The organism is Streptomyces sp. NPDC029139, assembly GCF_055564335.1.
Window position 1 is genome coordinate 114,218 of record NZ_JBVHWN010000015.1, and the last position, 57,121, is coordinate 171,338.

Annotated in this window: 47 protein-coding genes, 1 pseudogene and 1 riboswitch (1 of these 49 only partly in view); of the genes and pseudogenes, 32 read left to right on the forward strand and 16 right to left on the reverse strand. The window is 73.4% G+C overall.

The genetic code is table 11. From position 1 onward, the window contains the following. On the forward strand, positions 1-139 hold the 3' portion of the coding sequence (locus tag ACZ4VW_RS27720) for an ROK family transcriptional regulator (protein ID WP_467966997.1). The gene continues 1,010 nt to the left of window position 1, outside the view; 139 of the gene's 1,149 nt are visible here — the last part of the coding sequence; its start codon lies beyond the left edge, outside the window; the stop codon is at positions 137-139. A 187-nt stretch (positions 140-326) separates the two neighbouring features. On the opposite strand, the gene ACZ4VW_RS27725 is transcribed toward ACZ4VW_RS27720, so the two are convergent. Beyond that, a complete protein-coding gene (locus ACZ4VW_RS27725; RefSeq protein ID WP_467966999.1) occupies positions 327-2,690 on the reverse strand; it encodes a chitinase C-terminal domain-containing protein in 2,364 nt (787 codons plus the stop codon). 244 nt (positions 2,691-2,934) lie between these two features. Beyond that, a riboswitch (FMN riboswitch) is annotated at positions 2,935-3,064 on the forward strand. Positions 3,065-3,252: 188 nt separating this feature from the next. Here ACZ4VW_RS27725 and ribD point away from each other — a divergent pair. The 10 genes from ribD to ACZ4VW_RS27775 all read left to right on the forward strand — a co-directional run bounded on the left by ribD (position 3,253) and on the right by ACZ4VW_RS27775 (position 11,994). Then, positions 3,253-4,314 (forward strand): bifunctional diaminohydroxyphosphoribosylaminopyrimidine deaminase/5-amino-6-(5-phosphoribosylamino)uracil reductase RibD, encoded by a 1,062-nt coding sequence (gene ribD, locus ACZ4VW_RS27730; protein WP_467967086.1) that lies wholly within the window; start codon positions 3,253-3,255, stop codon positions 4,312-4,314. A gap of 2 nt (positions 4,315-4,316) precedes the next feature. After that, the gene (locus ACZ4VW_RS27735; RefSeq protein WP_467967001.1) at positions 4,317-4,925 is read left to right on the forward strand and encodes a riboflavin synthase; all 609 of its coding nucleotides are present in this window, start codon (positions 4,317-4,319) and stop codon (positions 4,923-4,925) included. Positions 4,926-4,969: 44 nt separating this feature from the next. Further along, positions 4,970-5,560 carry a nicotinamide mononucleotide transporter family protein gene (locus tag ACZ4VW_RS27740; protein WP_467967088.1) on the forward strand — a complete coding sequence of 197 codons (591 nt, stop codon included), beginning with the start codon at positions 4,970-4,972 and terminating at the stop codon, positions 5,558-5,560. A 91-nt stretch (positions 5,561-5,651) separates the two neighbouring features. Continuing rightward, on the forward strand, positions 5,652-6,929 hold the full coding sequence (locus tag ACZ4VW_RS27745; RefSeq protein WP_467967003.1) for a bifunctional 3,4-dihydroxy-2-butanone-4-phosphate synthase/GTP cyclohydrolase II: 1,278 nt from the start codon (positions 5,652-5,654) through the stop codon (positions 6,927-6,929). A gap of 28 nt (positions 6,930-6,957) precedes the next feature. Continuing rightward, entirely contained in the window at positions 6,958-7,443 is a 486-nt protein-coding gene (gene ribH / locus ACZ4VW_RS27750; protein ID WP_355111688.1) for a 6,7-dimethyl-8-ribityllumazine synthase, read from the forward strand. Between the two features lie 246 nt (positions 7,444-7,689). Next, positions 7,690-7,971, forward strand: a complete 282-nt coding sequence (locus ACZ4VW_RS27755) for a phosphoribosyl-ATP diphosphatase (protein ID WP_467967005.1) — start codon at positions 7,690-7,692, stop codon at positions 7,969-7,971. 50 nt (positions 7,972-8,021) lie between these two features. After that, entirely contained in the window at positions 8,022-8,870 is an 849-nt protein-coding gene (gene hisG / locus ACZ4VW_RS27760; protein ID WP_467967007.1) for an ATP phosphoribosyltransferase, read from the forward strand. A gap of 32 nt (positions 8,871-8,902) precedes the next feature. After that, complete coding sequence (locus tag ACZ4VW_RS27765; protein ID WP_467967009.1) at positions 8,903-9,355, forward strand: PH domain-containing protein; 453 nt, start codon at positions 8,903-8,905, stop codon at positions 9,353-9,355. A gap of 207 nt (positions 9,356-9,562) precedes the next feature. Next, positions 9,563-10,903 (forward strand): hemolysin family protein, encoded by a 1,341-nt coding sequence (locus ACZ4VW_RS27770; RefSeq protein ID WP_467967011.1) that lies wholly within the window; start codon positions 9,563-9,565, stop codon positions 10,901-10,903. After that, entirely contained in the window at positions 10,900-11,994 is a 1,095-nt protein-coding gene (locus ACZ4VW_RS27775) for a hemolysin family protein (protein WP_467967013.1), read from the forward strand. The genes ACZ4VW_RS27770 and ACZ4VW_RS27775 overlap by 4 nt, the downstream gene beginning before the upstream one ends. 167 nt (positions 11,995-12,161) lie before the next feature. Here ACZ4VW_RS27775 and ACZ4VW_RS27780 read toward each other — a convergent pair whose 3' ends face one another. Then, a complete protein-coding gene (locus tag ACZ4VW_RS27780) occupies positions 12,162-14,060 on the reverse strand; it encodes an AAA family ATPase (RefSeq protein WP_467967015.1) in 1,899 nt (632 codons plus the stop codon). Positions 14,061-14,425: 365 nt separating this feature from the next. Next, positions 14,426-15,052 carry a uridine kinase family protein gene (locus ACZ4VW_RS27785; protein ID WP_467967017.1) on the reverse strand — a complete coding sequence of 209 codons (627 nt, stop codon included), beginning with the start codon at positions 15,050-15,052 and terminating at the stop codon, positions 14,426-14,428. 277 nt (positions 15,053-15,329) lie between these two features. Here ACZ4VW_RS27785 and ACZ4VW_RS27790 point away from each other — a divergent pair, with 277 nt between their 5' ends. From ACZ4VW_RS27790 to ACZ4VW_RS27800, 3 genes are all read left to right on the forward strand, one after another. Continuing rightward, positions 15,330-16,697 (forward strand): peptidase C39 family protein, encoded by a 1,368-nt coding sequence (locus ACZ4VW_RS27790; RefSeq protein ID WP_467967019.1) that lies wholly within the window; start codon positions 15,330-15,332, stop codon positions 16,695-16,697. Between the two features lie 74 nt (positions 16,698-16,771). Continuing rightward, positions 16,772-16,933 (forward strand): SCO1431 family membrane protein, encoded by a 162-nt coding sequence (locus tag ACZ4VW_RS27795; protein WP_467967021.1) that lies wholly within the window; start codon positions 16,772-16,774, stop codon positions 16,931-16,933. A 212-nt stretch (positions 16,934-17,145) separates the two neighbouring features. After that, on the forward strand, positions 17,146-18,318 hold the full coding sequence (locus ACZ4VW_RS27800; protein WP_467967023.1) for an acyl-CoA dehydrogenase family protein: 1,173 nt from the start codon (positions 17,146-17,148) through the stop codon (positions 18,316-18,318). Here the strand turns inward: ACZ4VW_RS27800 and ACZ4VW_RS27805 are convergent. Then, positions 18,281-18,568, reverse strand: a complete 288-nt coding sequence (locus ACZ4VW_RS27805; RefSeq protein WP_467967025.1) for a hypothetical protein — start codon at positions 18,566-18,568, stop codon at positions 18,281-18,283. The two genes, ACZ4VW_RS27800 and ACZ4VW_RS27805, sit on opposite strands and share 38 nt — an antisense overlap. Positions 18,569-18,781: 213 nt before the next feature. Between ACZ4VW_RS27805 and ACZ4VW_RS27810 the strand changes: the two genes are divergently transcribed. Further along, the gene (locus ACZ4VW_RS27810; protein WP_467967027.1) at positions 18,782-19,918 is read left to right on the forward strand and encodes an Rv3169 family protein; all 1,137 of its coding nucleotides are present in this window, start codon (positions 18,782-18,784) and stop codon (positions 19,916-19,918) included. Between the two features lie 15 nt (positions 19,919-19,933). Then, positions 19,934-21,025: a phosphotransferase family protein gene (locus ACZ4VW_RS27815; protein WP_467967029.1), complete on the forward strand. Its 1,092-nt coding sequence runs from the start codon at positions 19,934-19,936 to the stop codon at positions 21,023-21,025. A gap of 6 nt (positions 21,026-21,031) precedes the next feature. On the opposite strand, the gene ACZ4VW_RS27820 is transcribed toward ACZ4VW_RS27815, so the two are convergent. Next, a complete protein-coding gene (locus tag ACZ4VW_RS27820; RefSeq protein WP_467967031.1) occupies positions 21,032-21,400 on the reverse strand; it encodes a hypothetical protein in 369 nt (122 codons plus the stop codon). A 226-nt stretch (positions 21,401-21,626) separates the two neighbouring features. On the opposite strand from ACZ4VW_RS27820, the gene ACZ4VW_RS27825 reads away from it, so the two are divergent. The 4 genes from ACZ4VW_RS27825 to fxsA all read left to right on the forward strand — a co-directional run bounded on the left by ACZ4VW_RS27825 (position 21,627) and on the right by fxsA (position 25,824). Continuing rightward, positions 21,627-22,067 (forward strand): Lrp/AsnC family transcriptional regulator, encoded by a 441-nt coding sequence (locus ACZ4VW_RS27825; RefSeq protein ID WP_158985307.1) that lies wholly within the window; start codon positions 21,627-21,629, stop codon positions 22,065-22,067. Between the two features lie 171 nt (positions 22,068-22,238). Then, positions 22,239-23,870, forward strand: a complete 1,632-nt coding sequence (locus ACZ4VW_RS27830) for an amidohydrolase (RefSeq protein WP_467967034.1) — start codon at positions 22,239-22,241, stop codon at positions 23,868-23,870. A 519-nt stretch (positions 23,871-24,389) separates the two neighbouring features. Beyond that, entirely contained in the window at positions 24,390-25,169 is a 780-nt protein-coding gene (locus ACZ4VW_RS27835) for a polyprenol monophosphomannose synthase (RefSeq protein ID WP_467967035.1), read from the forward strand. 67 nt (positions 25,170-25,236) lie between these two features. Further along, positions 25,237-25,824 carry an FxsA family membrane protein gene (fxsA, locus tag ACZ4VW_RS27840; RefSeq protein WP_467967037.1) on the forward strand — a complete coding sequence of 196 codons (588 nt, stop codon included), beginning with the start codon at positions 25,237-25,239 and terminating at the stop codon, positions 25,822-25,824. An 84-nt stretch (positions 25,825-25,908) separates the two neighbouring features. Here the strand turns inward: fxsA and ACZ4VW_RS27845 are convergent, their stop codons facing one another. The 4 genes from ACZ4VW_RS27845 to yczE all read right to left on the reverse strand — a co-directional run bounded on the left by ACZ4VW_RS27845 (position 25,909) and on the right by yczE (position 29,385). Further along, positions 25,909-26,283, reverse strand: coding sequence for an RNA polymerase-binding protein RbpA (locus tag ACZ4VW_RS27845; RefSeq protein ID WP_026278069.1), 375 nt, complete (start codon positions 26,281-26,283; stop codon positions 25,909-25,911). Positions 26,284-26,538: 255 nt separating this feature from the next. After that, positions 26,539-27,903, reverse strand: a complete 1,365-nt coding sequence (locus tag ACZ4VW_RS27850) for an MFS transporter (RefSeq protein WP_467967039.1) — start codon at positions 27,901-27,903, stop codon at positions 26,539-26,541. Positions 27,904-27,943: 40 nt separating this feature from the next. After that, complete coding sequence (locus tag ACZ4VW_RS27855) at positions 27,944-28,708, reverse strand: glycerophosphodiester phosphodiesterase family protein (protein ID WP_467967041.1); 765 nt, start codon at positions 28,706-28,708, stop codon at positions 27,944-27,946. Next, entirely contained in the window at positions 28,705-29,385 is a 681-nt protein-coding gene (yczE, locus tag ACZ4VW_RS27860) for a membrane protein YczE (RefSeq protein WP_467967043.1), read from the reverse strand. Before yczE ends, ACZ4VW_RS27855 begins: the two co-directional genes overlap by 4 nt. A 104-nt stretch (positions 29,386-29,489) precedes the next feature. Between yczE and ACZ4VW_RS27865 the strand changes: the two genes are divergently transcribed. Next, the gene (locus tag ACZ4VW_RS27865; RefSeq protein WP_467967045.1) at positions 29,490-30,989 is read left to right on the forward strand and encodes an SCO1417 family PLP biosynthesis transcription factor; all 1,500 of its coding nucleotides are present in this window, start codon (positions 29,490-29,492) and stop codon (positions 30,987-30,989) included. 129 nt (positions 30,990-31,118) lie between these two features. Here the strand turns inward: ACZ4VW_RS27865 and ACZ4VW_RS27870 are convergent, their stop codons facing one another. Together ACZ4VW_RS27870 and ACZ4VW_RS27875 are read right to left on the reverse strand one after the other, a co-directional pair. Next, positions 31,119-32,969, reverse strand: coding sequence for a hypothetical protein (locus tag ACZ4VW_RS27870; protein ID WP_467967047.1), 1,851 nt, complete (start codon positions 32,967-32,969; stop codon positions 31,119-31,121). A gap of 37 nt (positions 32,970-33,006) precedes the next feature. Continuing rightward, complete coding sequence (locus ACZ4VW_RS27875) at positions 33,007-33,201, reverse strand: hypothetical protein (protein WP_046907412.1); 195 nt, start codon at positions 33,199-33,201, stop codon at positions 33,007-33,009. A gap of 348 nt (positions 33,202-33,549) precedes the next feature. Here ACZ4VW_RS27875 and ACZ4VW_RS27880 point away from each other — a divergent pair, with 348 nt between their 5' ends. From ACZ4VW_RS27880 to ACZ4VW_RS27905, 6 genes and pseudogenes are all read left to right on the forward strand, one after another. After that, positions 33,550-33,942: an ankyrin repeat domain-containing protein gene (locus ACZ4VW_RS27880; protein WP_467967049.1), complete on the forward strand. Its 393-nt coding sequence runs from the start codon at positions 33,550-33,552 to the stop codon at positions 33,940-33,942. Between the two features lie 243 nt (positions 33,943-34,185). Then, positions 34,186-35,601, forward strand: coding sequence for a HEAT repeat domain-containing protein (locus tag ACZ4VW_RS27885; protein ID WP_467967051.1), 1,416 nt, complete (start codon positions 34,186-34,188; stop codon positions 35,599-35,601). A gap of 330 nt (positions 35,602-35,931) precedes the next feature. Continuing rightward, positions 35,932-37,095 (forward strand): glycosyltransferase family 4 protein, encoded by a 1,164-nt coding sequence (locus tag ACZ4VW_RS27890; RefSeq protein ID WP_467967053.1) that lies wholly within the window; start codon positions 35,932-35,934, stop codon positions 37,093-37,095. Next, on the forward strand, positions 37,092-38,438 hold the full coding sequence (locus ACZ4VW_RS27895) for a glycosyltransferase (protein WP_467967055.1): 1,347 nt from the start codon (positions 37,092-37,094) through the stop codon (positions 38,436-38,438). The genes ACZ4VW_RS27890 and ACZ4VW_RS27895 overlap by 4 nt, the downstream gene beginning before the upstream one ends. A gap of 596 nt (positions 38,439-39,034) precedes the next feature. Beyond that, positions 39,035-39,886: pseudogene (locus tag ACZ4VW_RS27900) on the forward strand (SGNH/GDSL hydrolase family protein); the annotation flags it as partial. Then, entirely contained in the window at positions 39,883-43,617 is a 3,735-nt protein-coding gene (locus ACZ4VW_RS27905; RefSeq protein ID WP_467967057.1) for a hydantoinase B/oxoprolinase family protein, read from the forward strand. The pseudogene ACZ4VW_RS27900 and the gene ACZ4VW_RS27905, both read left to right, overlap by 4 nt. Positions 43,618-43,666: 49 nt before the next feature. Here ACZ4VW_RS27905 and ACZ4VW_RS27910 read toward each other — a convergent pair whose 3' ends face one another. From ACZ4VW_RS27910 to ACZ4VW_RS27930, 5 genes are all read right to left on the reverse strand, one after another. Next, the gene (locus ACZ4VW_RS27910) at positions 43,667-44,530 is read right to left on the reverse strand and encodes a 5-oxoprolinase subunit C family protein (protein ID WP_467967059.1); all 864 of its coding nucleotides are present in this window, start codon (positions 44,528-44,530) and stop codon (positions 43,667-43,669) included. Next, entirely contained in the window at positions 44,527-45,192 is a 666-nt protein-coding gene (pxpB, locus tag ACZ4VW_RS27915; protein WP_467967061.1) for a 5-oxoprolinase subunit PxpB, read from the reverse strand. Before pxpB ends, ACZ4VW_RS27910 begins: the two co-directional genes overlap by 4 nt. Further along, entirely contained in the window at positions 45,189-45,953 is a 765-nt protein-coding gene (locus tag ACZ4VW_RS27920) for a LamB/YcsF family protein (protein WP_467967063.1), read from the reverse strand. Before ACZ4VW_RS27920 ends, pxpB begins: the two co-directional genes overlap by 4 nt. A gap of 76 nt (positions 45,954-46,029) precedes the next feature. After that, positions 46,030-46,818, reverse strand: coding sequence for a putative hydro-lyase (locus ACZ4VW_RS27925; protein ID WP_467967065.1), 789 nt, complete (start codon positions 46,816-46,818; stop codon positions 46,030-46,032). Beyond that, positions 46,815-48,095, reverse strand: a complete 1,281-nt coding sequence (locus ACZ4VW_RS27930) for an MFS transporter (RefSeq protein ID WP_467967067.1) — start codon at positions 48,093-48,095, stop codon at positions 46,815-46,817. Before ACZ4VW_RS27930 ends, ACZ4VW_RS27925 begins: the two co-directional genes overlap by 4 nt. Before the next feature lie 173 nt (positions 48,096-48,268). On the opposite strand from ACZ4VW_RS27930, the gene ACZ4VW_RS27935 reads away from it, so the two are divergent. The 5 genes from ACZ4VW_RS27935 to ACZ4VW_RS27955 form a co-directional block, all read left to right on the forward strand. After that, positions 48,269-48,973, forward strand: a complete 705-nt coding sequence (locus tag ACZ4VW_RS27935; protein WP_467967069.1) for a GntR family transcriptional regulator — start codon at positions 48,269-48,271, stop codon at positions 48,971-48,973. A 62-nt stretch (positions 48,974-49,035) separates the two neighbouring features. Next, entirely contained in the window at positions 49,036-50,562 is a 1,527-nt protein-coding gene (locus ACZ4VW_RS27940) for a hypothetical protein (RefSeq protein ID WP_467967071.1), read from the forward strand. After that, positions 50,559-51,296 (forward strand): hypothetical protein, encoded by a 738-nt coding sequence (locus tag ACZ4VW_RS27945; protein WP_467967072.1) that lies wholly within the window; start codon positions 50,559-50,561, stop codon positions 51,294-51,296. The genes ACZ4VW_RS27940 and ACZ4VW_RS27945 overlap by 4 nt, the downstream gene beginning before the upstream one ends. Beyond that, on the forward strand, positions 51,293-52,189 hold the full coding sequence (locus ACZ4VW_RS27950; protein WP_467967074.1) for a hypothetical protein: 897 nt from the start codon (positions 51,293-51,295) through the stop codon (positions 52,187-52,189). Before ACZ4VW_RS27945 ends, ACZ4VW_RS27950 begins: the two co-directional genes overlap by 4 nt. 31 nt (positions 52,190-52,220) lie before the next feature. Beyond that, a partial coding sequence (locus ACZ4VW_RS27955) for a hypothetical protein (protein ID WP_467967076.1) occupies positions 52,221-57,121 on the forward strand: 4,901 nt, incomplete at its 3' end.

Here is a 57,121-nt window from a genome sequence, read left to right on the forward strand (position 1 = left end):
GGCGCTCTCACCCCTGCACACCGAGGTCCGCGCCACCTGCCTCGGCGACACGGCGGTCCTCCGCGGCGCGCTCCTGGCCGCCCGGGACGCGGCGCAGGACGAACTCTTCGGCCCCGCTCCGGAGCACGGCCGGCGCTGAGCGGATCCGCAGACCGGAGCGGCGCGCCTCCCCGGCTCCTCCGGCGGGGGTCGCCCGGCCTCCGCCCGCCCACGCCAAGGACCGCCGCCGCGACCCGCACGGGCGGGTCGCGGCGGCGGCGTGGGAGGACCCGGCGGCGGCAAGGGCCGTGAGTTCCGCCGCCGGGCGTTGTGCGGGGAGCCGGATGTCAGCAGGCGCCGAGGTCCTTCCAGACGCCCCACTGGCCGGTCGTGCCCGGCTCCTCGTTCTGGGTCCACCACTGGGCCTTCCAGGTGCGGCCCTTGTGGGAGACCTCGTTGCCCGCGTTGTAGATCGCGCCGGCCACGTACGCCGGGGCGGCGCAGGTGCCGCCGGTCGGCGTCGGCGTCGGCCCGGTCGGCGTGGGCGTCGGGGTCGGACCCGTCGGGGTCGGGGTCGGCGTCGGCGTCGAGCCGCCCGGCTCCACCACCGTCGTCCCGCGCGCCAGGTCACCGGCGAGCGCGTACGTCGTCCCGCTGATGTTCACCGTCCAGTTCGACGGTGTGGAGACGGGCAGGTAGTAGTTGAACGCCAGGTCCACGGTCGCGCCCGGGGCCAGCGACTGCCAGGCCGGCAGCTTCAGCGACACCCGGTGGAAGTCGCCCTTCAGCCCGCCCACGTTGCTGCCGGTGTGGTCGCTGCTGATCACCTTCGTGCCGAAGCCGGACTGGTCCGAGGCGTTGCCCGGAGCCGCCGTCGCGTAGTCGAACTGGAACTCCGTGCCACCGGGCAGCGCGGTGGCCGTGTTGTTGGTGATCCTGATCTTCGGGGTGATCGGGTAGTTCGAGTCGCCCAGCTTGAAGTCGGTGAACTCGACGCCGACGTTCACGGCCTTCGTCGGCAGCGTCGCGTTCGACTTCTTCGCGCCGTAGGGAGCGGCCGCCTTGAACTTGTCGTACATCAGCGAGGTGAGGGTGGAGCCCATCTCGTACTGGCCCTTGCCGGCGTTCCAGGCGTAGTCGCCGGCCATCTCCCAGACCATCGTGCCGCCGATGCCCCTGCTGACGACGTAGTCGGCCTTCGCGGCCACCGACTGCTCGTCCTCCGTCGACAGGAAGACCTTCTTCTGCGCGTTCCACAGCCACGGCGCGACCAGGGTCGAGTCGTACTTGCGGGCGTAGGTGCCGGTCAGCGTGGTGTTCGCCGGGAAGCCGTACCGCGTGACGTAGTCGCCGACGATCCCCTTCTCGAGGTTCTTGGCGTGCCACATCGGGTTCGAGCCGGCCGGGGACTCGACGCCGTTGGTGTCCTTGTCGTGCCACAGGTTGTCGATGCCGACGGCGCCGTCACCGCACTTGGTCAGGCCCGCGCCCGCCGGACAGCTGGTCGCCGCCGCCTTGCCCCACAGGCCGTCGGTCCCGCCCTGCACGTTCTTGTGGCCGCGCGTGTAGTACGGCAGGCCGATGTTGATCCGGCCGGCCGGCATGGAGCCGCGGAAGTAGTGGTACGCCCAGTCCGTGTTGAGGTAACCGATGCCGCCGTACTGCGAGGAGCCGTAGACGTTCGCGGCGGCCAGCTCGGCGTCCTTGCCGTCGTCGAACAGCGAGGCGTTGGGGCCGACGTACTCGTTCCAGGCGCCGTGCAGGTCGTACGACATGATGTTGACGTAGTCCAGGTACTTCTGGCTCTGGTACGTCTCCATGCCGCGCAGCAGGTAGCCCGAGGAGGGCGCGGCGACGGTCAGCAGGTAGTGCTTGCCGTCGGCGGCGCCGGCCCGGTCCAGCTTCTCGCGCAGGGACTTCATCAGCGCGTCGTAGCCCTTGACCAGACCCGCGCGGCGGGCGTTGGAGAGCTGCCAGTCGAGCGGGTTGCCGGCGTCCTTCATCGTCGTCGGGTACTCGTAGTCGATGTCGACGCCGTTGAAGCCGTACTTCTTGATGAAGGCGACGGCCGAGTCCGCGAACGTGTCGATCCCGGCCTGGTTGACCGAACCGTCGGCGTTGGTGGCCATCGAGTAGAAGCCGCCGGAGTTCACGCGGGTTCCGTTGTCGTCGAAGTAGCCGCCGGTCTCGGCCCAGCCGCCGACGGAGATCAGCGTCTTGACGTCCGGGTGCTGCTTCTTGAACTTGTTGAGCAGGTTGAAGTGGCCCTTGTAGGGGTACGCCGGGTCCATCTCGGCGCCCGCGACACCGGGCCAGGTCATCCCGGTGGCCGCGTTGTTCGGCCCGTCCGTGCCGACGGACAGCCTGTTGTCGGAACCGATGTGCCCGAAGGCGTAGTTGATGTGGGTGATCTTGTCCCACGGGATGTTGTTGGCGAGGTAGGCGGGCTCGCCGTTCTTGCCGGTGCGCCAGCCGGTGAAGTAGCCGATGACCCGGCGCTGGTGGTCCGCGCCCATCTTCTCGCGGCCCTCGGTGTCGTAGACCGAGCAGTACGGCACATCGACGCCGGGCGTCTTGTACAGCCCGTCCGGGCGACAGCCTTCGTTGTCGGCCGCGTGGGAGACGCCGACGGAGAGCGAGCTGAGCAGCAGCCCGGCGACGGCCGCGCCGGACGCGAGCAGCGAGGCTCTCGCCTTGGTGGGGGACAACACGATCGGATTCCTCCTGAGAGGTCGGGCCGAACACAACGAACAAGGGGGTGGGTCGTGTTGGGCCCGTGGAGTGCGCACACCGGCGGGCCGTACCTCGGAGGTGACACGGAGATTAAGAGGACTAGACCAGTGCGTCAATAGGTCTGGACCAAAGAGGGGGATCCGAGGGGCTTGTGAGCCAGCCCACAGGTCCTCACCCGCATGGCCGACCGGCTGCCGTGGCACACTGGCCCTGTATCAGCAGCAGCGCACTCCGGGGTCGGTGTAATTCCGAACCGGCGGTATAGTCCGCGACCCGTCCGCATCCAGCGGCCGGTTGACCAGGTGAGATTCCTGGACCGACGGTGAAAGTCCGGATGGGAGGCAGTGCGCGGCGGGCGACCCTTCAAGGGGACGCTTCGGCCGTATCGCCGCTGGTCGCCCTCGTCGGCGACCGGTGAGTGCGGCCTCGGCATCCCCGTGCGTAGCGTCGTACCCGCTCTCTGTCGTCATCGACAGGCCCCGGAGTCCGTGCCCGAAGAGGCAGGAGGACCCGGTGGCAGAGCCGACCGACATCACCGCCATGCGACGCGCCATCGCGCTCGCCGCCCGTGGCCTCGGCTCCACCAGCCCCAACCCGGTCGTCGGCTGCGTCGTCCTCGACGCCTCCGGACACCAGGTCGGCGAGGGCTACCACCAGCGCGCCGGCGGACCGCACGCCGAGATCCACGCCCTGCGCGCGGCCGGCGTCCTCGCCCGCGGCGGCACCGCCTACGTCACCCTCGAACCCTGCAACCACACGGGCCGCACCGGCCCCTGCGCCCAGGCGCTCGTGGAGGCCGGGATCAGCCGAGTCGTGTACGCGGTCGGCGACCCGAACCCGCAGGCCACGGGCGGTGCCGCCACCCTGCGCGCGGCCGGCGTCGAGGTCGTCCCCGGCCTCCTGGCCGAGGAGGCCGAGGCCGGCAACATCGCCTGGCTCACCTCCGTACGCCTCGGCCGCCCCTTCGTCCGGTGGAAGTACGCCGCCACCCTCGACGGCCGGATCGCCGCCGCCGACGGCACCTCCCGCTGGATCTCCTCCGCCGAGTCCCGCGCCGACGTCCACCGGCTGCGCGCCGAGGCCGACGCCGTCGTCGTCGGATCGGGCACGGCCCGCGCCGACGACCCCCACCTGGCGGTACGGGGCGTCGAAGAGGCCGTCCAGCCCATGAGGGTCGTCGTCGACACCGAGGCGAGCGCGGTGAAGCCCGGCGCCCGGGTCCTCGACGACGCCGCCCGCACCGTGATCGCCGTGGCCGAGGACCTGCTCCCGGAGGAGACCACGCACTTCCCCGAGACCTGGCGCCTCTCCCGCGCACCCGGCGGTGGCCTCGACATCCCCGAACTCCTCGCGGCGCTCCACCAGCAGGGCGTCCGTTCCGTCCTCCTCGAAGGCGGCCCCACCCTCGCGGCCGCCTTCCTCGCCGCGGGAGCCGTCGACCAGGTCGTTGGCTACCTCGCCCCCGTCCTCCTCGGCGCCGGCCCGAACGCCCTCGCCGACGCCGGAATCACCACCCTCACCGAAGCGTTGCGGCTCGACGTCACCGAGACCGTGCGCATCGGACCCGATCTCCGCATCACCGCGACCCTCAAGGGAGCCTGACCGTGTTCACCGGAATCGTCGAAGAACTGGGCGAGGTCACCGCCGTCGAGAAGCTGGCCGACGCCTCCCGCTTCCGCCTGCGCGGCCCACTGGTCACGGAGGGCGCCAAGCACGGCGACTCCATCGCCGTCAACGGCGTCTGTCTCACGGTCGTGGAGTTCGGTGACGGCGAGTTCACCGCCGACGTGATGGAGGAGACCCTCAAGCGGTCCTCCCTCGGAGCGCTCGAGCCCGGCTCCCGGGTCAACCTGGAGCGCCCCATGGCCGTCGGTGACCGCCTCGGCGGACACATCGTCCAGGGCCACGTGGACGGCACGGGCACGATCCTGGACCGGACCCCCTCCGAGAACTGGGAGATCGTCAAGGTCGCCCTGCCGGCGCACCTCTCGCGCTACGTCGTCGAGAAGGGCTCGATCACGGTCGACGGCGTCAGCCTCACCGTCGTCGAGGCCGCCGACGACTGGTTCACCATCAGCCTCATCCCCACCACCCTCGCGCTGACCACCCTCGGCATCAAGCAGAGCGGCGACCCGGTCAACCTCGAGGTCGACGTCATCGCCAAGTACGTCGAGCGGCTGCTCGGCCCCACGCCGAAGGAGAACGGCAAGTGAGCTGGCTCAACTCCGAAGCGTTCACCGCCTTCGGCCAGCACATCATGTGGTCCGACATGATCGGCAACACGATCGGTCTGATCGCCCTCGCGCTCGGCTGGCGGCGTTCCATACTCACCTGGCCCGCGCAGCTGCTCTCCGGCGTCATCCTCGTCGGCGCCTACGCCTCCGCCCACCTCAGCGGCGGCGTCGGCAAGCAGCTCCTGGTCATCGGCGTCGCCGCCTGGGGCTGGTGGCAGTGGAACCGCGGCAGGCAGCAGGCACAGGACGGCTCCATCGCCGTCCGCTTCGCCACCTGGAAGGAGCGGGGCCTGCTCCTCGCCGGCGCCGTCCTCGGCACCCTCGCGGTCGGCGGCCTCTTCACCCTCTACCCCTCGCTCTCCTGGAGTCCCTGGGCCGACGCCTACATCTTCGTCGGCACGCTCGTCGCGATGGTCGCGCAGGCCCGCGGCCTGGTCGAGTTCTGGTTCGCCTGGCTCCTCGTCGACCTGGTCGGCGTCCCCCTGGCCTTCAACAGCGGCCTGGCCTTCTCCGGCCTGGTCTACGTGATCTACTTCGCCCTCGTCATCTGGGGCATGCGCGACTGGTGGCTCCGGACGCGTACCGACTCCCCTCTGGAAGGAGCCATGTCGTGAGCGACGCGTGCGCGGCCGCCGGGCCGCAGTCGACAGTCATGCCCGCACCTCCGCGCCGCGCGGGCGGAGAAGCTCACGAAAGGGATGCAGCATGAGCGCGCTTCCGATCTGGGAGGTCACCGACCTCTCCCTCGACCCCGTCGAGCAGGCCATCCGCGACATCGCCGCCGGCCGCCCCGTCGTCGTCGTCGACGACGAGGACCGGGAGAACGAGGGCGACCTCGTCATCGCCGCCGAGATGGCCACCCCCGAGGTCGTCGCCTTCATGATGAGCGAGTGCCGCGGCCTGATCTGCGCCCCCATGGAGAGCGACGAACTGGAGCGCCTCCAGCTCCCGCAGATGGTCGAGCACAACACCGAGTCGATGCGGACGGCCTTCACCGTCTCCGTCGACGCGGCCCCGGCCCACGGCGTCACCACCGGCATCTCCGCCGCCGACCGCGCCACCACCCTGCGGATGCTCGCCAGCGGGCAGCACGAGCCCTCCGACTTCGTCCGCCCCGGCCACATCTTCCCGCTGCGCGCCAAGGCCGGCGGCGTCCTGGTCCGCAACGGCCACACCGAGGCCGCGGTCGACCTCGCCCGCCTCGCGGGTCTGCGCCCGGCCGGCGCGATCGTCGAGATCGCCGGCGAGGACGGCGTGATGCTGCGGCTGCCCGAGCTGGTTCCGTTCGCCCGGAAGCACGGCCTCACGATCATCTCGATCGAGGACCTCGTCGCCTACCGCCGCTCCGCCGAGCCGACGGTCCGCCGCGAGGCCGAGGTCCAGCTGCCCACCGCGCACGGTGAGTTCACCGCGTACGGCTACCGCTCCATCGTCGACGGCGTCGAGCACGTCGCCCTGGTGCACGGGGAGATCGGCGACGGCGAGGACGTCCTGGTCCGGGTCCACTCCGAGTGCCTGACCGGGGACATCTTCCACTCGCTGCGCTGCGACTGCGGCCCTCAGCTGCAGGCGTCCATGGACCGCGTCACCGAGGCCGGCCGCGGCGTCGTCGTCTACCTGCGCGGCCACGAGGGACGCGGCATCGGCCTGCTGTCCAAGCTGCGCGCGTACGAGCTCCAGGAGCGCGGCCGCGACACCCTCGACGCCAACCTGGAACTGGGCCTGCCCGCCGACGCCCGCGACTACGCGGCCGGCGCGCAGATCCTCGTCGACCTCGGTGTCCGCAGCCTGCGGCTGATGACCAACAACCCCGAGAAGATCGCCGCCCTCACCCGGTACGGCCTGACGGTCGAGGGCCGCGAGCCCATGCCGGTCCAGGCGGGCGAGCACAACCTCCGCTACCTGCGCACCAAGCGGGACCGGATGGGGCACGACCTGCCCTGGCTGGACGCGAGCACCGCGTCCACCTGCGGAAACCAGTAGTCCACCGAACGTTCGAGCAAGGAGAGACATGAGCGGCAAGGGCGCACCCGTCCTCAGCGTGAAGAACTGCGGCGACCTCCGCGTCGCGGTCGTCGCGGCGCAGTGGCACGAGAAGATCATGGACGGACTCGTGAACGGCGCGCTGCGGGCCCTGCACGAGCTCGGCATCGACGAGCCGACGCTGCTGCGCGTCCCCGGCAGCTTCGAGCTGCCCGTGGTGGCGAAGGTGCTCGCCGGTCGCGGCTACGATGCCGTCGTGGCCCTCGGCGTCGTCATCCGCGGCGGAACCCCGCACTTCGAGTACGTGTGCCAGGGCGTCACCCACGGCCTCACCCAGGTCTCGATCGACACCGGCGTACCCATCGGTTTCGGCGTCCTGACCGTGGACGACGAGGAGCAGGCCCTCGACCGGGCCGGCCTCGAGGGCTCCCGCGAGGACAAGGGCCACGAGGCCGTCACCGCCGCCGTCGCCACCGCGACGACGCTGCGCACGGTCAGCGAACCCTGGCGCTAGGCCGTGTCCGGGAAGTCCCGCCTGCCCCACGACGCCTGGCACGCGCCCTCGCTGCGATGTCGGATCGCCCGAGTACACCCCGTACGAGGACGACCCTCCGCCTTGCGAGCGCACGCACCGGACGCCGCGGACCCTGCCCTGCGGGCAGACGGCGGCTACTTTCCGGACCCGGCCCAGGACCGCCCGTCGCCCTCGTTCGAGGCGCTGCGCGCCCCTCTCTTCGCACCCCGTACTCTTAGGACCATCATGGCGAACGGAACCCGTAAAAGCTTCGAAGAGCTCTTCGCCGAGCTCAAGCTCAAGGCCGAGAACGGCGACCCCACCACCTCCCGCACCGCGGAACTGGTGGACAAGGGCGTCCATGCCATCGGCAAGAAGGTCGTCGAAGAGGCCGCCGAGGTCTGGATGGCCGCCGAGTACGAGGGCAAGGAAGCCGCAGCCGAGGAGATCTCGCAGCTGCTGTACCACGTCCAGGTGATGATGGTCGCCCGCGGGATCTCGCTCGACGACGTCTACGCCCACCTCTGAGCGCACACTCACACCCTCCCCACACTCTCAGGCAAAGGAAACGAAGCCCCATGCTGCGCATCGCCGTCCCCAACAAGGGTTCACTGTCCGGACCTGCGTCGGCGATGCTCCATGAGGCCGGCTACCGCCAGCGCAAGGAGTCCAAGGAGCTCGTGGTCATCGACCCCGAGAACGAGGTCGAGTTCTTCTACCTCCGGCCCAAGGACATCGCGATCTACGTGGCCTCCGGCAAGCTCGACATCGGCATCACCGGCCGTGACCTGCTGCTGGACTCCGGGGCCAGCGCCGAGGAGATCCTCCCGCTGAACTTCGGCCGGTCGACCTTCCGCTACGCCACCCGGCCCGGCACGGCGAACGGCCCCGAGGACTTCCACGGGATGACGATCGCCACCTCCTACGAGGGCATCGTCGCCAAGCACCTCGCCGACCAGGGGATCGACGCCTCCGTCGTCCACCTCGACGGCGCCGTCGAGACCGCCATCCAGCTCGGTGTCGCCCAGATCATCGCCGACGTCGTCGAGACCGGCACCAGCCTGCGCAACGCGGGCCTGGAGGTCATCGGCGAGCCGATCCTCAAGTCCGAGGCCGTCGTCGTCCGGCGGGCCGGCGCCACCACCGAGGACGCCGGGGTCCAGACGTTCCTGCGCCGCCTCCAGGGCGTCCTGGTCGCCCGCTCGTACGTGATGATGGACTACGACTGCCGCGCCGAGCACCTGGAGCAGGCCGTCGCCCTCACCCCGGGCCTGGAGTCGCCCACGATCTCGCCCCTGCACAACGAGGGCTGGGTCGCGGTGCGGGCCATGGTCCCGGCCAAGGACGCGCAGCGGATCATGGACGATCTGTACGAGCTGGGTGCCCGCGCCATCCTGACGACGGCCATCCACGCCTGCCGCCTCTGACCCTCCCGCAGGCACGAAGGAACGACGCGACGATGTCCCAGCCACCCCTGCCCACGCTTCCGGTCACCTTCCGGCCGGGCCGCACCCGAGCGGTCCTGCTGACGATCGGGACGGTCATGTTCGCCGTCATCACCGCCGTCGCGCTGATGCTGGAGAAGCTCGGACCGGGGGAGCGGGCCAGCTTCATCTTCACGGCCGCCCTCTTCCTCGGGGTGCTGGCGCTGCTCAGCCGCCCCAAGGTCGTCGCCGACGACAGCGGTGTCACCGTCGTCAACATCACCCGGACCCGGCGGCTCGCGTGGGCCGAGATCCTGCGGGTCAACCTGCGCCCCGGCGACCCCTGGGTCTTCCTGGACCTGAGCGACGGCACGAGCATGCCCGCGCTCGGCATCCAGCCCGGCATCGCCAAGCAGCAGGCCATCCGTGACGCCCGCGCCCTGCGGGCCCTGGCCGAGAGCCGCGGCACCGGGACGGAAGCGGACTGAGTCCCCCATACGGGGCCGACCCCCTGCCCCCGGCGGGCCCGGCGTGATTACTCTGGAGGCGGTGGTGCCGAGCGCACCACCGCCTCGCACGTGCAGGGCCGCCGCCGCGGCCCGCGGGGCCACCCTGCGACCCGAGGAGTGACTCCCTCCAGCAATGGACGGATCGTCCGGTAGTACCCGCGCCGCCCCCTCCACGGAGGCGGCGGCATGATCATCCCGCTTCTGCTGCTCGCCGCGGCCTTCCTCCTGATCCTTGCCAACGGCTTCTTCGTGGCGGCCGAGTTCGGCCTCGTCACCGTGGAACGACCCGACGCCGAACAGGCCGCGGCCGCCGGCGACCGGCGCGCCCGCACTGTCGTCACCGCGCTCGGTGAGCTGTCCTTCCAGCTCTCCGGCACCCAGCTCGGCATCACGATCACCTCCCTCGTGGTCGGCATGCTCGCCGAGCCCGCCCTCGCCCAGCTCCTCGACGGGCCCCTCACCGCGACCGGCCTGCCCGAGGGCGCCGTCCCCGGCGTCTCGGTTGTCATCGGGATGCTGCTCGCCTCCGCCGTCCAGATGGTGATCGGCGAGCTCGTCCCCAAGAACTGGGCCGTCTCCCGGCCGCTCCAGGTGGCGCGGTTCGTGGCCGGCCCCCAGCACCTCTTCTCGTCCGTCTTCCGGCCGGTGATCGCCCTGCTGAACAGGGTCGCCAACCGGCTCGTCCGGCTCCTGGGCGTCGAGCCCACCGACGAGCTCGACTCCGTCCGTACCCCCGGCGAGCTGGTCTCGCTGGCCCGCCACTCCGCCCGGGCGGGCACGCTGGAACAGGACACCGCCGACCTCTTCGTACGGACGCTGTCCCTGGGCGCGCTCACGGCCGAGCAGGTCATGACCCCGCGGGTGCGGATGAGCGCGCTCCAGTCGGACGCCACGGCGGCCGACGTGCTCAACCTGACCCGCGCCACCGGGCTCTCCCGCTTCCCGGTCTACCGCGAACGCATCGACGAGATCGTCGGCATGGCCCACCTCAAGGACGCGCTCGCGGTTCCGCCGCACGAGCGGCTGCGCACCCCGGTCGGCCGTATCGCCGTCCCGCCGCTGCTCGTCCCCGAGACCCTGCCGGTCCAGGCTCTGCTGGAGCGGCTGCGCCGCGAGCAGCCCATCGCCGTCGTCGTCGACGAGTACGGCGGCACGGCCGGGGTCGTCACCCTGGAGGACATCGTGGAGGAGCTCGTCGGCGAGGTCCGCGACGAGCACGACACCGCCGCCGACGAGCGGCCCGAACTGGCGGCCGCCCCCGCCGAGGACGGCAACCCCGCCTGGGAGGCCGACGGCTCCTGCCGCGTCCACACCCTGCACCGGATAGGCCTCGACGTGCCCGACGGGCCGTACGAGACGGTCGCCGGGCTCGTCGCCGATCTCCTCGGCCGCATCCCCGTCCCCGGGGACCGGGCCGAGCTCCCGGGCTGGCGGCTGTCGGTGCGCCAGGTGGACCGCTTCCGCGCCGAACGCGTACGGATCGTACGGGTCGCGGAACTGCCGCTGGTGCCGGAGGCCGTCCGATGAGCCTGCTCCAACTGCTGTTCGCCCTCCTTCTCGTGGTGGCCAACGGCTTCTTCGTCGGCGCCGAGTTCGCCCTCGTCTCCGTACGCCGCAGCCAGATCGAGCCGCTCGCCGGCAAGCGGGCGCGCAAGGTCCTGTACGGCCTGGAGAACCTGCCGCAGATGATGGCGGCCGCGCAGTTCGGCATCACCGTCTGCTCGCTGACCCTCGGCGCGGTGGCCGAGCCGACCGTGGCGCGCCTCCTCGAACCGGTCTTCCACGCCGTGCGGGTGCCGGAGGGGCTGATCCATCCGCTGGGGTACGTCGTGGCGCTCGCCGCGGTCGTCTTCCTGCACCTCGTCATCGGCGAGATGGTCCCGAAGAACCTCGCGATGGCGGCGCCCGAGCGGACCGCCCTGTGGCTCGGCCCCGGACTGGTCGCCTTCGCCCGGCTCTGCCGGCCGGTGACCCGGGCGCTCGGCGCCTGTGCCCGGCTGGTGCTGCGGGCCTTCGACGTCGAACCGAAGGACGAGGTGGAGGCCGTCTTCACCCGGGCGCAGCTCGGCCGGCTGGTCGAGGACGCGGGCCAGGCCGGACTGCTCGACCCGGCCGAGCAGGAGCGCCTGGAGGACGCCCTCGAACTGGGCAGCCGCCCGGTGACGGACGTCCTCATCGCCTCGGCCGCGCTGGTGACGGTCACCCCGGCCGTCACCCCTCGGGAGATCGAGGAGCTGACCGTGCGCACCGGCTACTCACGCTTCCCGGTGTGCGCCGAGGGGCCCGGCGGCACGTTCATGGGCTTCGTGCACGTCAAGGACGTCCTCGATCTGGAGGAACGGGAGCGGGCCGTGCCGCAGCACATCTGGCGCCCCATGGCGACCGTCCGCTCCGAGCTGCCGCTCGACGACGCCCTCACCGTGATGCGCCGCGCGGCCACCCACCTCGCGCAGGTCGCGGACGGATCGGGGCGCGTCCTCGGTCTCGTCGCGCTGGAGGACGTCCTGGAGATGCTGGTCGGCGAGGTCCGCGACCCGGCGCACCGCGCCGCGCCGCCCACCGCCGTCCCCTTGGGCGAACAGCGCCCCGAACAGTCGGCCCAGGCTCTCGCGGGCTGACAGGGGCCGGGAACGGCCGGTCCGGACCCTCGCGGCTGACGAGGGCCCGGGAACGGCCGGTTTGGGCCCTCGCGGCTGACGAGGGCCCGGAGCAGTCGGCCCGGGCCCTCGCGGGCTTATGGCGGGCCCGCCGGGGAGGTGCTTCGGCCGGACGGGCCGCCGCGGGGTCACAGCCCCGGTGGCTCCTGCGGGCCCCGGTGCGTCGGGCCGCGGCCCGAGAGGACCTCGCCGTAGGCCTGCATCAGGTCGGCGAGGCGTAACGTGGCCAGATCCTCGCGCGTGGGGGTGCCCGGGTAGCCGGAGAGCCGCAGGTCCCGGTAGGCGCAGGACTTCTCGTACAGCGTCCGCAGGAAGCGGCCGTTGCCGAGCTCGTCGATCCAGCCCTGCTCGACGACATGGCCGCTGATCGAGCGCAGCTCGTCGCGGGCCTCCTCGTCCCAGCAGTCCCCGTTCGCCGCCGCCAGCACCTCGCCGATCGCCGTCAGTTCGAGCGGGCGGTACGAAGGGAAGTCGACCCGGGTGGTGAAACGGGAGGACAGCCCGGGGTTGGTGGCGAGCAGCCGGTCCATGCCCTCGGGGTAGCCGGCCAGGATCACCACCAGGTGGTCCCGGTTGTCCTCCGCGCGCTTGAGGAGCACCTGAAGCGCCTCGTCCCCGTACGCGTCTCCCTTGCTGTAGCCCGTGTTGGAGAGGGAGTACGCCTCGTCCACGAAGAGGACCCCGCCCATCGCCGAGTCGATCAGCTCGTTCGCCTTGACCGCGGTCTGCCCGAGGAACTCCCCGACCAGATCGGCCCGTTGCGCCTCCACGAGGTGGTCGCCGCCGAGCAGTCCGAGGGCGTAGAAGACCCGCCCGAGGATCCGGGCGACGGTGGTCTTCCCGGTGCCGGAGGGACCGGAGAAGACAAAGTGACGTTTCGGCGGCTGGACGGGCAGACCCTGTCCGGCCCGCAGCCGGGCCATCTCCAACTGCGCCGACAACGCCTTGACCTGCCGCTTCACCGGCTCCATCCCGACCATGCGCTCCAGTTCGGCGAGCGCCTCGGCCAGCAGGGCCGGGTCGGTGGAGCTGGCGGGGAAGCGCGGCGGCGCGGGCTGCACCGGGATCGCCGCCTTCTGCCGTACCCCCTCAGGGGGCTGGGGCGGTCCGGTGGCGGCGGGCGGCGGTGCGGGTTCCGTGCCCAGCCGCAGCCCGTCGCCGGCCGTTCCGTCCGGATCGGCCTGGGTGGCGTCGGCGGTGTCCTGACCGATCCCGCCGAGGGTGACCGAGGCGAGCCCCGCCGGGTCGTCCGGGCCCTCGAACCCGTCGTACTCGGTGATCGCGGCCAGCCGTGCGGCCGTGTCCATGAACGCCGGGTCGATCCGGTGCACCGCCCGGTAGAGCGGCAGGGCGGCGGCGCTGCGTCCGGTGCCCTCGTGGGCCCGGGCCAGCCAGTACCGCAGCTCCTTGCGCTGCGGCTGCTCGCTGCGGCACCGCATCAGCGCGGCCGAGAGCAGCGGCTCCGCCTGCCCGTACATCTCCAGGCGGACCCGGGCCATCCCGCCGAAGAGTCCCGCCTCGATCCCGAGCAGGGGATCGTTCACCAGCGGCTCGGTGTGCCGGACCAACTGGTCCCAGTCCTTCACGAGATAGGACCGGCAGGCGTGCAGGAAGCGGACCTGCGGATCGGTGTCGACCGGCGGCAGGCCGGCCAACGCCCGGTCCAGTTCCGGCACATGGCGTCCGTCCAGCCAGTGCGAGGCGTGCGCGAGCAGCAGATCGCGCGGGCTCTCGAGCACGGGCTGCACCCACCAGCCCAGCCAGTACCAGGAGTTCAGGGTCCGGCGGTGCCGGGCGCGCTGTTCGCCGAAGCGGTCGCGGTTGCGGTACATCCGCAGCAGCGCGGTGGTGGTGTCCACCCGCAGCGCGTGCAGCCCGAGCCAGGCGTCCGCCATGCCCGGATCGACGCGTACCGCCGTACGGAACTCTTCCTCCGCCTGCGGATAGGCGCCCATCGTGTAGGCGTCGACTCCCCGCAGCCAGGCGAGCTCGGCCGGGGCCTGTCCGCCCTGCGTGCCGATGTCCATCGGGTCCCCCACAAAACGTGCCCCCGTTGCTGTCCCGGCGGGCGGGCGCCCGCCGGAAGCCGTACAGAACCGCCTTCTCGTGGACGGGATATGACCCCACCGAAGGGCATCGTACCTGCGCAGAGGGTGAGCGACGAAGGAGAAGCGCATGATCCGGCAGCCGTGACCCTGGGTGAGCATCAGGGGTCGGCGGGGGGCCGGGGAAAGGGATGATCAGGGCAGAACGAAGCCCCCGATCACGGGGGAACAACCGGGGGCTTCGTGTCCGCGGCGGCTCCGAAAAGCCGCACATTGAGAACGTAAGACCTGTACGCCCCTTGGGTCAAGGTGAGTTGAGGCACTTGCGGAAGTCGACTTCCGGGTGCTCATTTCCGGAGGCGAACTCCGTCACGTTCCGTGAGGATCTGGTTCGGGCCTGCTGTCACGGAAGGCCCTGGGAACCACTCGTACCCCTCTGGACACTCCCGTACCAGGGTGTCCGCGAAGGGCCGCGAAGGGTCCTCGGCGAAATGGCGAGTCTCCGCCACCGTCCAGCCGTCCCAGAAGGCCGACTGGGCCGGTCCGTCGCGGTGCCGGCCGCGGGCCCACGACTCCTCCGGGCCCCGTTCCATCCAGAGCAGCGCGGCGAGATACGGGCGCAGCGCCCGCCGCCCGGCGCCGACGCCCTCGACGAGCACGACCGGAGCGGGCGGCAGCTCCCGCGGCGGACCGAAGGCCCTCAGAGTCCAGTCGTACGGGTGATAGAGCGCGCTCTCGCCCCGGGAGAGGGGCGCGATCACCTGGTCCCGCAAGCGCTCGGGCCACGCGAAGAGCTCCTCGTGCGTGGCGAGGTCGTCGAGGTGCAGGACCGGCGCGACCAGTCGGGCGGCGAGGCGCGCGGCGAAGGTGGACTTGCCGGAGCCCGCGTGACCGTCGACAGCGACCAGGCGCACCGGCCCGCAGGAGGGCGGCAGGCTGCGCAGCGCGTCGGCGGCATGATCGGGGCCGGTCATGGGGCAAGCGTAGGCGAAGGCCGTCCGTCGCAGGTCAGGGGCGTGGCGCCGCCAGTGGACGAGACCAATATTGCTGCGGCGACGCGGGCCGAATCGCTGGCAGAAGCGCGGCGCGAGCCGCGATAGTGGTCCACGCCCGGCACGGCGTCGCACCGCACCAGCCCTCCCGTCGCACCAGCCCACCCGCCGTGCGGCGCGCCACCCGTACCGGGCGCAGCGCGCCCACCCGCAGCCCCGTCCGTTCGTCTCCACCGTTCTCGACTGGGGGTCACCGCCCATGACCAGCTCCACCCCGCGCAGAACCGTCCTCGCCGCGGCCCTCGCGGCCGCCGCCGGTACGACCGCCGCCTCCGCCGCACCGGCGACCGCCCTGGCCCCCGACGTGGCGTACGCCCCGGCGGCCGAAGCCGCCCCCGGCCTCGTCGACAACCGCTTCTGGACCTCGTACACCGACTGGCGCTGCGGGACCTCCGCCGGCACCCGGGCCGTCGCCGGCCACCGGCCCGGACTCGTGATCGCCACCCCCGTCGGCCGTCTCGACCACACCGACCCGCACACGGGCACCACCGCCACCTGGGAGTACGCGAGCTGGACCTCGCCGGTCCACACCTCCAGCGTCCCCGCGACCGAGGTCATCGCCTCCTGGAACGCCGACACCCTGCCCGGCACCTGGATCCAGATCGACCTGCGCGGCACCTACACCGACGCGAGCGCCACCCCCTGGTTCGTGATGGGTCGCTGGGCGGCGGGGGACGGCGACATCAAGCGCACCTCGGTCGACGGCCAGAGCGACGGACGAAGCTCGATCTGGACCGACACCTTCTCCGTCGACGACGCGACGAGCGGTCTGCGGCTGGCCGCGTACCAGCTCCGCGTCACCCTGCACCGGACGCCCGGCACCGATCTCACGCCGACGGTGTGGCGGCTCGGCGCGATGGCGTCCGACATCCCCGACCGCTTCACCGTCCCCCCGTCGGTGCCCGGACTCGACCACGAGCTCGTCGTCCCGCGCTATTCGCAGAACACGCACGTCGGCCAGTACCCCGAGTACGACAACGGCGGCGAGGCCTGGTGCAGCCCCACCTCCTCGCAGATGGTCATCGAGTACTGGGGCCGCGCGCCGAGCGCGGAGGACCTGGCCTGGGTGGACCCGGCCTTCGCGGACCCCCAGGTCTGCCACGCGGCGCGGTACACCTTCGACCACCAGTACGAAGGCTGCGGCAACTGGCCCTTCAACGCCGCCTACGCCGCTACCTACCCGGACATGAACGCCGTCGTGACCCGCCTGCGTTCGCTCACGGAGCTGGAGACGCTGATCCGCGCGGGCATCCCGGCCATCACCTCCCAGTCCTTCCGCAAGGAGGAGCTGACCGGCGCGGGCTACGGCACCTCCGGCCATCTGATGACCGTCGTCGGCTTCACCGCGGACGGCGACGTGATCGCCAACGACCCCGCCTCGGCCGACAACGAGGCCGTGCGCCGGGTCTACCGGCGCCGCGAGTGGGAGAACATCTGGCTCCGCACGAAGCGCTACGACGCGAGCGGGAAAGTGGTCTCCGGCACAGGAGGCGTCTGCTACCTCTACTTCCCCGACCGCCCGACACCCGCCCAGCGCAAGGCCCTGGCCGCCGTCGGCATCCGCTGAGGCAGGGGCGGCGGGCCCGGAGGCGTGAGGAACGTCTCTACCGCCGGCCGCCCTCCGCTGGCACTGTGGTCGCCATGACCGCCACCACCCACTCCGCTCGCCTCTTCACCCGCTCCGGCTCGCGCGCCCGCACCGGCGGCCCCAAGGACGACGGCCCGAAGATCCTCGAGCACGTCCTCGGCTGGACCCTGGTCGTCGTGCTCGCCATGTTCGTCACCCAGGTCGGACTGATCTGACCCCGGCCCACCGAAGGCCCTCACCGGCCCGCCGCGCGGGCATCCGCGCAGGGTGAGGTGGGGCCGCCGAACGGGCATACTCCTCCCGCCACGGCCGTCGCTCGGCCCCCGGGGCGATCCGCCGGGGGCAGCATCGGCGCAGCAGTGACCACCGGCGGCCCGCGCCACCCGCGCACACCGCCGCAGCGCCCGAGAGGGAGGAGTGCGCCGCCATGCCCGACCGCGCCCCGCAGACCGTGGAACGCCGGCTGCCCACCGAGGAGGCCGGCGACCTGTTCGCCCTGGTCCGTGAGATCGCCGAGCGGGAGATCGCGCCGCGCGCCGCCGAGGAGGAGGACGCCGGCCGCTTCCCCCGGAAGCTCTTCTCGCTCCTCTCCTCCTCCGGGCTGCTCGGACTCCCTTACGACTCCGCGTACGGCGGGGGCGACCAGCCCTACGCCGTCCATCTCCAGGTGCTCGAAGAGCTCGCCGCCGCCCGCCTCACCGTCGGTCTCGGCGTCAGCGTCCACTCCCTGTCCTGCCACGCCCTCGCCACGTTCGGCACCGAGGAGCAGCGGGCCGCGCGGTTGCCGGCGATGCTGGGCGGCGGTCTGCTCGGCGCGTACTGCCTCTCGGAGCCGGCCTCCGGCTCCGACGCGGCCTCGCTGCGCACGAAGGCCGTCCGGGACGGGGGCGACTGGGTGCTCACCGGCACCAAGGCGTGGATCACCCACGGCGGGATCGCCGATTTCTACACGGTCATGGCGCGCACCGGTGGCGAGGGTCCGAAGGGGATCACCGCGTTCCTGGTGCCCGGCGACGCGGCGGGGCTGAGCGCCGCGGCACCCGAGCGGAAGATGGGGCTGAAGGGCTCGCCCACCGCCCAGCTCCACCTCGACGGGGTGCGGATCCCCGACTCCCGCCGCATCGGCGAGGAGGGGCAGGGCTTCGCGATCGCGCTCTCCGCACTGGACTCCGGGCGGCTCGGGATCGCGGCGTGCGCGGTGGGGGTCGCGCAGGCGGCCCTGGGCGAGGCCGTGTCGTACGCGCGCGAGCGGCGTCAGTTCGGCCGTCCGATCGCCGACTTCCAGGGGCTCCGCTTCCTGCTCGCGGACATGGCGACGCAGATCGAGGCGGGGCGCGCGCTGTACCTGGAGGCGGCGCGGCTGCGGGACGAGGGCCGCCCCTTCGGGCGCCAGGCTGCGATGGCGAAGCTCTTCTGCACGGACGCGGCCATGCGGATCACCACCGACGCGGTGCAGGTGCTCGGCGGCTACGGATACACGGCGGACTTCCCGGCCGAGCGGTACATGCGCGAGGCCAAGGTTCTGCAGATCGTCGAGGGGACCAATCAGATCCAGCGGATGGTCATCGCACGACACCTTGTCGGACCAGAGACCCGCTGAGGAGCGTGCCGCTGACCCCGCTCATCCGTACGGTCCGGTCGGCCCACACGGGGGCGGCGGTCAGCCGGGTCCACTCCTGGTCGCTGTGGCCCGGCAGCGTCCGGCCGTGGCTGGCCCACTGGGTGAGCAGCGCCTTGTAGATGGGCGGGTCGGCGAGGTGCGCCGCATGCCGCGGAACCGATTCTTCGAGGCGCGGCTCGACGAGGCGACGCCGCCCGCTGCCGACAGGGGTGGTGTACAGCGTGGTCATGCCTGTCCCAACGCGCCGGCCGGGCGGGGGTCACCGTCGGGCGGAATCGAGCGGCAGTTCGGCGCCTACCCGGTGGCCGGGCCGTGGGTCGGGGGTGGGCGCCGGGCGGGCCGGGGCGGACCACCGGGTCCGATCGAGGGCCGCACGACTCTGGTCCCGGGCGACGTTCCTGACGTACCGTCAGGCCCCTGCTCGCCGACCAGGAGGTCAGCCATGTCTGTGGATCGGCACGTCGACGACCGGCCCGTCGCGCTCGACGAATACCCGGTGCACCAGGCGCCGCTCTCGATGAAGCACCACATCAGCGGCGACCGCAACGTCTACGACCGCTGCATCTTCCACGTCTTCGACCACCGGGGCCGCGCCCTGCTCATCGCCGGCCTCGGCGTGTACCCCAACACCGGCGTCATCGACGCCTACGCCACCCTTCGCACCGGCGACCGGCTGCACGCCGTCCGCGCCTCCGACGCCCTCGGCGAGGACCGGACGAACCTCGCCGTCGGCCCGCTGCGCATCACCGTCGACGAACCCCTGCGGACGCTCACCCTGCACTGCGACCCCGACCCGGCCGACCCGGGAGGGGTCTCCTTCGACGTCACCTGGACCGGGGACTTCCCCGCCGTCTGGGAACCCCACCACACCCAGCGGCGCGGTGACCGGCTCACCCTCGAAGGCCGTCGCTTCGTCCAGGCCGGCCGCTGCGCCGGCACCATCCGTGCGGGCGGCGAGGAGTTCGCCGTCACCCCGGGGGAGTGGACCGGCACCCGCGACCGGAGTTGGGGCGTCCGGCCGCTCCCGGGCGAAGAGCCGGGCCGGGCCGACGAGTTCCGGCCCGAGGGCTTCCATTGGCTCTGGATCCCCATGCGCTTCGAGGACCGATTCCTCATGGTCGTCACGCAGGAGGACGCCGACGGCTACCGCACCCTCAACGAGGCCGTGGCCGTACGGAACGGGCAGCGCGACATGCAACTCGGCTGGCCCCGTACCGACATCACGTACCGACCGGGCACCCGCCACCCCGAGCGGGCCGTCGTCCACCTCACCGACCCGACGGGCAAGCCCCTGGAGGTCCAGGTCGAGATCCTCGCCTCCTCCCCGCTCGCCGTCGGCGCCGGCTATCCGCCCGCGACCGACTGGCAGCACGGCACCTGGCAGGGGCGCGACTGGACCGAACGCAGGATCTACGACCTCTCCGACCCCGCCGCCCACCCCATGGCCGCGTTCGGCGTCACCGACCACGCCGCCCGCTTCACCCTCGAAGGGTGCACGGGCCACGGGATCTTCGAGCACGGCTCCTTCGGCCGCCACGACCCGAGCGGCTTCGTCGACCACTCCTCCGTCGCCCAATAGGAAAGGGGTGGTCACATGGCCACGGCACCCCGCCCCCGCACCTCCACCCGCGACCCCGAAGAGCTCGGCCGTCGCCTCACCCACTGGCTCGATCACCGCCTGCCCGGCGCCCGGGTGACCGGACTCGCCGTGCCCGGCTCCAACGGCATGTCCAGCGAGACCCTGCTCTTCGACCTCGACCACCCCGACGCCCCCGTGCGCGGCTGCGCCCTGCGGCTGGCCGCCGACCCCGCCGCGTACACGATCTTCCCCGTGTACGACATGGAGCGGCAGCACCGGGTGATGAGCCTGGTCGGGGAACACACCGACGTCCCCGTGCCGCGCGTGCTGTGGCTGGAGCGCGACCCGGGGCCGCTCGGCGCCCCGTTCTTCGTGATGGCCAGGGTCGAGGGCCGTGTCCCGCCGGACGTCATGCCCTACACGTACGAGGGCAACTGGCTGCACGCGGCCACCGATGCCGAGCGCGCCCGGCTGGAGGCCGAGACCGTCTCCGTGCTCGCCCGACTGCACGACCAGTTCCCCGCGAAGGAAGCGGAGTTCCTGCTCCCGGAGGGCACGGGAAGCCCGCTGCGCCGGCACGTCGACGCCCAACGGGCCTACTACGCATGGGTGGTGGAGGGCCTCGCGCCCTCCCCGCTCATCGCGTCCGCCTTCGACCGGCTGGAGGCGCTCTGGCCCGCCGACGAAGGCCCGGCCGTCCTGAACTGGGGCGACGCGCGCATCGGGAACATCGTCTACGACGGGTTCCGGCCGGCGGCCGTGCTCGACTGGGAGATGGCCGGGTACGCCCCGCGCGAGGTCGACCTCGGGTGGACCGTCTACCTGCACCGCTTCTTCCAGGACCTGACCGTCGGCTTCGGCCAGCCGGGTCTGCCCGGCTTCCTGCGCAGGGACGCCGTCGAGCGGCGCTACGCCGGACTGACCGGGCACACGCCGCGCGACATGGAGTTCCACACCCTCTACGCGGCGCTGCGGCACGCGATCGTGATGCTCAGGGTCGCGTACCGCCAGGCGCACTTCGGAGAGGTCCCGCTGCCCCGGAACCCGGACGACCTGATCCTGCACCACGCCACGCTCGCGGCGATGGTGCGGGGCACCTACTGGTAGTCGTCGCTACGCCGCGCGCCGCATCTGCGGCACCTTGATCGGACGCGAGCCCGGGCCGCCGACGTGCGAGAAGGGCTGCGTCCGCCAGTCGAGCCCCTGAGGCAGCGTCAGGAGCAGGGCGGTGTCCTGCTCCTGGACCTCCAGCGTCTCGTCCGCGGGCCGCGCGTCGGACGCCGCCCGGCCCGTACCCGGGCAGACCGTCAGCACGAACGGGTTCCACGGAGTCGGGCACAGCGCGTGCTCGGGCAGCACGTCCTCGTCCGCGAGCAGCGCGATCGGCTGGACGCAGTCCGGGCAGATCACCCGGTACATCTCAAAGGTGTCGTAGGCGTCGAGCTCGTCGGGCGTCTCGACCGAATCAACAGGCTCCTGCATGGAGAATCTCCCCCTCGGGTGGGTCGACCAAGTACGGATGGCCTCGACCACAGCAACCAATTCCCATGCACGCCACCGCATAACCGTGAGCTGCGCACGGAGCTGTCCGTAAACCTGTGGCGTTCGTCACATGCCGGTCGCAGGTGCCCCGAGGATGCCCATTGATGCCTTTGCTGACGCTCCCCCCGGCTGTGCCGATGGTGCCCCGGGGCAATAGGTTGACCGCATGGAGGAGCTGGATCGTCAGATCGTCGAGTTGCTCGTCAGGGACGGGCGCATGAGCTACACCGACCTGGGCAAGGCCACCGGCCTGTCCACCTCGGCCGTACATCAGCGCGTCCGCCGCCTCGAGCAGCGCGGGGTCATCCGCGGCTACGCCGCCGTCGTCGACCCGGAGGCCGTCGGACTGCCGCTGACCGCCTTCATCTCGGTCAAACCCTTCGACCCCAGCGCCCCCGACGACACCCCGGACCGGCTCGCCGACATCCCGGAGATCGAGGCCTGCCACAGTGTCGCCGGCGAGGAGAACTACATCCTGAAGGTGCGCGTCGCGACTCCGTTGGAGCTGGAGCACCTGCTCAGCCGCATCCGCTCCCAGGCCGGCGTCTCCAGCCGCACGACGGTTGTTCTGTCGACCCCCTACGAAGCCAGGCCGCCGCGCATCTAGGCCGTGTCCGGAAAGTAGCGCGGTCTGCCCGCGGGCCAGGCGGGACTTTCCGGACACGGCCTAGGGGGTCGTGCCCCTCGGCGCGACCGACTGTCGTGCCCCTCGGCGCGGCGGACTCCCGCCGCGGGCCCGGTGTTCGGCCGGGCCGGGGCGCGCCTCTAGCCTGGTCGTATGAGCGAGACCCTCTCGGAGAACGAGCACCGCACCGTGCTGCTGCGCGGTGGAGACGTCCACAGCCCCGCCGACCCCTTCGCCACCGCCATGGTGGTGGAGCGGGGCCATGTCGCCTGGGTGGGCTCCGAGGGCGCGGCCGACGCCTTCGCCTCCGGCGTGGACGAGGTGATCGACCTCGAAGGCGCCCTCGTCACCCCCGCGTTCGTCGACGCGCACGTGCACACCACGGCGACCGGTCTCGCGCTGACCGGCCTCGACCTGTCCTCGGCCGCCTCGCTCGCCGAGGCGGCCGAGAAGATCCGCTCCTACGCCGCCGCCCGCCCCCAGGACCGGATCCTGATCGGGCACGGCTGGGACGCCTCCCGCTGGCCCGAGCGCCGGCCCCCGCGCCGCGACGAGCTGGACCGGCTCACCGGCGGCCGCCCGCTCTACCTCACCCGGATCGACGTCCACTCCGCCGTCGCCACCACCGCCCTGCTCGACCTGGTCCCCGGCATCCGCGAGCTCACCGGCTTCCGCGACGGCGAGCCGCTGACCGGGGACGCCCACCACGCCGTCCGCCGCGCCGCCTACGCCGCCCTCTCGCCCGCGCAGCGCACCGAGGCCCAGTGCGCGGCCCGCGCCCACGCCGCCTCGCTCGGCATCGGCACGCTGCACGAGTGCGGCGGCCCCGAGATCTCCTCCGAGGACGACTTCACCGGGCTGCTCGGCCTCGCCCGCGAGGAGGCCGGGCCACGGGTCGTCGGCTACTGGGCCGACCTCGACGTCGAGCGGGCCCGCGCCCTCGGCGCCGTCGGCGCGGCCGGCGACCTCTTCGTCGACGGCTCGCTCGGTTCGCACACCGCCTGCCTCCACGACGCGTACGCCGACCACGCCGACGGCGCGCACACCGGCATCGCCCACCTCGACGCCGACGCGGTCGCCGCCCATGTCGTCGCCAGTACCGAGGCCGGTCTCCAGGCCGGTTTCCACGCCATCGGCGACGCCGCCGTCACCGCCGTCGTCGAGGGTCTGCGGGCCGCCTCCGAGAAACTCGGCCTCGCCCGGATCCGTGCCGCCCGCCACCGCGTCGAGCACGCCGAGATGCTCACCCCCGAGACGATCGCCGCCTTCGCCGAACTCGGCCTCACCGCCTCCGTCCAGCCCGCGTTCGACGCGGCCTGGGGCGGCGAGGAGGGCATGTACGCCGAGCGCCTCGGCGTCGAGCGGGCCCGCACCCTCAACCCGTACGCCGCCCTGCTCCGCTCCGGAGTGCCGCTGGCCTTCGGCTCGGACAGCCCGGTGACCCCGCTGGACCCGTGGGGCACCGTCCGCGCGGCCGCCTTCCACCGCACCCCTGAGCACCGCATCTCCGTCCGCGCCGCCTTCACCGCCCACACCCGCGGCGGCTGGCGGGCCGTCGGCCGTGACGACGCCGGCACGCTGGTCCCCGGAGCCCCCGCCGACTACGCGGTCTGGCGCGCCGAGGAACTCGTGGTCCAGGCGCCCGACGACCGGGTGGCCCGCTGGTCGACCGACCCGCGCTCCGGAACGCCCGGTCTGCCCGATCTGACCCGCGGCGGCGAGCTCCCCGTCTGTCTGCGCACGGTGGTGTTCGGACAAACGGTCTTCATGCGACCGAACGAGTGACGTAGGGACATTTCGTACGGCCGATGGATGCTCGACCGGCTCTGCCACGACCTGCGGATCTTCCCCGCTGACCTGGAAGGATCGGTCATCGCCGCAGGTCAAACGGGTGTTGACAGCGAGCGGCCACCGGCCGGTAGGTTCGGCGCGTCCACCACAGGACATCCGACCGGTTTCTACCTCCATGCAGTCGTCGAACGCCGCTGGGTCAAGGAATGGTGTGCCGCACCGGCTCACCATCACCGGGAACCAGGTTCAGCGCCCGCGCCTCGGGGGCGAGGGAAGGTTTCTCCGGCGGAGGGTGCGACCCGGGTGGGGCCCGGACGTTCAGTAGACAACGGCTCTCGGTCGACCCGCAGCCAGCGGGTTCCAGGTCGGCCCGAAGGGCGCCGGGCCCCGATCCGCACACCATGCGCGACGCCGGTCCGCACCGGCACCCGCCCCCAACCAGCCCCGCCGCGCCCTGGCCGCGAGCGGGGCTCGCTATGGTGGGGGTTCGCGTATGTATCCGAAGGGGCAGCAGTGAACGACGGTGGCCAGAGGCGTTACGGCCCGCTCGGCAGAGCCTTGGTGATCATTCCGACCTACAACGAGGCGGAGAACATCAAGCCGATCGTCTCGCGCGTACGGGCGGCCGTACCGGAGGCGCACATCCTCGTCGCCGACGACAACAGCCCCGACGGCACGGGAAAGTTCGCCGATGAGCTCGCCGCGGAGGACGACCACGTCCACGTCCTGCACCGCAAGGGCAAGGAAGGGCTCGGCGCCGCCTACCTCGCCGGCTTCCGCTGGGGCATCGAGAACGGCTACGGCGTTCTCGTCGAGATGGACGCCGACGGCTCCCACCAGCCCGAGGAGCTGCCCCGGCTGCTGACCGCCCTCAAGGGCGCCGATCTGGTGCTCGGCTCCCGCTGGGTGCCCGGCGGCCGGATCGTGAACTGGCCCAAGTCCCGCGAGTTCATCTCCCGCGGCGGCAGCCTCTACTCCCGCGTCCTGCTCGACGTGCCGATCCGCGACGTCACCGGCGGCTACCGGGCCTTCCGCAAGGAGACCCTGGAGGGCCTGGGCCTCCAGGACGTGGCCTCCGCCGGCTACTGCTTCCAGGTCGACCTGGCCCGCCGCGCCGTCGCCGCCGGTTACCACGTGGTGGAGGTCCCGATCACCTTCGTGGAGCGCGAGATCGGTGACTCCAAGATGAGCCGCGACATCCTGGTCGAGGCCCTGTGGCGGGTCACCGGCTGGGGTCTGACGGCCCGTGCGAAGAAGGTCGGCACGCTGCTCGGCCGCAAGTCCGGCCGCTGATCCCGCCCCCGCTGCCCTGATCGGTCCTTTACGGCGTTCCTGCGACGCGCCAGGCACACTGGGGGGCATGACCAACGGCTCACCGCCTCCCCTCGCCCCCAAGCGCTCCCGCGCGCGTACGTTCCTCCTGCCGGCCCTCGCCGCCTGGCTGGTCCTCGAGATCTGGCTGCTCACGGTGGTGGCGGGCGCGGTGGGCGGGCTGACGGTCCTCGGTCTCCTGGTCGGCGGCGCCGTCCTCGGCACCGTGGTGATCAAGCGGGCCGGGCGCCGTGCCTTCAAGAACCTCACCGACACCTTCCAGCAGGCCCAGGCGGCGGCACAGGGCGGCGTCGCGCCGACGGCGGCCGAGCGGGCCGCCGCGAGCGGCGACCGCAACGGCTTCCTGATGCTCGGCGGGCTGCTGCTGATGATCCCCGGCCTGATCTCCGACGTGGCCGGTCTGCTGCTGCTCGTCCCTCCCGTGCGCTCCTTCCTCGGCCGGTACGCCGACCGGGCCGCCGAACGCCGGATGAACGCCGCCCCTCCCGGCAGCCTCCAGGACGCCTTCCAGCAGGCCCGGATGCGCCGGCCGGACGGCAAGGTCGTCCAGGGCGAGGTCATCCGCGAGGACGCGCCCCAGGGGTCGCGGGAGCCGCGTCCGCCTCTGACGCCGTGACGCTCCGGACATGACGACGCCGCGGGGCCCGGTACACACAAGGTGCACCGGGCCCCGCGGCGTCGCTTCGGCCGTGCCGTCCGCCTAGGCGGACTTGCGGCTGTCTCGTGGATGTACGGCGATGTTCATGGCGCCGGAACGAAGGACCGCCAGCCTTTCGGCCAGGACCTCCTCCAGCTCCTCGCGGGTGCGCCGCTCCATGAGCATGTCCCAGTGCGTACGCGCCGGCTTGCCCTTCTTCTCCTCGGGGCCGTCCCCGTCCACCAGGAGTGCCTGGCTGCCGCAGACCTTGCACTCCCACTCCGGCGGAATTTCCGCTTCCACCGAGAAGGGCATCTCAAAACGATGGCCCTTCTCGCATGCGTACTCCACGGCCTGGCGCGGGGCCAGATCGATGCCGCGGTCGGTCTCGTAGCTGGTCACCACGAGGCGCGTGCCGCGAAGAGCTCGCTCACTCATGAATCGTGCCTCCCGGGCTTGTCGCCCACAGGACAGGTGTCGCTGTCGTCGTCATCCGGTCAACGTCCGGTCGGCGGTAAAGATTCCCGTTCCGGGTCATGCGTCGCCCGTCGTGCCGCCCCTTGTTCTACCCACCAGTGCCCGGTTTGTCACATCTGACAGTAGATGTCACCCAGCGTCTTCACTAAAGCAGCACGCAGTAACGGTCCGCCTGGCAGGCCAAAGGCGTACACTACCGGCCTTTCACTGCCGCGTCTAAATCCGCTCCGGAACCGGGTTGCCCGCGGCGGCCACGGCACGCCGCACCGGTACCCGCAGGAGCAGCACGAAACCGGCCGCGAAGAAGATCACGAGAGAGATGATGGCATCCCGGTAGCTCCCGGTCAGCTGATACGCGAGACCGAACACGAGTGGCCCAAGCCAGCTCAGGCCCCGGTCGCTCATCTCGTACGCCGAGAAGTACTCCGCCTCCTTGCCGCGCGGCACCAGATGGGAGAAGAGCGAACGGGACAGCGCCTGGCTTCCGCCGAGGACGAGACCGATCGCCGCCGCGAGACAGAAGAAGGCCACCGGCGCGCCGGCGGGCAGGAAGTACCCGGCGATCAGGATCAGCGTCCAGACGGCCAGCGACCCGAGGATCGTGCGCTTGGCGCCGTAGGAACGCGCCATCCGGCCCATGCCGAGCGCCCCCACCACCGCGAGCACCTGGACCAGGAGCACGGCGACGATCAGCGTCGTCTGCTCCAGGCCCAGCTCCTGCTTGCCGTAGATCGACGCCTGCGAGATCACCGTCTGTACCCCGTCGTTGTAGACGAGATAGGCCAGCAGGAAGGAGAGCGTCAGCGGATGGCGGCGCATGTCCTTCAGCGTGGCGATCAGCTGCCGCCAGCCGCCGCCCACCGCACCCGCCCCGCCGTCCGTGCCGTGCGGCACGACGCGGCGGTCCCGCAGCCTGCGCAGCGGTACGAGGGTGAAGGCGCCCCACCACAGTCCGGCCGAGGCCAGACAGATCCGTACCGCCTCCCCCTCCGAGAGCCCGAACGCGTCGTGCCCGGAGTACAGGACCAGGTTGAGGACCAGGACCAGCGCCCCCGAGGTGTAGCCGAAGGCCCAACCGCGCGAGGAGACCGCGTCCCGCTCGTCCGGCTCGGCGATCTGCGGCAGATAGGCGTTGTAGAGCGCCATCGAGACCGCCAGCGAGGCGTTCGCCACGATCAGCAGGAACGCGCCGAGCAGATACCGGTCGCCGTCGAGGAAGAACATCCCGGCCGTGGCCGCCGCGCCGGTGTACGCCGAGACCGCGAGCAACGGCTTCTTGCGGCCCGTACGGTCCGCCGCGGCGCCCACCAGGGGCATCACGAGGACCGCCACCACGATCGAGGCCGAGACGGCGTACGCGAACAGCGAGCCGGCCCGCACCGGTATGCCCAGCGGATGGACGAACCCGTCGACGGCGGCCGCCTCGGCGACCGAGGTCAGGTACGGGCCCAGGAACACCGTCAGCACGCTCGTCGAGTACACCGAGCAGGCGAAGTCGTAGAAGTACCAGCCGCGTTGCTCGCGCCTGCGGTCGGCCGGATCGGCGGTGTGGCCCTCCGGCTCGGTGGTGTCGGCAGTCACGGCCCCGGCCCCCTCGTTCGTCCCCGTGGCGGGACGCGCGTCAGACCCACGCGCCCCGGGCGGTCAGCACTGCGCGCAGCGCCTCCAGATGATCGGTCATGATGCCATCCACCCCCAGGTCGAGGAGAGCGTTCATCCGCTCAGGATCGTTGACCGTCCATACGTGCACCTGCAGACCGCGGGCGTGGGCCTCGCGGACGAAACGGCGGTCGACCACCGGGATGCCGCCCTGGCTCTCCGGGACCTGCGCGGCCACCGCGCCCGAGCGCAGCGCCGCCGGGATGCCCCACGAGCGCAGCCGCAGACCGAGGACGCCCCTCACGCCGTACGAGGTCGCGAGGCGCGCTCCCGCGAGGCGCTGCGCCCGGGCCACCCGGCCCTCGGTGAAGGACCCCACGCAGACCCGGTCCCACGCCCCGGTCCTGCGGACCAGGTCGACCAGCGGGGCGAGCGACGACTCGGCCTTCAGATCGACGTTCCAGCGTGCCCGGGGAAACTCCTCCAGGAGCTCCTCGAAGAGCGGCAGCGGCTCCTTGCCCGCCACGCGCGCCTCGCGGACGGCGTGCCACGGGAGGTCGCGGATGCGGCCGGTGGCGTCCGTGACCCGGTCCAGCGTGGCGTCGTGGAAGGCGACCAGCGCGCCGTCCGCCGTGGTGTGCACATCCGTCTCGAAGTAGCGGTAACCGGCCGCGGCGGCCCGCCGGAAGGCGGCCGCGGTGTTCTCCAGGCCGTCCGCCGTGCCGCCGCGATGGGCGAACGGAAGCGGGGACGGGTGGTCGAGGTAGGGATGGCGTACGCGAGTCACCGCCGCAGTATGGCCTGCTCCGGTGTCCCCGGGGTGACCACGGTGCCGCGTACGTCCTCCCCGGGGATGGCGAACCGGCGCAGGAAGAACTGCGCGAGCGGGCCGATGCTCAGCGCGTACAGGACCGTGCCGACGCCGACCGAACCGCCGAGCAGGAAGCCGGTGGCGACCACCGCGACCTCGATGGACGTGCGGACCAGGCGGATCGAGCGGCCCGTGAGCCGGTGCAGCCCGGTCATCAGACCGTCGCGCGGGCCGGGACCGAAGCGGGCGGCGATGTAGAGACCGGTGGCCATGCCGTTGAGCACGATGCCGACGGCCAGCAGGGCGAGCCGCGCGGGGAGGCCGTGGACGTCCGGAACCAGCGCCAGGGTGCCGTCCATCGCCACCCCGATGACGAAGACGTTCGAGACCGTGCCCAGCCCCGGCTTCTGCCGGATCGGGATCCACAGGAGCAGCACCACCGCCCCCACGACGATCGAGACGACTCCGATGGTCAGCCCCGTCCGCTCGGCGAGACCCTGGTGGAGGACGCCCCAGGGTTCCAGCCCGAGCCCGCCGCGTACCAGCAGCGCCGAACTGATCCCGTACAGCGCCAGTCCGACATACAGCTGCGCGAGCCGACGGGTCAGGTGACGACCGGTGAGCCGGCCGCGAAGGCCGGAGGCGATGGACAAGGTGATGCCCCCTGTGTGTGGTGGTGGTGGACTGACTCATGACACTCTGTGGCGGGGGAACGCATGCCAACCATGGCCAATTCGATGAAGGTGGACTGACTTACATGGCTCAGTGGACCTCGGCCGTCGGGCCGGCCCAGCTGGCCCGGCAGCTCAAGGCGCAGCAGCCGCGTCCTGCCGGACCCGGGACGCGCAAGCCGCCCGCGTACCGCGCTCTGGCCGACGGCATCCGTCTCCTCGTCCTCGAGGGCCGCGTGCCCGTCGCGGCCCGGCTGCCCGCCGAGCGGGAGCTCGCGGTGGCGCTCACCGTCAGCCGTACGACGGTGGCGGCCGCGTACGAGGCGCTGCGCGCCGAGGGCTTCCTCGAGTCCCGGCGCGGGGCCGGCAGCTGGACCGCCGTACCGGCCGGGAACCCGCTGCCCGCGCGCGGGCTCGAACCCCTGCCGCCGGAGTCGCTCGGCTCGATGATCGACCTCGGCTGCGCGGCGCTGCCCGCGCCCGAGCCGTGGCTGACCCGGAGCGTCCAGGGCGCCCTGGAGGAGCTGCCGCCGTACGCCCACACGCACGGGGACTACCCGGCCGGCCTGCCCGCGCTGCGGCAGACGCTCGCGGACCGGTACACCGAGCGGGGCATCCCGACCATGCCCGAGCAGATCATGGTCACCACCGGCGCGATGGGCGCCATCGACGCCATCTGTCATCTCTTCGCAGGCCGCGGCGAGCGGATCGCCGTCGAGTCGCCGTCGTACGCCAACATCCTCCAGCTCATGCGCTCGGCGGGCGCCCGGCTCGTGCCCGTCGCGATGGCCGAGGGGCTGACCGGCTGGGACCTGGGCCGCTGGCGGCAGGTGCTGCGCGACGCCGCGCCGCGCCTCGCGTACGTCGTCGCCGACTTCCACAACCCGACGGGCGCCCTCGCCGACGAGGACCAGCGGAGGCAGCTCGTGGACGCGGCCCGTTCGGCCGGCACGGTCCTCGTCGTCGACGAGACGATGTCCGAGCTGTACCTGGAGAACGGCCTGGAGATGCCGCGGCCCGTCTGCGCCTTCGACCCGGCGGGCGCGACGGTCCTCACGGTCGGCTCGGCGAGCAAGGCGTTCTGGGCGGGCATGCGCATCGGCTGGGTGCGGGCCGCGCCCGATGTCATCCGCTCGTTGGTGGCGGCGCGTGCCTACGCGGACCTGGGCACCCCGGTCCTGGAGCAGCTCGGCGTCAACTGGCTGATGCACACCGGAGGGTGGGAGCAGGCCGTCACCATCCGCCGCACCCAGGCGCGGGAGAACCGCGACGCGCTGGTCGCGGCGGTGCGGGCCGAGCTTCCGGAGTGGGAGTTCGAGGTCCCGCGCGGGGGGCTGACGCTCTGGGTCCGCACGGGCGGCCTGTCCGGCTCGCGGATCGCCGAGGTCGGCGAGCGGGTGGGCGTACGGGTCCCGTCCGGGCCGCGCTTCGGTGTGGACGGCGCCTTCGAGGGGTACGTCCGGCTGCCGTTCACCGTGGGCGGTCCGGTCGCCGAGGAGGCCGCCGCACGACTGGCGGCGGCGGCCCGCCTGGTGGAGTCGGGCGCGGGGGCGGGCGTGGAGCCCTCGCGGGCGTTCGTGGCGTAGGGGATGTCCTGTCGATCTTGCCGGGCTCGCGGCGTGATCGACAAGACACCCCCCAGCGGCGCGACGCGGGAGGGCGGGTACGGATCCAGGTCCGTACCCGCCCTTCCACGTCCTCCGGAGGTCTCGGTCTCAGCCCTCCGCGGGCACCGGGGTGTGGCGCGGCGGCGGACCGTGTCCGGCCTCGGGCGCGGTGCGGGGTTCCGTCGCCACGGCGGGGGCCGGGACGGGGTCCGTCATGAGGGCGGGGGCGGGCACGGGGTCCGGCGCGAGCGCCGGGGCGGGCACGGGTTCCGTCATGAGGGCGGGGGCGGGCACGGGTTCCGTCATCGGGGCGGCCGGGCCGGCCACGGCGGCGTCGGGGCCGGGGCGGGGTTCCGTCACCACGGCGGGGCCGGGGGCCGTCAGGGAGGCGGCCGGGGGAGGGCCGGGGTCCGGGGCCGAGCCGGGGGCCGCCTCGACCGACGCCGCCGTGGCGGTCTGCCGCTCCGGCAGGAGCGCCAGTACGGCCTGACGGTGCGCCTCGCTCGTCGCGTCGTCGTACGGATCGGGCGTCGCCGGCACCTGCAGGCGCAGCACCTGGCCGGTACCGAGCCGGGCGTAGCCGCGGCCCGGCGGCACGACCGGGACCGGTGTGGTGTGCGGCTCGGCACCGAGCACCGAGGAGATCTGCCGGGCCGAGGCCGGGCCGAGCACGACCCGGGCGTGGGTGTGCGTCCGAACCGTCTCGCTCAGCGCGTCCACGCTGTCGAACTGCTCCGCCACCACCACGGTGACGTGCGCGGCCCTGCCGTGCCGCAGCGGCACCTGCAAGAGCTCCTGAGGGTCGGGACGGCCGTCCGCCGCCGCCAGGTGGCCGAGGACGCTCGGCCGGTCGAGCAGGATCCACAGCGGACGCCGGGTGTCCTCGGGCGCGGGGCGGCCCGCCTGACGGGCCCGGTTCGCGGCGATCAGCCGCCGCTCGGTCTCGTGCGCCGCCCACTCCAGGCTCGCCAGCGCGCCCGAGAGGCCGCACTCGACGGCCAGGACACCGGCGCGGCCGGTCAGGCAGGCGTACTCACCCGTGCCGCTGCCCTCCACGATCAGCACGTCGCCGTGCGGCAGGGCCTGCAGGGCGATGGAGCGCAGGAGGGAGGTCGTGCCGCTGCCGGGCTGGCCGACGGCGAGCAGATGCGGCTCCGTGGAACGCGGACCGGTACGCCAGACGACCGGGGGCGCGTCCCGCGGACCGTCGGCGGCCTGGACCGGCACCGTCCGCTGGACGGCGTCGGCGTCGGTGAAGCCGAGGACCGTCTCGCCCGGCACGGTGACGAAACGCTGGGCGGCGATCGTCGTCGGCAGGGCGGACAGCACGGTCATCACGAGCTGATTGCCCTCCTCGTCCCAGTCGAAGAGGTACTCGCGGCCGCGCCCGGACTTGGCGTGCAGCAGCTGCTCGATCCGGGCGCGGGAGGCCGCCTCCCCGTCGGTGAAGTAGGCGGGGTACTTGATGCGCAGGCGGGTCAGCCGCCCGCTGTCGTCGAAGGCGTGGTCCCCGAACGCGCCGCTCCAGTCGCCGCCGTGGGCGAAGAGCGGGGCGGGGTCCTCGGGGACGGAGAAGTACGGCACCAGCGCCTCGTAGAGGCCCTTGAGCCGCTCGATCTCGGCGTCGCCGGGTCCGGTCCTGACGACCGGGCGCTCCCGCCCCTTCCACGCTGCCGCGCCCATCACCGAGACCATGGCCAGCAGGGGCCCGTACGGGACGAGGGCGACGACGAGGACGCAGGCCGCGACCAGGAGCAGCGTGGGACCGCGCCGCTCCTTGGGGGTCGCGGCCCACCTGGCGCGCGCGGTCGCGGCCAGCTTCCGCAGACCACGCGTGATGGTGATCAGCGGATGGAGGACATCGGTGGCACTGTCGGCGGCCGTGCGCGCGATCTCTCGACTGCGAGCGATCCGGTCGCTGCCGCTGCTCAGAATGCGGGGGAGTGGTCGCCGGGCCACGTCGTACTCCTGAAGTTGTGGAAGGGGCCGAAGAGCGTCAGAACTTGATCCCGCCCAGCAGGCTGGCGAGACTCTGGCCGCCCGCGGTGATGCTCGGGGCGATGGCCGTACCGGCGAGGTAGAAGCCGAACAGCGCGCTGACGAGGGCGTGGGACGCCTTCATCCCGTCCTTCTTGAAGAACAGGAAGCAGATGATGCCGAGCAGGACCACGCCTGAGATGGACAGGATCATGAGGTGTTCTCCTGGTTGAGGGGACAGTCACCATGAGTCCTTCCAGGTTCACAGGAAGTATCTATGTGATTAAAGGTGCATAAGAGTGAAAGATGGTCGTTTTCACTTGACTGGCGGATGCGGGGGCCTGGCCCGGGTGGCGAAATGCACGGAGCGCGCTAGGTGATCTTTGCCGTGGACGTGCCCCGTCATGTCGCGGGACGAGCAGTACCCTGTCGATTCACTCGTACGGCCCTCGTGTGCCGTGCGCAGGTCACAGGGACGACGTCCAGGCCGCGAGCGCGAGGCGCACCTCACGCGCGCGGCACGGATCACATGCACGACGGAACGGAAAGGCGGACACGTCCGATGAGCGAGACTCCGGACCCCGAGGTCATCGAGCTGGCAGGCAAGGTCTTCGACCTCGCGCGCACAGGGGACGCCGAGACTCTGGCCGCCTACGTCGACGCCGGCGTACCGGCCGATCTCACCAACGACCGGGGCGACTCCCTCGTCATGCTCGCCGCCTACCACGGGCACGCGGAGGCCGTCACCGCCCTGCTGGCCCGGGGCGCCGACGCGGACCGCGCCAACGACCGCGGCCAGACCCCGCTCGCCGGCGCGGTCTTCAAGGGCGAGGACGCCGTCGTCCGCGCGCTGCTCGCCGGCGGCGCAAATCCGGAAGCGGGGACTCCGTCTGCCGTGGATACTGCTCGGATGTTTGGGAAGGCAGATCTCCTGGAGCTGTTCGGCAACCGCTGAAGATCCAGGTGAACGGGCACTGAACCCCAGGTGAGAGCGGTGTCGTAAATGTGGTCGCGGTGGCGAAATGGCTGGGTCATCATGACGTCGGGCCCGCAAGGGGCCACCGACGAGAGGCAGAGGAAGATGGTCAACACCAAGCGAAGGACGACGGGCGGCCCTCCATGTTGCTGCGCGGCCTAGGCGATCACCACCCCCCGGTACTCCCCGGTCGTGTCGACAGCTTGATGTGAGGCATCTTCCATGTTCGAACCAGTCATAGCGCCGAGCGGCACCCTGCTCGGCCTGCTGCAGAGGGGCCGCGGCGACGGCACCCTGCACGCCCTCGCCGCGCCACGCGCCGAGGCCCTCGCGGCCCTCGACCACTGCGTTCTCAGCGACCCGCGCCAGGACTGGCAGGTCGAGAACCGCTCCCTCTACTACGCACGCCTGTACCTCGACCTGCACGGCGGGCTCGGCGAGATCGAGGCCCACCTCTTCGGGGCCGAAGACCACTTCGACACCGACGAGAACAGGACCGGGCTCGCGCTCGCCGTCCTGGGGCACCTCGCCTCCTACGGCCGCCAGGACGCCCTGGTGCTGCTCCGGCGGTACGCCGCGACCGGCGCCAACTGGGCGTGGGCGCTCGACGAACTCGCCCTGCGCGACGACGACGCCGGACTGCGCGCGCTCGCCGTCCCGGTCCTCGCCCGGTTCCCGGCCGGCCCGGAGGGCGACGCCGAGCTGGCGAGCACCGTACGGGACGCCTTCGAGCCCCGGCCGTGGCGGCTGTGGGCCGAGGACCGGCGGGACGCCGTCGGCGCCCGCGTCCGGGCCGCCCAGGAACAGGGCTCCTTCGATCGCTGGCAGCGCCAGATGCGACCGAGCGGGCCCCGGCCCGGCTGGAGCGTCCAGGCGGTCTTCGACTGGGCCCAGGAGGGTCTGGAGCGCGGCGCCGTGCTGCACGGGCCCGCCGCCCGCTGCCTGACCGCCGTCGCCGGGCCCGAGGACCGGCCCGTCATCGTCGAGGCCGCCCGCAGCGGACCCGACGGGGCGCGCTGCGCCGCCCTGCACTACCTCGCCGAGTCACGCGACCCCGCCGTGCTCGACCTCATCGAGGCCGCCGCCGGCAGCGGCTCCCGTACCGTCGCCGAGGCCGCCGTCGCCGCGTTCGAGCGCATGTGCGGCGAGGCCGCCGTCGACCGGGCCCGCGGCTGGGTGCACCGGCCCGACGCGCTCGGCGCGGCCGCCGCGGGCGTCCTCGCCTGCCGGGGCGGTGCCCAGGACGCCATGCTCGTCCTCGGCGCCCTGCGCGAGACGGTCAGGGCCGATGGCCCCGACGCGACCGCCCTCTACCCGCTCGTCGACGGCGCCGGCCGCCTCGGCATCGCCTGCGCGGCCCCCGTACTGCGCCACGTCTACCGAGAGACGGCCTCCTCCCACCTGCGCGGCCGCACGGCCCGCGCCCTCGCGGCCACCGACCCGACTTTCGCGACGGGTTTCGCCGTCGAATGCCTCTGGGACTGCGAGGAGACCACGCGCGAGGTCGCGGCGCTGCACGCCGAGACCGGTGACGTACGGGTCGCGGAGCGATTGCGCCGCCTGGCGGCCGACCCGGCCGAGGAGGCCGAGGTCCAGACGGCGGTCCGCAACCGGATAGGGCCGGACCTCCAGGTCTGAGCGGGCGGTCGGCGACCTGACAGGGCCGGGCCGCTAGGTCTGAGCGGGCGGTCGGCGACCTGACAGGGCCGGGCCTCCGGGGCTGAGCGGAGCCGCTCGCCCGCCCCGCCCCGGCGGAGGGCGCTCCGTCGCGGGGACTCCTGCCGGAGGGCGTCCTGCCGGAGGGCGTCTGCCCGAGGGTGGGGCGCGGCGGCGGTGGTCGGGCTCTGGCCCCGCCAGGCCCGGCTCGAGACCCGGGCCGGGCCTGGCGGGGCAAACGCTCATGGGACGTTCCCCGGCCGTCCAGATCCACGTCGGCGGGAACACGCCGGGCGCGACGACAACACGGGTATGCGTGTCGTCATCGTCACCGAATCCTTCCCGCCCGATGTCAATGGTGTGGCGCACTGCGCCCTGCAGACCGCGCGCCACCTCGTCCGCCGCGGCCATGACCCGCTCGTCATCGCCCCGGCCGTACCCGCGTCCGCGACCGAACCCACGACCGGCTCCGTGGCCGGGCCCGCCGCCCCGCCGGACTCGGACGCGCCCTGCCCCGTCGTGCGCGTACCGTCCCTGCCCCTGCCCGGCTACCCCCAGGTGCGCGTCGCCCTGCCCAGCCGCCGTACGGCCGCCGCCATCGCCGCACACCGAGCCGACCTCGTGCACCTGGCCAGCCCCTTCGTCCTGGGCGTCCGCGGGATGACGGCCGCACACCGGCTCGGACTGCCCGCCGTCGCCGTCTACCAGACCGACCTCGCCGGCTACGCCCGCACCTACATGGGCACGGGCGAGGGCGCCGCCTGGCGCCGGCTCCGGGCCGTCCACGGCGCCGCCGACCGCACCCTCGCGCCGTCCACTGCCGCCGCGCGCGACCTGGAGACCCACGGCATCGGCCGCGTACGCCTCTGGCGCCGCGGTGTGGACACCGCCCGCTTCCGCCCCGGCCTGCGCGACGAGGCGCTGCGCCGCGCGCTCGCCCCGGGCGGCGAGCTCCTCGTCGGCTACGTCGGCCGCCTCGCCCCCGAGAAGCGCGTCGAACTCCTCTCCGGAGTGTGCGGACTGCCCGGCGTCCGCGTCGTGGTCGTCGGCGACGGTCCGAGCGGTCCCGGGCTGCGGGCCGCCCTCCCCGGCGCCGAGTTCCTCGGCCGCCGTACCGGCAGCGACCTGGCGAGGATCTTCGCCTCGCTGGACGTGTTCGCGCACACCGGTCCGTACGAGACCTTCTGCCAGACCGTGCAGGAGGCGATGGCGAGCGGTGTCCCCGTGGTCGCCCCGGCCGCCGGCGGCCCGCTGGATCTCGTCGACCACCGGCGGACCGGACTGCTCGTCCCGCCGGACGACGCGACCGCGCTACGGGAGGCCGTCGCCTCCCTCGCCGCCGCACCGGGCTTGCGGGCCGCGTACGGGCGCGCCGGCCGGGCGGCGGTGGAGGGCCGGACCTGGGAGGCCGTGGGCGACGAGCTGATCGGTCACTACCTGCAGGTGCTGCGCGAGCGGACGGCGGTCGCGGCATGAGCGTCCTCAACTCCAGCGTTTCCGGGGCGAACGGGCTCGGCGGCCTCGCGGGCCTCACCGCTCACGACCTCACCGCTCACGACCTTGCCGTTCACGAGCTTGCCGTTCACGACATCACCGCTCACGACCTCCGTACGAAGGTCCCCGACGCGCGCGTTGCGGGCCCGTACGTCCCGGGCGGGCGCCGACCCCTGCGGATCGTCCGGCTCGCCAACTTCGTCACCCCGACCTCGGGCGGTCTGCGCACCGCCCTCGAACAGCTCGGCCGCGGCTACCTCGCCGCCGGTCACGAGCCCATCCTGATCGTCCCCGGGGACGTGGCGAGCGACCAGGTCACCGACCAGGGGCGGGTCATCACCCTGCCCGGTCCCGTGCTGCCCGGGACCGGCGGCTACCGGGTCCTCGCCGACCGGCGGCGCGTACGCCGACTCCTCGACGAACTCTCCCCGGACCGCTTGGAGGTCTCCGACCGCACGACCCTGCGCTGGACGGGGGAGTGGGCCAGGCGCGCCCGCGTGCCGTCGGTGATGGTCTCCCACGAGACCGCCGACGGGGTGCTGCGGACCTGGGGCGTACCGCGGGCCGCAGCCGCCCGCGCGGCCGACCGGCTCAACCGGCGTACGGCGTGGGCGTACGCGCGGATCGTGTGCACGACGGAGTGGGCGGAGCGGGAGTTCGTACGGATCGGGGCCCGCAATGTCGTACGGGCGCCGCTCGGCGTGGAGCTGGACCGCTGCCGGCCCGGGCGGCGGAGCAGCGTCCTGCGGGCCACGTACGCGGACGGCCAGCGGGTGCTGCTGGTGATGTGCTCCCGGCTCTCCGTGGAGAAGCGGCCCGGAACGGCACTGGACACGCTCGCCCATTTGAGGGCGTCCGGGGTCAGGGCGGGGCTCGTCGTGGCGGGCGACGGGCCGCTGCGCGGCGCGCTGGAGCGCCGGGCCAGGGACGAAAGGCTGCCGGTGCGCTTCCTGGGGCACGTCGCGAACCGGGAGGCGCTGGCCGACCTCCAGGCCGCCGCCGACCTGTGCCTGGCCCCGGGACCCGCTGAAACGTTCGGCCTGTCCGCGCTGGAGGCGCTCGCCTGCGGCACGCCGGTGGTCGCCAGTGCCTCCTCGGCCCTGCCGGAGATTCTCGGCGACGCGGGCGCCTGCGCCCCCGACGACCCCGCCGCCTTCGCGGCGAGCCTCCGCACCCTGCTCGACCGGCCGGAGAACGAGCGCCGCGCGGCGGCACGCGCGCGTGCCGAACTCTTCGGCTGGGACCGCTCGGTGGCCGCTTTCCTCCAGGCTCACGACGCGTCGCCCGCCTCGATCCTCGTCCCGCCACAGGGGGCCCGGACATGACGACCACCAACACCGCCCCGGGCGGCCCGAGCGCACCGGGCCCGTCAGCCCCCGACGCCGAACACGCCGTCGCGGCGCGCACAGTGCCCGACCGGTCCACCGACCGATCGGCCGTCGTACCGGCCGTCGTACCGGCGGGCGCGGTCACCCGCTCGGCGCCACGTCCGCCGACCGGGCCCCCCGGCCGCTCCGGACCTGCGCCCGGCCAAGCGTTCCGGCAGGCGGCGGCCGACCAGAGCGCCGGGTCCGAGGCGCCGCGGCGGGACGGGTCCGGGGGCCTCTCCGGCCCCGTGGCCGGACACGCGCGCGTGGAGGCCGTACCCACTCCGCGTCCGGCGTCGGCGCCCGGGCACGCGCGCGTGAGGCTCCTCCCGGTCCCGGTCCCGGTCCCGGTCCCGGTCCCGGTCCCGGTCCCGGTCCCGGTCCCGGACCCGGTCCCGCGCCCCGAGCCCCAGGCGCCCGGGCACGCGCGCGTGGGGCTCCTGCCGGTCCCGGACCCGCTTCCCGAGCCCGATACGCCTGGGCACGCCTGCCTGAGCACCCTCCCGGTCACGCGCGCCGATGCCCCGCCGCCGTCCTCCGCCACCGCGTCCGTCCTCCGCTTCGCCGTTCTGGGGGACTCCCTCAGCGAGGGTGTCGGCGACCCCGTCGACGGTGACTGGCGGGGGTGGGCCGCGCTGCTGGCCGAGGGCCTCGCCGGTCCCGCGCAGCGCGTCGAGTTCCGGAACTTCGCCGTCAGCGGCGCCCAGAGCCGTGAGGTCGCCGAGCAGCAGGCACCGGAGGCCGTGGCGTTCCGGCCGGATCTCGCCTCCGTCGTCGTCGGGGTCAACGACACCCTGCGCCACACCTTCGACATCGCCCGGCTCGCCCGCCGTCTCGACGGGGTCTGCGCGGACCTCACCGCGAGCGGAGCCGTACTCCTCACCGCCTGTCTGCCCGACCCCGGCCGGATGCTCGGCCTCCCCGGGCCCCTCGCAAGGCCGCTCGCCCGCCGCCAGAAAGCCGTCAACGCGCTCGTCCACGCCGTGTCCGCCCGCTACGACGCCGTCCATCTCCACCTCGCCGACCCGCTCTGGACCGACGACCGGTCCCTGTGGAGCGCCGACCGGCTCCACCCCGGCGAGCGCGGCCACCGGGCCGTCGCCGCACGATTCCACGCCCTCCTGACCGCCCGTGGTCTCGCCCATGGCGGGGCTCCCTCGCCCGACCCCGAGCAGCCCCCGCCGACCCGTACGGAGGCGCTGCTCTGGCTCGCCACCGCCGGCACCGGCTGGGTCGCCCGGCGCTGCCACGACCTGTTGCCCCAGTTGCTGCGCCTGGCCGGCGCCGAGCTGCGGCACTGGGCGGGCGGCACCGCCTCCCGGCTCGACCGGCGGGCCGAACAGGCCCTGTCCGCCGCGCTCGCGGCGGTGTCCCTGGACGCCCCGGTGGCCACAATGGGGGAATGACCGGGCGCTGGGAGTTCTGGATCGACCGCGGCGGAACCTTCACCGACATCGTGGGCCGACGGCCCGACGGGCGGCTCGTCACCCGCAAGCTCCTCTCGCACGACCCGGCCCGCCCCCAGGACGCCGCCGTCGCGGGAATCCGCCTCCTCCTCGGGCTCGCGCCCGACGAGCCGGTCCCCGCCGACCGGATCGACGTCGTCAAGATGGGCACCACCGTCGCCACCAACGCCCTCCTGGAGCGGCGCGGCGAGCCGACCGTGCTCCTCGTCACCGAGGGCTTCCGCGACGCCCTGCGGATCGCCTACCAGAACCGGCCCCGGCTCTTCGACCGCCACATCGTGCTCCCCGAGGCCGTCCACGAGCGGGTGATCGAGGTTCCCGAGCGGGTCGACGCCCACGGCCGCGTCGTCAGACCGCTCGACGAGGAGGCCGTCGCCGAGGAGCTGCGGGCGGCTCACCGCGACGGCTACCGCTCCGCGGCGGTCGTCCTCATGCACGGCTACCGCTGTCCCGCCCATGAGACCCGGATCGGCGACCGTGCCCGCGCGCTCGGCTTCACCCAGGTCAGTTGCTCCCACGAGGTCAGCCCGCTCATCAAGCTCGTGCCCCGCGGCGACACCACCGTCGTCGACGCCTACCTCTCCCCGATCCTGCGCCGGTACGTGGACGAGGTGGCCCGCGACCTCGCGGGGATCCGGCTGATGTTCATGCAGTCCAACGGCGGCCTGCGCGAGGCAGCCCGCTTCCGGGGCAAGGACGCCGTCCTGTCCGGACCGGCCGGCGGCGTCGTGGGGATGGCCCGCACCTCGGAGCAGGCGGGGTTCGACCGTGTCATCGGCTTCGACATGGGCGGCACGTCCACCGATGTGTCGCACTACGCGGGCGAGTTCGAGCGTGAACTGGGTACACAGGTCGCCGGCGTGCGGATGCGGGCCCCGATGATGCACATCCACACCGTCGCCGCGGGCGGAGGCTCCGTCCTCCACTACGACGGCCGGCGCTACCGCGTCGGCCCCGACTCGGCCGGCGCCGTTCCGGGCCCCGCCTGCTACCGCCGAGGCGGACCGCTCACCGTCACGGACGCCAACGTGATGCTCGGCCGCGTCCAGCCCGACCACTTCCCGGCCGTCTTCGGGCCGGACGGCGACCAGCCGCTCGACCCCGCCGTCGTACGCGAGAAGTTCACCGCCCTCGCCGCGGAGATCGGCGGCGGACGCACACCCGAGGAGGTCGCCGCCGGCTTCCTGGAGATCGCAGTGCTCAACATGGCCAACGCCGTCAAGAAGATCTCCGTCCAGCGTGGCCACGACATCACCCGCTACGCCCTCACCAGCTTCGGTGGCGCCGGCGGCCAGCACGCCTGCGCGGTCGCCGACGCCCTGGGCGTCGACACCGTCCTCGTACCACCGCTGGCCGGCGTGCTCTCCGCGTACGGCATAGGCCTCGCCGACGCCACCGCCATGCGCGAGCGGTCGGTGGAGGCGGAGCTCGACGCGCCCGGGACGTACGCGCGCGTGACGGAGCTGTGCGCCGAACTCGCCCGGAGGACCAGGGAGGAGCTGCGCGCCGACGGGCTGCCCGACTCCGCGATCACCACCCACGCGCGCGTGCTGCTGCGCTACGCCGGCACGGACGCGAGCCTCCAGGTCGACCTGGACGGCGCCGAGAAGATGGCGCGCGCGTTCACGGCCCTTCATCGCGCTCGGTACGCCTTCACCATGGAGAAGCCGCTCGTCGTGGAGGCCGTCTCCGTGGAGGCCGTGGGCACTGCCGGTCCGCACGGTCCGGTGGCCGTCGAGACGGGTGCACGGGACGGCGCTCTCGCACCGCGGGCGACGGTACGGATGTACGCCGCCGGGCCCTCCCTCGCCCCCGAACCCCGCGGCGGCTCCCGATCGGGCGCCCGTCCGGGCCCCGGCCGCGGCTCCGACCCGGCCGGAGCCTTCGACCCCGGCCGCGCCACCGACCCCACCGACCCCGCCGGCGCCACCGCGTCCGGCGCCGCGAAGGACACCCCGCTGTACCGGCGTGAGGACCTACGCCCCGGCGACACGGTCACCGGCCCCGCCGTCCTCGCCGAGGCCGACGCCACCACCGTCGTCGACCCCGGCTGGCAGGTCACGGGCGGCGACGGGGGACACCTGGTCCTCACCCGCGCACGGCCCCGCCCCGCGCGCGTCGCGGTCGGCACGGACGTCGACCCGGTCCTCCTGGAGGTCTTCAACAACCTCTTCATGTCGATCGCCGAGCAGATGGGCGTCCGCCTGGAGAACACCGCCCACTCCGTCAACATCAAGGAGCGACTCGACTTCTCCTGCGCCCTGTTCGACGCCGAGGGCAACCTCATCGCCAACGCGCCCCACATCCCGGTCCACCTCGGTTCCATGGGCGAGGCCATCAAGGAGGTGCTGCGGCGGGGCAGGGACTCGATCGAGCCCGGCGACGTCTACGCGATCAACGATCCCTACCACGGCGGCACCCACCTGCCGGACGTCACGGTCGTGACACCGGTCTTCGACGACGCCGGTGACGCGCTCCTCTTCCTCGTCGCCTCGCGCGGGCATCACGCCGAGATCGGCGGCATCACCCCGGGCTCCATGCCGGCGTTCAGCCGGACCGTCCACGAGGAGGGCGTCCTCTTCGACAACTGGCTGCTCGTACGGGACGGGCGGCTGCGCGAGGAGGAGACACGGGCCCTGCTGACCGGTGCGTGCCACCCCTCCCGGGACCCGGACACCAACCTCGCCGACCTGCGCGCCCAGATCGCCGCCAACGAGAAGGGCATCGAGGAACTGCGCGCCATGGTCGACCAGTTCGGCCTCGACGTCGTCCACGCCTACATGCGGCACGTCCGCGCCAACGCAGAGGAGTCCGTACGCCGGATCCTGGCCGGCCTCGGGGACGGCTCGTACCGCTACGAGACCGACGGCGGCGCGATCGTCCAGGTGGCGGTCCGCGTCGACCGCGAACGGCGCTCAGCCGTCATCGACTTCACCGGAACCTCCCCGCAGCAGCCGGGCAACGCCAACGCGCCGACCTCCGTCGTGACGGCCGCCGTCCTGTACGTCTTCCGCACCCTGGTCGACGACGACATCCCCCTCAACAGCGGCTGCCTGGAACCCCTGGAGATCCGCGTGCCGCCCGGCTCCATGCTCGCCCCCGCCTTTCCGGCGGCCACGGTCGCCGGAAACGTGGAGACCTCCCAGGCGGTGACCGGCGCCCTGTACGCGGCTCTCGGCGTCCAGGCCGAGGGCTCGGGCACCATGAACAACGTGACGTTCGGCAACGCGCGCGTGCAGTACTACGAGACGGTCGCGAGCGGCTCCGGCGCGGGGGACGGGTTCGACGGGGCCGACGCCGTCCAGACCCACATGACCAACTCCCGGCTCACCGACCCCGAGATCCTGGAGTGGCGCCACCCGGTCCGGGTGGACTCCTTCGCCGTACGCCCGGACAGCGGCGGGACCGGCCGATGGCACGGCGGCAACGGCGTCGAACGCCGCATCCGCTTCCTGGAACCGATGACCGTGACCCTGCTCACCGGCCACCGCAGGGTCCCGCCCTACGGCATGGCGGGCGGGCGGCCCGGGCTCCTGGGAGAGAACCTGGTCGAACGCGCCGACGGCACCGTCGAGCACCTCGGCGGCGTCGACACGGCCGAGGTGGGCCCGGACGACGTCCTGGTCCTGCGGACCCCGGGCGGCGGAGGCTACGGCCCCGCCCGGCCCTGACCGGACCACGAGCGCGCACGCGCCCCCGCCCAGGCCCGCCGGACGCCCCCTAACCCACGGGCACGAACCGCACCGCGGTCCCCGGCACCGCCTGCGCCGCCGCCGCCAGGTCGGACTCCCGTACCACCGCCACCACCGGATAGCCGCCCGTCGTCGGATGGTCCGCGAGGAAGACCACCGGCCGTCCGTCCGGCGGCACCTGCACCGCGCCGAGGACCATGCCCTCGCTGGGAAGCTCGCCGGTGAGGGCCCGCTCCAGCGACGGGCCCTCGGTGCGCAGGCCGATCCGGTTGCTCGACGGCGAGACGCGGTACGCGCGCGTGGCGAAGGTACGGAGCGCCGCACCGGTGAACCAGCCGTGACGCGGACCGAGCCGGACCCGCAGGACCAGTTCGTCCGGCGGGCCCGGCCAGGGCGGCGCGTCGACCGACCCCCGTACGGCCGATTCCACGCCCAGCGGCAGCACCGTCCCGTCGGCCAGCGGCGCCGGGCCGAGGCCGGACAGCAGGTCGGTGGCGCGGCTGCCGAGGACGGGGTCGACGGCGATCCCGCCGCCGAACCCCACGTACGTCCGCAGGCCGCGCACCGCCGGACCGATCTCGAGGAGCGCCCCGGCGGGGACACGTACCGCCGTGCCCCAGGCGGCCGGTCGCCCGGCGACGGAGACCGGGCACGGCGCGCCGCCCACCCCGACGGTCACCGCGCACCGGGGCCGCACCGCGCACCCGTTGACCGTGGTCTCAAGGACGGCCGCACCCTCGGGATTGCCGATCAGCCGGTTCACGAGACGCGCCGCCCCCGGGTCCAGCGCCCCCGAGCGGGGCACCCCCAGATGCGCGTGTCCGGTCCGCCCCAGGTCCTGCACGGTCGTCAGCGCCCCGGCCCGTACGACGGCGACAGCACGATCGGTCACCGGCTCTCCACGCTCTTCGTGCTCTTCACGCCTTTTTTCGGGTTCTCGACCACGAAACGCACCCGGGAGCCAGGCGTCAGAAGCGCGGCGGGCTCACGGTCCGCGTCCCACAGCACCGCGTCCGTCGAGCCGATGAGCTGCCAGCCGCCGGGTGAGGAACGCGGGTACACGCCCGTGTACGGCCCCGCCAGCGCCACCGACCCGGCCGGCACGGCCGTGCGCGGGGTGGCCCGGCGCGGCACCTGGTACTGCTCGCCGAGCCCGGTCAGATAGCCGAAGCCCGGCGCGAACCCGCAGAAGGCGACCCGGAACTCGGTGCCGGAATGAATCCGGACCGCCGTCTCCACGGACACTCCCCACAGCGCGGCGACTTCGGCCAGATCGGGACCGTCGTAGCGGACCGGTACCTCGACGGCCCGCTCCACGCGCGCGTGGAGCGGCGGAATCGTCCACTCCCGCAGCTGTCCGGCCAGCAGATCGGGCGCGTCGACTCCGTCGAGCAGCACCGTCCGCGCCGCCGGCACGATCTCCCGTACGGAGGGCAGCGAGCCGCCCGCCCGCCGGCGCAGCAGCTCGGCGTGGAACGCCTCCGTCTCCGTCCCGCTCGCCAGCTCGACGAGCAGCGCCCGCTCGCCCACCCGGAACACCCGCCGCGCCTTCATGCGAACGCCTCCACCCGCACACCGCTCGCCTCCAGCTGGGCGCGCACCCGCCGGGCGAGAACCACCGCGCCCGGGGTGTCACCGTGCAGGCAGAGCGACCGCGCCCGTACGGCGACGGACCGCCCGCAGTGCGCGGTCACGACCCCGAAGCGCGCCATGGACAGCGATCGCTCGACGACCTCCGCCGGGTCGGTGACGACGGCCCCCTCCTGCCCCCGTGGCAGCAGGGAGCCGTCCGCCCGGTACGCCCGGTCGCCGAACGCCTCGGCGACGACGGGCAGCCCCGCCTTCTCGGCGGCCTCGTGGAGCCGAGAGCCGGGAAGGCCGAGCACGGGAAGCGCGCCGCCCGCCAGGAGCACGCCGTCGACGACGGCGGCGGCCTGCTCCTCGTCGCGGACCACCCGGTTGTACAGGGCGCCGTGCGGCTTGACGTACGAGACCACCGAACCGGCGGCCCGGGCGAAGGCGCCGAGCGCGCCGATCTGGTAGGCGACCTCGGCCGCCAGCTCGTCGGCGGGCACGTCCATGGAGCGCCGGCCGAAGCCGGCCAGGTCCCGGTACGAGACCTGGGCCCCGATCCGTACGCCCCGCGCGGCCGCCAGCTCGCAGACCCGACGCATGGTGACCGCGTCCCCGGCATGGAAGCCGCAGGCCACGTTGGCGCTGGTGACCACGGAGAGCAGCTCCTCGTCGTCGGTCAGCGTCCAGCGGCCGAAGCCCTCTCCGAGGTCGGCGTTGAGATCGATCGAGGCCCAGGTCATGGTGGCTCTTCCTTCCTTCCCGGGAGGTGCGGTGGTGCGGTGGTGCGGCTGAAGGCGTGCGGCGGGTGCGAGGAGATCAGGCCGCGACGCGGTACTCGGTGTCGCGTACATCGGTGACGAGCATCCGCCCCGGTGCGTGGGTGATCGCGAACGGCGGGCGCGAAGCCATCACGGCGGCCTGGGGGGTGACCCCGCACGCCCAGAAGACCGGCACGTCCCCGGGTTCCGCCGCGACCGCGTCCCCGAAGTCCGGGCGGTCCAGGTCGCCGATGCCCAGTGCCGCCGGATCACCCACGTGGACGGGTGCCCCGTGCACGGCGGGCAGCAGTCCGCTGAGCCGCCGCGCCGTGGGTACGAGGTCCGCCGGCACCGGGCGCATCGAGACCACCATCGGCCCGTGCAGCCGCCCGGCGGGACGGCACGCCCGGTCGGTGACGTACATGGACACGTTGCGGCCCTGCTCGACATGGCGCAGCGGCACCCCCGCCTCCGCGAGCAGGCCCTCGAAGGTGAAGCTGCATCCGATGAGGAACGAGACCAGATCGCCCCGCCAGTACGGGGTCACCTCGGTCGGCTCGTCGACGAGTCGCCCGTGCTCCCACACGCGGTAACGCGGGAGGTCCGTCCTGAGATCGGCGCCGGAGGCGAGCTCCGTGGTCCACGACCCGACGTCGGTGACGTCCAGGACGGGGCACGGCTTGGGGTTGCGGGTGCAGAACAGCAGCACGTCGTACGCCCAGTCCGCGGGCACCGAGATGAGATTGGCCTGAGCGTGGCCCGGGGCCCAGCCGGCCGTCGGGGCGGTCGATCCCGCACGGGCACGCGCGCGTGCCACCCGCGGGTCGAGCACTGCGGAGGACGTCATACCAGTTCCTTTCCGCGGGTCTCCGGCAGCCCGAGGAGCGCGAGCACCGCGAGGCCGTAGCCGATCGCCCCGAAGACCAGCGCGCCGCCGACGCCCCAGCTCTCGGCGAGGAAGCCCACCAGCGTGGGGAAGACGGCGCCCACCGCGCGCCCGGTGTTGTACGTGAAGCCCTGCCCCGTGCCCCGGACCGCCGTCGGGTACAGCTCGGCGAGGAAGGAGCCGAAGCCGCTGAAGATGGCCGACATGCAGAAGCCGAGCGGGAACCCGAGGACCAGCAGGAGGGTGTTCGCCCCGGCGGGGATGTTCGTGTAGGAGAGGACGGACAGCGCGGACAGCGCGGCGAAGAGCGCGATGTTCTTCTTCCGGCCGAGCCGGTCCGTGAGGTAACCCCCGGTCAGATAGCCGATGAAGGCCCCGGAGATCAGGAAGGTCAGATAGCCGCCGGTGCCGACCACCGTGAGACCGCGTTCGGTCTTCAGGAAGGTCGGGACCCAGGTGGCGAGCGTGTAGTAGCCGCCCTGGACCCCGGTCGACAGGAGCACCGCGAAGAGCGTGGTGCGCAGCAGCGGCGGCTTGAAGACGGTGGTGAACGAGCCGCGTTCGGTGGAGGCGCGCCGGATCTCGGCGGCCTGCGGGGCGTCCTCGACGTTCCGCCGCACGTACACCACGAGGAGCGCCGGCAGGGCGCCCGTCCAGAACATGACGCGCCAGGCGAGGTCGGCGTCGACGAACTGGAAGACCAGGGTGTAGACGATCACCGCGAGCGCCCAGCCGGCCGCCCAGGCGCTCTGGATGCCGCCGAGGGTACGGCCCCGGTGCTTGGCGGAGGCGTACTCCGCGACCAGGATCGCGCCGACGGCCCACTCGCCGCCGAACCCGAGGCCCTGGAGGGCCCGGAAGACCAGCAGGGTCTCGTAGTTGGGCGCGAAGCCGCACAACACGGTGAACAGGGCGTAGGTGATGACCGTGATCATCAGCGCCTTCACCCGCCCGATCCGGTCGGCGAGGATGCCGGCCAGCGCGCCGCCGATCGCCGAGACGACCAGGGTGACCGTCGTCAGCAGGCCGGTCTGGCCCTTGTCGAGGCTGAAGTAGGCGGCGATGGCCACCATCGAGAGCGGCAGGGTGAAGAAGTCGTAGGAGTCCAGGGCGTATCCGCCGAACGCGCCGCCGAAGGCGCGGCGGCCGCGCGGCCCGAGGGCCCGCAGCCAGGCGAACGCGCCCGTGTCGTCGGGCCGTTCGCCCTGGGTCTGCTGCTGGGTCTGTGTCGTGCTCATCTGCACCTCGCAGAGGGGGAGGAGCGTGCCTGAGAGACGTACCGAAGGACCGTGCGGTGTCGACAACGTAGAGGATCGTTGAACGATCCGACAAGAGGTATGTCGTCACGTTCTTGTGTCCGGGGGGTACCTGCGATTGACTCGGCCGCGGACGACGGAGGGAACGAAGCGCAGTGGGCGAGATCGACGAACTGGCGGACGACCGGGCGCTGCTCGGGCGGACCAGCACGGCGGAACGGGTGGCGGACATCCTGCGCACCCGCATCGCCGAGGGCTTCTTCCCGCCCGGCACGCGGCTGTCCGAGGACAGCATCGGCGGAGCCCTGGGGGTGTCCCGCAACACCCTGCGCGAGGCGTTCCGGCTGCTCACCCACGAGCGGCTGCTCGTCCACCGGCTCAACCGGGGCGTCTTCGTCCGCGTCCTCACGGTCGAGGACGTCGCCGACATCTACCGCACCCGCCGCCTGGTCGAATGCGCGGTCGTCCACGACCTGGGGCAGCCGCCCTTCGCCGTCGGCGGCCTCGCCGCCGCCGTCGAGGAGGGCGAGCGGGCGGCCCGCGCGGCGGACTGGAAGGGCGTGTCCACCGCCAACATCCACTTCCACCGCGAACTGGTCGCCCTGGCCGGCAGCGCGCGCACGGACGAGCTGATGCGGAGCGTCTTCGCCGAACTCCGCCTCGCCTTCCACGTCGTGGGCGATCCACGCGGCCTGCACGAGCCTTATCTCGTACGAAACCGGGAGATTCTGGAAGCGCTGCTCGCCGGCGAACGCGCGACGGCGGAGCACCTCCTGGCTCGCTATCTCGACGACTCCCGCACCCGGATCGTGGAGGTCTACGCGAAGGCGGTCGACGAGCCGGAGTCCTCCGAGGCCTGAGCGGGGCGGTCGCATCTGCGCCGTTTCGACCGTTGTCGGTGCGAGGACCTAATCTGTGCACCGTGACTTCGCCTGCCTCGACGGACCTCGTTCCGCCCCAGCTCAGCGCGGGGCCGCGGCCCGCGCAGGGCCCGGCCGCCGACGAAGGGCTCGCGCGGCGCCTCCGCGCGCTCGCGTGCACCGCGCCGCTGCACGACCTGGACACCCGCAAGGCGAACCTGGCCGGCGAGTACTCGGTCTACGCGATGGCCGAGGTCGCCCTCGCCGCCATCGACCTCGTCACGCTCACCATGGACTTCGACACCGGCGCCGATCATGAGCAGATCGTCGCCCGTCTCCTGCCCCGCGTCGCCGCCCAGGCGCCCGCCCGCCCGGCCGCCGAGCACGAGCGGGTCGCCCGCTGGGTCCTGGAGAACCTGATCAACGTCGGCAGCGTCGACCGCGGCTTCCGCGCGGTCTACGGCACCTTCGGCGCCGACGGCGTCTATACCCGCCGCGACTACGACTTCAAGCTGATCGAAGAGGTCCCCGGCTATGGCGGAGGCGTCTACCTCCGGACGACCGACGAGGCGGTCAACGTCCTCGTGGGCGCCCTGGACACGGACGTCACCAGCGCCCAGATCGCGGCCGAGGTGAAGCTCGAGGTGCTGATCAGCCGCGGGCGGCTCGCCGACGCCCAGCTCGCCGCCGAGCAGGCGCGGTACCGGACCGTGCAGTACGCCGAGACCCTCCGCAAGACCCTGGAGGCCACCCGGCGCAACGTGCGCGCGGTGGACTGGCTGCGGGCCGTCCCGGACATGATCGCCGAGGCGCTCGACCACGTCGCCGACCGCTACCGCCACGAGAACGCGATCCTCACCAACATCCGCAAGGCCCGCGACGAGGCCGAGGAGCCCGAGCACAAGCGCCGCGCCGCCGAGCTCGTCGACATCGTCAAGGACTGCATCCGCCGCCATACACAGCTGCAGTCCCGTCTCCTGGAGGCCGGACCGCTCTTCCGCGCCGAGCAGGACAGGCAGGCCTTCGCCGCGCCCACCTCGTACACCGGGATAGATCTGTACGGGCAGCTCGTCGCACCGATCCTGCCGCTCCCCGTGGAGCAGGCGATCAAGGTCACGGACGCCTTCTTCGCCCGGGGCACGGGCCTGCGCACCCCCGCCTCCGTGCGCGTCGGCGACCTCGTCGACATGCTGCTCACGCCGCCGGTCGAGCGGGAGCACCTCGGCGCGGAGATGCCCGAGCCCGATCTGATCGCCACGCCCGACGACAGTCGCTTCAGCGAGGAGCAGCTGGCGAGCGCGATGGAGCTGCTCGACCTGGAGCACGACGCGCCCCGCCGGCTCTCCGGCCTCCTCGCCGACGCCCGCCGCCGCGACCCCGACCTGCCGTACCTGGTCGCGCTCCTCGCCGTCCACGCCGCGAGCCCGCCGGTCGGCACCGCGTACCGCCAGGGCGAGGAGCGCCTGCTCTTCGCCGTCGACGACGGCACCCAGCTCGACGACCCGGAGTTCGGTGGCGCCGACCTGATAGTGGGTACGGCACTGCTCGACGCGCTCGGCATGGCGGCGGACCGTACGGAGGCCTCATGACCACGGACCGGTCGGCCCCCGGCCCGACGCCCGCGGACACCCACCCACATCCGACGCCCCTCCCCGCGCGCCTGCCCTCGACCCGCGCCGACGTCCCGATCGCGGCCGGTCCCGTGACCCCGCCCGAGACGGAGGCCCTCGCCACGGGCGAGACCGAGGCCCCGGCCGACGCGTCCCCGGCGACCGGGCTCGTGGCCCCGGGCGAAGCCGCGGGCCCGCGCGGTTCGTCGGCCGAGGGCGAGGACCCGGCCCCGGGCGAGGCGCCGCTCGAGGGCGGAAGCGAAGCGCCCGCCCGGCCGGCGGTCGGGACCGAGGAGCCGGCTGCGGAGCAGCGCCCCACTGAGGGCGAAGCCCCGGCGGAAGCCGGTCAGGGAGCCCTTCCCTCGGCCGACCCGCAGACCGACCCGCAGGCCGCTCCTCAGGCCGACCCTCAGACCGCCCCTGAGGGAAGCCCGCAGGCCGCCCCTCAGGACGGCCCTCGGGCCGACCCGCAGCCCGGGCCGTCCCTCCGCCGGATGGCCGTCGGTGTCGTGTCCGCGCCCGCACCCGCCCGTCGAAGCCCCGCGCCCTCCGTGCGGGCCGTCCGATTGACGGCCGTCGACGACGCGCCCGGCGACCTCCCGGACGTCCCCGCCCGCCGGCCGGCTGTGAGCGTCACACCCGTCCGCCTGCCCCTGACGCCCCCCGACCCCAGCGCACCACCGACAACCCGCACCGAGGAGCCCCAGCCGTGAGCGAACACCACGCCGAGCACACCGACGCGTGGAGCGAGCCGGAGCCTTCGCACACCCCCGCCGCGCCCACCGCCGTCACCCCGGCGGACGCCGCCGACGCCGCACGGCTCGTCTCGTTCGGGCTCCAGCCCAAGCTGATGCCGGCCCGCGACGCCGAGTACGCCGAACTGCTTCGGCGTTACCGGGAGAACCCCGCCTTCGCGCGCCTCGCCGACGCCGTCGCCACCGGCCTCGGGCTCATCGTCCTGGAGGTCTCCCCGCGCGCGGGCATGGCCGTCACCGCCGGCGAGGACTCCGTCTTCGCCGTCCGCATGGGCGACTACGCCCGCCGCGCCTCGACCGACTCCGCCGACCGCTTCCTGCACGGCCTCGCCCACCTCGCCGTCGCCGCCATGGCCTTCCCCCGCCCCGAGGACCTCGCCGACGACGGCTACATCGGCCGCCTCACCGTCAACGGCGTCGACGCCTTCGTACGCCAGGCCTGCCGCCGCCTCGAGGAGCGCGCCGAGGAGCAGGGCGAGAACACCGACCCCGCCTCCGACGCCCCGGGTCTGGAGGCCGCCTGGCGGATCTACGCCCGCCGCAGCTCCACCGGCGCCACCAAGGACGCCCGCCGCCTCGCCGGGTCCACCACCGGCATCGTCGGCAAGGCCGTCGCCTTCCTCACCGACTCCGGATTCCTCCAGCGCACCGGCGACGACGCCGGCGGCTCCTACCGCACCACCGCGCGCTACCAGCTCCAGGTGCGTGACATGGCGGGCAGCGCCGCCATGGCCGAGCTCCTCGACCTCGGCGTCGTCCCCGTCAGCGACGGCACCGCGACCCTCCTGCCGCCGCCCGAGGGCGACGACCTGGAGCTCGCCGCCGACGCCGGCCTGCCCTTCCACGCCTGATCCACGAACGAGACGACGAGAGTCCGCCGCCATGTACGAGCTGTCCCGGGTCCGCCTCTACTCCATCGGCCCCGCCGGTGCGCGCTACGCCGACACCGTCCTGGACCTGCGCGGAGTCGGCGCCCCGGTGCCCCACCCCGCCCCCACCCAGGCGGAATTCTTCGAGGAGGAGCCGGTCGGCCCGCCGCGCCGCCCCGCGCCCGCCGGCGTCCTCTTCCTGGAGAACGGCGGCGGCAAGTCCGTCCTCCTCAAGCTGATCTTCTCGGTCATGCTCCCCGGCCACCGCAACACCCTCGGCGGCGCCAGCTCCGGTGTCCTTCGCAAGTTCCTGCTCGCCGACGACTGCGGCCATGTGGCCCTGGAGTGGCAGCACACCCTCACCGGCGAGCTCGTCGTCGTCGGCAAGGCCAGCGAGTGGCGCGGCCGCCAGGTCTCCAACGACCCGCGGAAGTTCGCCGAGGCCTGGTACTCCTTCCGCCCCGGGCCCGGTCTGAGCCTGGACAACCTCCCGGTCGCCGAGTCCACCGCCGTGCGCCCCTCCGTCGAGGGCGCCTCCGGAGCGCAGGGCCGACGCCGCACCATGAAGGGCTTCCGCGACGCCCTCACCGAGGCGGGCAAGGCGTACCCGCACCTGGAGGTCTACTGGGAGGAGATCCACGACCGCTGGAACGAGCACCTCGGCGACCTCGGTCTCGACCCCGAACTCTTCCGCTACCAGCGCGAGATGAACGCCGACGAGGGTGAGGCCGCCGGCCTCTTCGCGGTCAAGAAGGACTCCGACTTCACCGACCTGCTCCTGCGGGCCGTCACCGACACCCGGGACACCGACGGCCTCGCCGACCTCGTCGCCGGCTTCGGCAACAAGCTCGGCCGGCGCGCCGAGCTCACCGCCGAACGGGACTTCACCGCCGGCTCCGTCGACCTCCTCGGCCGCATCGTCGAAGCCGCCGAGACCCGGGCACGCGCGCGTGACGTCCACGCCGGATCCGAGCGCCGCACCCGTACGCTCGCCCGCCGCCTCTCCGCCCGCGCCACGGAGGAACGCGGCCGCGCCGCAGAACTCGCCCAGCAGGTCACCTCCGCCGCGCACGCCGTCTCCGAGGCCGAGACCGCCCGCGGCCGCAGCTCCCTCATCGCCGCAGAACTGGCCTACCGGCACGCCTCCCTGGCCCTGACCGTCGCCGAGAAGGGCGCCGCCTCCCAGCGTCGCGAACTCTCCGACGCCCGCACCCTGCACGCCGCCTGGCAGGCCACCGAGGCCGTGCTCCGCCACCGCGCGGCAGGAGACCGCTCCGCGCGCGTGGCCGCCGCCATCCGCGAGGCCGAGCGCGACGCCGCGCCCGCGCTCGCCGCGCGTGCCAGGGCCGCCGCCGATCTCGTACGGGCCCTGCACGCCGCCGCCGAGGACGGCGAACGGCACGCCGCCGAGGAGGAGGAGCGCTCCGCCGCCCTCCAGGAGACCGGGGAGACCGCGCACCGCGACGCCACCGCCGCGGCGACCGAGGCCCAGCGCGCCCGCAGCGAGGCCGGCCACCTGCGCCAGCGCCTCGCCGAGGTCGAGCAGGAGACCGCCGAAGCGGTGCGGGCCGGCTGGCTCGACGACACCGCCCCGGACGCCGACCCGGCGCGCGCCGCGCTCGCCGCGAGCGACGCCGAGAAGACCACGGTCGCCGCCTGGGACGCGGCGCGCGACGCCGCCCGGAGCGCCGCCGACCACGCCCGTGAGGCCGCCGCCGCCGAGTCCCGCGCCGAACTGGCCGCCGCCCGCGCGGCGGACGCGGCCGAGGCCGCCGAGAGCGCCTACGACGCCGAGCGCCGCGCGGCGGAGTCCCTCGCCTCCGAGGAACGCCTGGCCGAACTCCTGAGCCTGCCGGCGCAGCAGCCGCCTGCCCCGCTTCCGGGCCAGCGCACGGGGGAGGGGGCCGCGGGCCCGGGCTCCGATCCCCGTGGGCCCGAGGGTCCCGGAGCGGCAGCCTCCGGCCGGCCGCACGGGACGGCCGGCGCCGGGGAGGAGACCTCCGGCCCGGACGACGGCCAGGGCCTCCCGTCCGCCGCCGCGCCCGGCGCCGCCTTCGGGCTCGTCGGCGCGTCCGGCCGCCCGGTCCGTCACGCCGGGCCCGAAGGGCCTCACGGCCCCCTCAGCGTCACGGAGTTCGACCGGTACGCCGACGAGCTGCGGCGGCTGCTCGACCAGTCCATCGCCTCGGCCGAGCGTCAGCTCTTCGATCTGCGCACCGCCGCCGCCGACGACTCCCGCATCCTCGGCGCCCTCGGCGACGGCGGACTGCTGCCGCCCGGCCCTGACGTCCTCGCCACCGTCGAGTACCTCGGCGAGCAGGGAATCCCGGCGCTCCCGGGCTGGCGCTACCTCGCCCAGGCCGTCGACCCCGCCGACCACGCCGCCGTGCTCGCCGCCCGCCCCGAGCTCGTCGACGGCGTCGTGATCACCGACCCGGTCTCGTACGCACGCGCCCGCGAGGTGCTCAGCACGGCCGCCCTGCTGCCGCGCTCGACCGTCGCCGTCGGCACCGCGGCCGCGCTGCTCGCTCCCGTCCCCAGCCCCGAATCCGGCGAGGACGCGGGCGTCTTCCTCGTCCCGCCGAACCCGGCCATGCACGACGAGCACGCCGCCGACCAGGAGCGCCACGCCCTGCGCGCCCGCGCCGCTGCCCGCGACGAGGAGATCCGTACGCTCGCGGCCCGGCTCACCGGTGACCGTTCGCTCGCCGCCCGGATCGGATCGTGGCGCGCCGACTGCCCGCCCGGCATGATCGCCGAACTGGCCGCCGTCGCCGCCACCGCGCGGGAGGCCGCGGAGGCGGCCGCCACCACGCTCGCCGAAGCACGGACGGTACGGGTTGAGGCCGACGAGGCCGCCGCCGACGCCGCCCGCGTACGGGACGAACGGCAGGAGGCCGCCCAGCGCGCCCGTCGGGTCGCCGACGCCCTCGCGGGCCTGGCCTTCCGGCTGCGCGAGCGGTCCGCCTGGCAGGCCAAACTCCGCGAACTGGCCGACGAGGCCGCCGAGTCCGAGGCCCGTGCCCAGACCTGCCTGGAGCGCGCCCGCGCCGCCGACGAGGACCGCCGCGCCGCCCAGCGGGCCGCCGACGACGCCCACCGCACCGCCCGCGCGCTGCGCGCCGAGCGTGCCGAGATCGCCGGCGCCCCCGACCAGCTCCCCGAGGCCGACCCGGCCGCGCCCCGCGCCGCGCTCCCCACGCTCCGCGAGGCCTACCGCGCCGCGTCCCAGCTCTACGAGAAGGTCGGCGTCGGCGCCGACCTGCGCGCCGAGCAGGCCCGGGCCGAGAGCGACGAATCCGCCGCCCTCGCCGAGTTGAACCGCCTCACCAACAAGGTCCGCGTCCGCGCCGAACAGCTCCTGGAGTCCACCGACGGCGCCGACGGCCCCTCCCGCCAGGCCGCCGCGGCCCGCGCCGAGGCCCTGGTGCAGATGCTGGAGACCCGTGCGTCCGAGGCGAGCGAGAAGCTCGGCCGGCTCCGCGGCGAGGCCGAGCGACTGGCACCCGAGGACGGCGAGGCACACACCGAGCTGCCCGAGGACCTGATCCCCGTCGACGCCGAGCAGGCCCAGACCCTGCTCCGTACCGCGACCTCCGAGCTCGCGGCCCGCAACGACGCCCTGGAAGCCGCCCGCACCGCGCACGCCGGCCTGCTGCGCGCCCACCGCGCCGCGGAGGACGCCGCGGGCGGATTCCAGGAGACCGCGGCGCTCCTGCGCGACCTGCTGCGCGACCACGCGGAGGACGAGGAGGACGGCCCGGAGACGTACCCCGGGACACTGGAGGAGGCCCGGCACACCGCCGCCGAGGCCCGCCGCTCGCTGCGCGCCTGCGCCGCCGAGCTCTCCGCGGCGGACGCCGCCGTACGGGAGGCCAGTGACATCCTCGTCCGGCACGCCAACTCAACCCGCTACGAGCAGGTCCGCACCCCGGCCCGGCAGCAGATCCGCGAACTGCCCGCGGCGGCGCTGCCCGAGCACGCGGCGAAGTGGGCCGAGGCGTTCGCGCCCCGGCTCAGGGTCCTCACCGACGAACTGGAGCAGCTGGAGCGCAACCGCGACTCCATCGTCGACCGGCTCCGTGGGCTGGTCGAGTCCGCGCTGACCACGCTCCGTTCCGCGCAGCGCCTGTCACGGCTGCCCGAGGGGCTCGGCGAGTGGTCGGGGCAGGAGTTCCTGCGCATCCGCTTCGAGGAACCGGACCAGGCCACCCTGACCGAGCGTCTCGGGGAGGTCGTCGACGAGGCGACCCGCGCCGCCGTCAAGAAGAACTCCGACCTGCGCCGGGACGGGATGTCCCTGCTGCTGCGGGGTGTTCAGGCGGCGCTGGAGCCGCGGGGCATCGCGGTCGAGATCCTCAAGCCGGACGCGGTGCTGCGGGCCGAGCGCGTCCCGGTCGGTCAGATGGGCGACGTGTTCTCGGGCGGCCAGCTCCTCACCGCCGCCATCGCGCTGTACTGCACGATGGCCGCGCTGCGCTCCAACGACCGGGGCAGGGACAAGCACCGCCACGCGGGCACCCTCTTCCTCGACAACCCGATCGGCCGCGCCAACGCCACGTACCTCCTGGAGCTCCAGCGGGCCGTGTCGGACGCCCTCGGCGTCCAGCTGCTCTACACCACCGGTCTGTTCGACACGACCGCGCTCGCGGAGTTCCCGCTGGTCATCCGCTTGCGCAACGACGCGGACCTGCGGGCCGGTCTGAAGTACATCAGCGTGGAGGAGCACCTGCGTCCGGGGCTGCCGCAGCCGAGCGCGGAGGGCGAGGCCATCCACGGCGAGATCACCGCGACCCGGATGTTCCGCCGCACACCGGCGGAGGAATCCGTGCGGCGGGGGGGGGGAGGGGGGGGGGGGGGGGGGGGGGGGGGGGGGGGGGGGGGGGGGGTGGGGTGTGGTTCTTTCAGACCCAG

Excerpts from the sequence above, each read along its gene's own strand:
- ACZ4VW_RS27775 (WP_467967013.1), top strand. The coding sequence starts at position 10,900 with ATGAGCCTGCTCCAACTGCTGTTCGCCCTCCTTCTCGTGGTGGCCAAC.
- ACZ4VW_RS27890 (WP_467967053.1), top strand. The coding sequence starts at position 35,932 with ATGCGTGTCGTCATCGTCACCGAATCCTTCCCGCCCGATGTCAATGGT.
- ACZ4VW_RS27885 (WP_467967051.1), top strand. The coding sequence starts at position 34,186 with ATGTTCGAACCAGTCATAGCGCCGAGCGGCACCCTGCTCGGCCTGCTG.
- ACZ4VW_RS27920 (WP_467967063.1), bottom strand. The coding sequence starts at position 45,953 with ATGACCTGGGCCTCGATCGATCTCAACGCCGACCTCGGAGAGGGCTTC.
- ACZ4VW_RS27780 (WP_467967015.1), bottom strand. The coding sequence starts at position 14,060 with ATGGACATCGGCACGCAGGGCGGACAGGCCCCGGCCGAGCTCGCCTGG.
- ACZ4VW_RS27785 (WP_467967017.1), bottom strand. The coding sequence starts at position 15,052 with ATGACCGGCCCCGATCATGCCGCCGACGCGCTGCGCAGCCTGCCGCCC.
- ACZ4VW_RS27745 (WP_467967003.1), top strand. The coding sequence starts at position 5,652 with ATGAGCGCGCTTCCGATCTGGGAGGTCACCGACCTCTCCCTCGACCCC.
- ACZ4VW_RS27895 (WP_467967055.1), top strand. The coding sequence starts at position 37,092 with ATGAGCGTCCTCAACTCCAGCGTTTCCGGGGCGAACGGGCTCGGCGGC.
- ACZ4VW_RS27925 (WP_467967065.1), bottom strand. The coding sequence starts at position 46,818 with ATGACGTCCTCCGCAGTGCTCGACCCGCGGGTGGCACGCGCGCGTGCC.
- ACZ4VW_RS27740 (WP_467967088.1), top strand. The coding sequence starts at position 4,970 with ATGTGGTCCGACATGATCGGCAACACGATCGGTCTGATCGCCCTCGCG.
- ACZ4VW_RS27770 (WP_467967011.1), top strand. The coding sequence starts at position 9,563 with ATGATCATCCCGCTTCTGCTGCTCGCCGCGGCCTTCCTCCTGATCCTT.
- ACZ4VW_RS27905 (WP_467967057.1), top strand. The coding sequence starts at position 39,883 with ATGACCGGGCGCTGGGAGTTCTGGATCGACCGCGGCGGAACCTTCACC.
- pxpB (WP_467967061.1), bottom strand. The coding sequence starts at position 45,192 with ATGAAGGCGCGGCGGGTGTTCCGGGTGGGCGAGCGGGCGCTGCTCGTC.
- ACZ4VW_RS27805 (WP_467967025.1), bottom strand. The coding sequence starts at position 18,568 with ATGACCACGCTGTACACCACCCCTGTCGGCAGCGGGCGGCGTCGCCTC.
- ACZ4VW_RS27945 (WP_467967072.1), top strand. The coding sequence starts at position 50,559 with ATGACCACGGACCGGTCGGCCCCCGGCCCGACGCCCGCGGACACCCAC.
- ACZ4VW_RS27810 (WP_467967027.1), top strand. The coding sequence starts at position 18,782 with ATGTCTGTGGATCGGCACGTCGACGACCGGCCCGTCGCGCTCGACGAA.
- ribD (WP_467967086.1), top strand. The coding sequence starts at position 3,253 with ATGCGACGCGCCATCGCGCTCGCCGCCCGTGGCCTCGGCTCCACCAGC.
- ACZ4VW_RS27815 (WP_467967029.1), top strand. The coding sequence starts at position 19,934 with ATGGCCACGGCACCCCGCCCCCGCACCTCCACCCGCGACCCCGAAGAG.
- ACZ4VW_RS27795 (WP_467967021.1), top strand. The coding sequence starts at position 16,772 with ATGACCGCCACCACCCACTCCGCTCGCCTCTTCACCCGCTCCGGCTCG.
- ACZ4VW_RS27800 (WP_467967023.1), top strand. The coding sequence starts at position 17,146 with ATGCCCGACCGCGCCCCGCAGACCGTGGAACGCCGGCTGCCCACCGAG.
- ACZ4VW_RS27930 (WP_467967067.1), bottom strand. The coding sequence starts at position 48,095 with ATGAGCACGACACAGACCCAGCAGCAGACCCAGGGCGAACGGCCCGAC.
- ACZ4VW_RS27865 (WP_467967045.1), top strand. The coding sequence starts at position 29,490 with ATGGCTCAGTGGACCTCGGCCGTCGGGCCGGCCCAGCTGGCCCGGCAG.
- ACZ4VW_RS27825 (WP_158985307.1), top strand. The coding sequence starts at position 21,627 with ATGGAGGAGCTGGATCGTCAGATCGTCGAGTTGCTCGTCAGGGACGGG.
- ACZ4VW_RS27830 (WP_467967034.1), top strand. The coding sequence starts at position 22,239 with ATGAGCGAGACCCTCTCGGAGAACGAGCACCGCACCGTGCTGCTGCGC.
- ACZ4VW_RS27820 (WP_467967031.1), bottom strand. The coding sequence starts at position 21,400 with ATGCAGGAGCCTGTTGATTCGGTCGAGACGCCCGACGAGCTCGACGCC.
- ACZ4VW_RS27765 (WP_467967009.1), top strand. The coding sequence starts at position 8,903 with ATGTCCCAGCCACCCCTGCCCACGCTTCCGGTCACCTTCCGGCCGGGC.
- ACZ4VW_RS27875 (WP_046907412.1), bottom strand. The coding sequence starts at position 33,201 with ATGATCCTGTCCATCTCAGGCGTGGTCCTGCTCGGCATCATCTGCTTC.
- ACZ4VW_RS27755 (WP_467967005.1), top strand. The coding sequence starts at position 7,690 with ATGGCGAACGGAACCCGTAAAAGCTTCGAAGAGCTCTTCGCCGAGCTC.
- ACZ4VW_RS27790 (WP_467967019.1), top strand. The coding sequence starts at position 15,330 with ATGACCAGCTCCACCCCGCGCAGAACCGTCCTCGCCGCGGCCCTCGCG.
- ACZ4VW_RS27880 (WP_467967049.1), top strand. The coding sequence starts at position 33,550 with ATGAGCGAGACTCCGGACCCCGAGGTCATCGAGCTGGCAGGCAAGGTC.
- ACZ4VW_RS27845 (WP_026278069.1), bottom strand. The coding sequence starts at position 26,283 with ATGAGTGAGCGAGCTCTTCGCGGCACGCGCCTCGTGGTGACCAGCTAC.
- fxsA (WP_467967037.1), top strand. The coding sequence starts at position 25,237 with ATGACCAACGGCTCACCGCCTCCCCTCGCCCCCAAGCGCTCCCGCGCG.
- ribH (WP_355111688.1), top strand. The coding sequence starts at position 6,958 with ATGAGCGGCAAGGGCGCACCCGTCCTCAGCGTGAAGAACTGCGGCGAC.
- hisG (WP_467967007.1), top strand. The coding sequence starts at position 8,022 with ATGCTGCGCATCGCCGTCCCCAACAAGGGTTCACTGTCCGGACCTGCG.